This window comes from Bradyrhizobium sp. A11 (genome assembly GCF_042077125.1).
Taxonomy (GTDB): domain Bacteria; phylum Pseudomonadota; class Alphaproteobacteria; order Rhizobiales; family Xanthobacteraceae; genus Bradyrhizobium; species Bradyrhizobium japonicum_B.
The window spans coordinates 5,562,935-5,617,929 of record NZ_CP149509.1 but is presented as its reverse complement, the minus strand read 5'-3'; the positions used below and the strand labels follow the sequence as shown (position 1 = coordinate 5,617,929).

The window sequence follows — 54,995 nt, the reverse complement described above, 5'->3', positions numbered from 1 at the left end:
CCGACGGCGATGGCTATTACATCCGGCAGGAATTTCTGGTGCCTGTGCAGTAGCGTCCTCCTCGCCGTTGCGACGGCTTCCGCGCGAGCGGAGACGAAGCTGTTCGAAAGCGTGCAGGTGACGCCCGCCGGCGAATACACCTTCGGCATCGAGGGCCCCGCGGCGGACCTCGACGGCAATCTGTTCGTGGTCAATCTCGGCAAGCCCGGCACCATCGGCAGGCTGCCTGCGGGCGGTGCGGCGTCGGAGCCGTTCACGGCGCTGCCCGAGGGCAGCATCGGCAACGCCATCCGCTTCGATCGCAGCGGCACCATGTTCATCGCCGACTACAAGAAGCACAACATCTTCGCGATCCCGAAGGGGACGACCGCGCCGGCCATCTGGTTTCACTCCGACGAGATGAACCAGCCCAACGACATCACGATCGCCCGCGACGGCACGATCTATGCGAGCGATCCGAACTGGAAGGGCAGGGAAGGCCACATCTGGCGGATTGCGAAGGCCGCCGACGGCACCGTGCAGGGACAGCCGATGACGTCACCGCGCGCGATGGGCACCACCAACGGCATCGATCTCAGCCCTGACGGCAAGACGCTCTATGTCGGCGAATCCAGCAACGGTCAGATCTGGTCCTATGCCATCAACGGCACCGAGCTGACGGCGGCAAAGCTGGTCAAGACATTCCAGCCCGACACCGTCGACGGCTTGCGTACCGATATTGCCGGCCGTCTCTATGTCGCGCGCATCCTCAAGGGCACGGTCGCGCTGCTGAAGCCCAATGGCGCGGTCGAGCGCGAGATCGCACTCAAGGCCAAGGAGCCGACCAACATCGCCTTCGGCGGCAGCGACGGAAAGACCGTCTTCGTCACTCAGCGTCAGGGCGGCTTCATCGAGTCCTTCCGCACCGACCAGGAGGGCCGCGAGCACTGCCTGCAGCGCGGGCGCTGCTAGAGCGCAATTGCCTTAGGTTGAATCGGTTGCCGCGGGTGGTTCACCTCTCCCGCTGGCGGGAGAGGTCGCGCCGTAGGCGCGGGTGAGGGCTCTCTCCTCTCGGGGATTGTCCCATTGCGGAAACACCCTCTCCCCAACCCTCTCCTGCTTGCGGGAGAGGGAGTGCACCGAACTCGCTGCAACGATCGAGCCTCGCGCGATAGGTGCGGCATTCTTCTTGCTTGCATCCTGCGGCCGCAGCGATCAAGACATCTGTGGCATCTTCAAAGCGACCACGGAGTGTTCGAGTGAAAGCCGTCCATACCGAACTGCACCGCAGCCACGATCCGCAATTCTTCCTGGTTCGCGGCGTCGTCAAGCGCACCACCGAGCAGCCGGAGCGCGCCGACCGCCTGCTCAAGGGCTTGAAGGACGGCAAGCATCAGCTGGTCGAGCCGACCATTTTCGGGCAGGGGCCTCGCGCGCGCATTCACAGCCCGGAATATCTGTCGTTCCTGAGCGAAGCCTGGGACGCCTGGACCGCGCTGGGCGATTCCGGCCCGGAGATGATCGGCAACATCCACCCGGTGCGGCATGCGGCGACCTATCCGACCCATATCGTCGGCAAGCTCGGCTGGCACACCGCCGACACCGCGGCGCCGATCGGCCCGGGCACCTGGGCCGCGGCCTGTGCCGCAACCGACGTCGCGGTCACCGCCGCGCAGATGGTGATGGACGGCGAGGACGCGGTCTATGCGCTGTGCCGTCCGCCCGGTCACCACTCCTATCGCGACATGGCCGGCGGCTTCTGCTTCCTCAACAACAGCGCGATTGCCGCGGCCCATCTGCGGCAGAAGCACGAGCGCGTCGTCATCCTCGACGTCGACGTCCATCACGGCAACGGCACGCAAGGCATCTTCTACGCGCGGCCGGACGTCTACACGGTGTCGATCCACGCCGACCCCATCGCGTATTATCCCTATGTGTGGGGCTATGCGCACGAGCGGGGCGAAGGTCCGGGCCTCGGCACCAATCTCAACATCCCGCTTCCGATCGGCACCGGCGATGACGGCTACATGCAGGCGATGGAGGTCGCAGGCAAGGCGATCGAATCCTTCGCCCCCGGCGCGCTCGTCATCGCGATCGGTCTCGATGCTTCCGAGCACGATCCGCTGAGGGGATTGGCCGTCACCACGCCGGGCTTCCGCCGTATCGGCCAGGCCATCGCCAGGATGGGCCTGCCGACCGTGTTCGTCCAGGAGGGCGGTTATCTCTCGGATATTCTGGGTGCGAACCTGACCTCGGTGCTGGCCGGGTTCGAAGAGGCGAGGTGAGGTCTCTTCACCTCGTCGGGTCGGTCGTCATGCCCGGGCTTGTCCCGGGCACGCGCCGCCGCGAGCGACGAACGCTCAATCCGCGTCAGCTCGAGACCTGTGCTTGTTTCGCTTTACCTTGATTCGAATCGTGAGTTTCCCCCGTCTTCCGGCGCGGCTATGAGTGCGGCCTGATGGCCATTTGAGCGCGCTCCATGCATTCCGTTGCCCTGCTGACTGCCAGCTACGCCAAGGATATCGAACGCTTTTCGCTGCTCAGCGAGAGCGTCGACACCTGGCTGACGGGATACACGCGGCATTATGTTCTCGTTAACGATGAGGACGTGCCGCTGTTCGCGCGCTTCGCCTCGGACAAGCGGGTCATCGTTCCGGCCTCGCGCTACCTGCCGAAATGGCTGTTCGCCCTGCCGCCGGCGCTTCAGTTCATCAGCAAGCGGCGGGTCTGGCTGTCGCTGCTGTCGTCGCCGGTGCACGGCTGGCACATCCAGCAGATCCTGAAGATCGCCGGCGTTCTCAACGCGCCCGAGCAGCGCGTCTGCATTCTGGATTCGGACAATCTGTTCTTCCGCGAATTCGACGTTGGCCAATATGCCGGCGCCGAGAAGACGCCGCTGTTCGTCACGCCGAAGGACATCGGCGCCGACCACCCGCTGCATGGGCTGTGGCTGCGGACCGTCGATCAGCTCCTCGGCATCAAGGACCGCTCCTTCCCCGCCGACGATTATGTCGGCAATGCCTTGGTCTGGGACAAGGACACCGCGCGCGCGATGACCGCCGCCATCAAATCTGCGACGGGGCTGAACTGGGTCCTGGCGCTGTGCCGGAAGAAAAAGTTCTCGGAATACCTGATGTACGGCCATTTCGTCGCGAGCTCGCCCGCGCATCTGGCCACCCACCGGGTCACCGAAGACAGCATCGCGGTCTCGCATTGGGACGACACGCCGCTCGACCGTCCCGCCATCGAAGCGATGATGCGCGCCGCTTCGCCCGATCAGGTCGCGCTCTGCATCCAGTCCTATTCCTCGACCTCGGTCGACGACATCCGCGAGGTGTTCCGCCTCTCGTCGCGCGATCGCCGGGCTCCGGGCCTTGCACCCGATCACATCGACGACGCGGCCGCCTTCGTCGCGCCGAAGACGCGCTGAATCCGGCGCCTTCAGGCGTCTTTCGTGAACTTGCTGATCACGTCCAGGAACGGCTTCGGCTTGAACTCGCCGTCGAGCGGCAGCGGGCGGTTCGGCTGCTTGTCGGCGCGGGCGAAGGTGCCGTTGATCCAGCTGTAGCGATCCGAAAGTCCCCAGGTCAGGATCGAGCGCACCGGGCCGCTGGTCGAGATCGCGGTGAGGAGATCGTCGACGCGCTTGGCGACGATGGCGTCGCGCTGCGCAGGACTTCCCGCCAGCTTCTGGTCGTCGACGTCGAGCTCGGTGACGAGCACATCCAGTCCCCATGAGCGCAGCTCGGTGACGAATTCGGCGAGGCCGTGGGTGTCGATCTCGAGCTCGGCATGCAGATGCGCTTGCAGGCCCACGGCGTGCAGCGGCACGCCCCGGTCGAGCAGGTCCATGATGAGATTGCGATAGGCGGCGCGCTTGGCGATGAACGAGTCCTTCGCCGACTCAATGTCGTATTCGTTGATCGCGAGCTTGACCGATGGATCGGCCGCGGCGGCGGTGCGGAAGGCCAGCGGAATCCAGCTCTGGCCCAGATGCTGCGTCCAGAACGTGTCGCGCCGGTCCTTCGGACTGCGGGGGTTGTCCGGGATCGGCTCGTTGACGACGTCCCACGACGTCAGCTTGTCCTTGTAATAGGAGACGACGGTGCCGATGTGGTCGACATAGGCGCGCTCGACGCCGCGTGTGTCCTTGATCTGCTTGGTCCAGTCCGGAATGTCGTGATACCAGGCGAGCGCGTGGCCGCGCATCGTCAGGTCGTTGTCGCGCGCGAAATCCAGGATCGCGTCGGCGCGCTCGAAATTGAACGTGTGGGCGTTCGGCCGCAGCATCGGCCATTTCAGCTCGAGCACCGGCACCACCTGCGTGCAATAGGTGCTGATGGCTTCGCCGAGCCTGGGATCGGCCTGCAGGTCCCAGAGCGTGGCGGCCGCGCCAAAGCCGGGGCGGCGCTGCGCAAGCTTCGACGCCGGGGCCGCGGATGCCGTTGCTCCCGCCGCCAGGGCTGCGGCGCCGCCGAGGAGGAATTCGCGTCTGTCGAGCCTGGTCACGGCGGTCCTTTTCGAGCCAACGCAGCATCGTACCAAGCGGGGAGCTGCGACGCCGGGATTTTGCCGTGTTGGGTTAACCCCTGCGGTTTGCCGGCCATGGCCGCGCATGACCGCGCCTCGGCGTTCCGGGAAGGCCAAATTTAACGCTAACGCGCGAAAGCGGCTTCTAGGCTTCATTTGCCGCCCGATCTGCGCACTTATGTGACAATCTTGAGCGATGTTGCGGCGCAGTTCGTTCGCCTCGCCAAGGTCCCATTGATTAACGGCCGCCACACTCGCAAGACCGCCCACGGTCCCGTGCTCGCATGCTGAACCGCCATTTCTCGATTTATCTCGTCGCCTACATCCTGCCCGCGGCGGTGGGCTTCTTCGCCGTCACGGCCTATACGCGGCTGCTCAGCCCGGCGGAGTACGGCGTCTATGTCGTCGGCATCAGCCTCGCCGGCATTTTGGGCGCGATCTTTTTCGCCTGGATCAAGCTGTCGGTGTCGCGCTATCAGGCGATGTCGGCGGAGGTGGATTTTCGCGGCACGGCGATGGTCGCCTTTGCCCTCACCGCGGCCGTGCTCTGCGCCACGACCCCCTTGGTCTTCCTGGCCCGCAGCGACGTCAGCGTCGAGCTGCTGCTGGCCAGCATGTTCGTTGCGATCATGGCCAATGCCGTCGATGTCGGTCAGGAGTTCGAACGCGCCAAATTGCGCCCCTACCGGTTCGCCGCGATCTCGATCGTGCGCAGCGTGTCGAGCGTCGGGTTCGGCCTGCTCGCCATCTGGCTCGGCTGGGGCGGACTGGGGCTGCTGGCCGCGTTCGGCCTGGGCTCGCTGACCGGGATCATCCTGAACCTTGTCGGCGACCGCACCAGGATCGCACGCTTCCAGCGCAGCCAGTTCGTGCAACTGGCGCGCTACGGCCTGCCGCTGACGCTGGCCGGATTGTCGGTCGCGGTCTATTCGGCCTGCGACCGGCTTATCGTCGCCTATCTGCTCGGCAAGGATGCCGCCGGCATCTTCGGCGTCGCGGCCGACCTGCCGCGCCAGTTCATGGTGATGATCGCATCCAGCGTTGCCGCTGCCACCGTGCCGCTGGTGTTCCGGTCCTTGTCCGAGAACAACAAGCAGGCGACGCGGGAGCGCTTGACCGAGAGCCTTGAGCTCCTGCTCGTCGTGGTCACGCCCGTTGCGATCTGGCTCGCGCTTGCGGCGGACCAGGTTGCCGGCACGCTCGTCGGCGTCGACTTCCGTGCCGGCGTGTCGGCACTGCTGCCGACCCTGGTGCTCGCCCGCTTGTTCGGGATCGCCAATCAGTTTTACGTGCAGATCAGCTTCCAGCTGGCCGAGCGGCCCTTCATGCTGGCGGCGCAGTCCTTCCTCACCCTGGTCGTCAGCGTGGTGCTGATGGTCGTGCTGGTCGCCGGCTACGGCATCTACGGCGCGGCGCTGGCGACGCTCGCGACCGAGGCGATCGGTTTGCTCGTCGCAATCGCCCTGATGCATCGCGCTCATCCCGTGCCATTCGATTTCAACCGGCTCGCCGGGGTCGCGGTTTCGGCCGCGGCGATGGCCGCCGCCATCCTCGTTGCGCGTTCTCAGGCCGGCGGCACCGGCCTCATCGCACTCATCATCGTCAGTCTGGCAGGCGGCCTCGCCTATGCCCTCGCGGCCTGGCTCCTCAACGTCGCCAATGTCCGGACGCTGTCGCTGCGGTTTCTGCGGAGCTTCAACCGCAAGGCGCTAGGCGTGTAGCCAAGACGTCGGCCGAGGCGGCCCGGTTCCAGGAAAGGGAACCTCGCCCGAGAGAGCAATATTGACCAGCCACGTCGGGCTCGGCGGTCCATGTTGGCGCTATCACCGCCCCGTGTCGGCAATCTACCGGTGACTGGGAGTGCTGTAACGCTCTCGCCTGATCCCGCGGTGCATCGTATGCATTTGCAATATTCCGACGCACACAGTCCTGCATCAGTCCAAGTGCCACGCTGTCGTCGATGCGGCGAATATATGAACATGATGAGGATGCCCGGCCTGTCAGCCTTCGAGATCCAGACGTTCGCGTGCGCCGGGTGCCGTCAAAGTTACTACGCCGCCGCAATTGAAGGCGATCCGATGACGTCAGCCGCGGTCTTCTGGCTCGACAGTCAAGATCTGCGGCCACCGACTTGAGCGAGCTGGAAGAGTTTGTCCACCGCGAAAACCTCAGAATCCTCAAACGGCAGATCAATCTGGAAAAAGACATCGTCCGGCGGCAATGGCTCCTGACGCGTCTGGCCGAGGAAGAGGCGACAGGCCGGGTTGCGAGCCGATAGGCGGTTGCCGGGGGACCTCAAAGGGGCGTCAACGGGAGATGTGTGGTGAGCGGATACATATTCAATAACAGGGGCATCCGCGCCGGCGTTCTGAACGGCGCGTCAATTTTCGACCTCACCGGCAAGAAAGTTTACGATCTTCGGGGGAACAATATCTACCGTCTCTCGGGCGAGTTGGTCGGCCATACGCTCGACGCATCGGGCTCCGACAAGCGCCTGGACCGCGACAGCGAAGCGCTGCTCTCCGTCGAGGAATCGCCGGAGCCTGACAGGCCCGAGAACCGCCCTGCACCGCAAAGGCAGCCATCCGCCACTTTTGCAGAAGCAATACGCCTGCGCCGGACCATCTCCGACACCCCGCCCGATCGCCCCAAGAAAGGGTGATCGTGCACTCCCGAGGTTTTCACGGACCTCGCGCAGCGGCAGGCGACGATGCCCGATGCGGAGCCAGTCAATTGGAAATCTTCAATTGGAAATCTATTGCAGCGGCGACCGCACCCTGGTCGCGGCGTCGTAGACCCGGATTTGCAGCATCGGGAACCTGTTGAGCAGCTCGGCGCCGGCTGCTCGGGCTGCCGTTTCGCTTTCATAGCGGGTCTTGAAGTGGCCATCGACGACAAGTGTGAAGCCGTCGGCCGGTGCTACGTCAGCCCTTTGAATCGTTCTCGGCTCGATCTCTTCGACTTGAATGGTTGGCTTTTTCATCGGGTACTCTCAATCGTTGCAGGAGACGGCTCGAGGCGCACTTGCCTCCAACTGTCTCAGTCGTCCCTCACGATCTCAGGCTTGTCGTACAAGACCGCGTTCAGGAGGGAAGTGTGGACCTCGATCTTGCCGTTGTAGGTGATAAAGCCGAGCTTGCGAAACTTGTTCATGAAAAAGCTGACGCGGGATCGGGTTGTCCCGATCATCTCCGCAAGCGTCTCCTGGCTTACCTTTGCCGAGATTGGCTGAGTGGCGCCGTCCTTGCCGAAATTCGCCAGCAGCAGCAGAAGACGCGCCAGCCGCTTCTCGCTCGAATTGAACAATTGGTCGATCAGGTCTTCTTCGATGCGGCTGTTTCGACTGAGCAGATACCCCATGAACAACTCGGAAAACTTCGATTCGGCCTTGAGTGCGACGAGCATCGCTGGTTTCGTAATGGACGTGATCACGCATTGCTCCATCGCCACCGTCGTCGAAATCCGCAAGGGATGGCCGTTCAGGCAGCCCTCACCGAAGAATTGTCCGGGCTCCATGATTCCGACCACCGCCTCCTTGCCCTGCTCGGAAACGACGAGAACCTTGATCCTCCCCTTTTGAATGTAGAAAACGGTATCGGCAGCGTCGCCTTGCGAGAACACGACCTGGTTCTTGTCGAACTTCAATATGGCTTTGCCCTCGCCGACCTTGGCGAGAAAGAGCTTTGGATCGAACGCACCCTTCGGCGCTTTTGGCATGACGTCGCGCAACCTCATGGAGAGAGCTTCAGTCTAGCAGGGCCTGGCGGGGCACGTCAGGCAAATCTTGCTTCGCCTCCGGCCACCTCCTGATCCCGACCAGGCAATTTTGCGGCGGTTTCGGCCGGCTCGCCTGCGCTCAATGCCGTACGACGGTCTGATGCCGATCCTTCATGAGGGCGGCGTCGAGCTCCGTCTGGCTGATCGCGTAGGACTGGATCGGGGGTTGGGAGGCAGGCCTCGCGGGCGTTTGCAACAGCGTCGCCACGCGCCGATAGGCGATCCTCGACAACCCTTCAATCTGTTCGTCGTCGGTGAGGACGACATATTCACCGGCGGGCTGGGCGTGCTCCAGCCCCTGAAGGACGAAGGGATTGGCGAACGAAACGATGGTCCGCGTTGTTCTGATGGTCAAGATGAGATCTCCTGGACGAACCTACAGAGGTGTCGGCCGCACCATTTGCTGACGCGGCTTATCGTGCCGGTCGCGGGACGGCCATTAGAGACCCTAACGGTTGGCTTGCCTGGCTGCAGAGCAGAATTGCTCAGCTTTGAAGGAATCGTCCGCAATTGATAGTGAGCCGCGCCGACGGTGCGGTGTGGCCAGTCTTGATCATCGGGCTGGTCCGCGGACGAAGCAGCCGGGGTGGAAGCTGGAGCGGCGTTTGGCGCAAGCGCCGGTAGGCGCGCATCGCAGAATATGCCTGGAACGAACGTCGTCGGGGTGACTTGGTCATGGCGACCGGATGTGATGCCCACTCATCATATCCGATGAATGGCGGCCCTGGTTCGCACCCCCGTGCTGGGGCCGCTTCGCGTTCCCGTTTAGCTGCTTTTTGGTTGACTCATCGGATCGCCCGTCAATTTGTGGACGTTCCCGCACTTGGAGCATTCGAAGATTCGCAGATCGGAGCCGTCGCGACTTGCTCCGACGTGAATCAGCATCATGCGGCTCTGGCAGGCCGCGCAGAGTGGCCGTGGTATCGGAATCAAAGTCGGTTCTGGACGACCATAAACCTCGGACATATGAAGCTACTCCTCATATGGCGGGGTATGCTGGACCCGAAGCCGCCGCCGATGACGGCCGATTCGCTGGCCGCGCAGCGGTAAGCATGCAGCGTTCGTCCGTCAGCCTCTGTTCAATATTGCTCACATTGTCAAATCGCCAGCCGGCGAAGGCGTCCGATCCAACCTTTCCGATCCCGATCCCGATCCCGACGCGCCTTGCCGGCGAGCCAAATCCGGCGGGAAGGCGGTTACCGGTGTGAGCAATATTGCTCAGCAGGCAATCCGGGCGCGGATCAGTATGAGCGCGTGCGGGGGCGGCCTCAGAACTGCTGCCGAAGGCGTCAGGGCGATCGCAATACGTCTTCGGCGGACATCGGGAGCAGACCGGAAATGACCCAGGGAATGCCGGAGATCCGCGCATCGGCGCAGTTGCTCGCGCAATATCGCGAGCCCGACACTGCGCGCGGTGCTCTCGAATTGGTGATCACGGCGGTTCCGCTCTGCGTCATCTGGGCTCTGATCTGGCTCGCTCTTGACCAAGGCTATTGGTTCGCCGTGCTGCTCGAGGTCCCTGCGGCGGGCTTGCTGGTCCGTCTGTTCATGATCCAGCATGATTGCGGACATGGCTCCTTCTTCCGCGGCCGGGCTGCGAACGATTGGGTCGGCCGAGCCATCGGGGTGGTGACACTGACACCATACGATTACTGGCGGCATAACCATGCCGGCCATCATGCGAACTCCGGCAATCTCGATCACCGCGGCCTGGGGGACATCGATACCTTGACGGTGCGCGAGTTTCGCGACCGGTCGCGATGGCGTCGGGTGCTGTACCGTTTGTATCGGCATCCCATCGTGATGTTTGGCGTCGGTCCCGCCTATTTGTTCATCTTGAAGCATCGATTGCCGATCGGGCTGATGCGCGGCGGCTGGACCCCCTGGCTGAGTACGATGGGCACGAACGCCGCGATCGCGATTCTCGTCGCCGCGATGATTCAGCTGGTCGGCTATGGGCCATTCCTGCTGATCCACCTGCCGATCGTCGTTCTGGCGGCGTCGATCGGTGTCTGGCTGTTCTACGTCCAGCACCAGTTCGAGCGCACCTACTGGTCCCATGACGAGACCTGGAATTTTCACGAGGCCGCACTGCACGGCAGCTCGCATTACCAATTGCCGGGTGTCTTGCGGTGGTTCACGGCAAATATCGGCGTCCACCACATCCATCATTTGTGCAGTCGAATTCCCTGTTATCGTCTGCCGGACGTGCTACGGGACCATCCGCAGCTCGCCGCCGTCGGACGGATCACGCTGGTCCAGAGCCTGCGGACCGTGCGGCTGACCTTGTGGGACGAGGAGCGGCTGCAACTCGTTTCCTTTGGAGAGGCTGCCTTCACCTCAACCGCCTCGCCGATGCCGGCGCGCCTCGCGGCGAGCCGCTGAAGGCGTGAATGTCGCACCGCGGTGGCGTTGATTGCCGGGGTTCGGCGCAAGGCACTGGGCGTTTAGCCACCATTCCCGATCAAAAGCCTGTCGGTCCAAAGGAGATGGGCCGTTCTTGCCGCACGCGTCCATTTCCGCAGCGAGGACAAGAACCAGCGGATCCGACCCTACAGAGCGGACATTTCGCCGCAGCGACAGACCGCCAGCCTCGGACGCAAGCCACCCTTCCGCCAGCGCAAGCCGTCGTATATGAGAGATTTGTTGCCGAAGCGGGCCGAATATCGCCACTAACGGAACGTATGGCAGCCGCGATTTCTTAATCCAATGATCGCAATCTGACACGTAATCGACATGAGCGCGGACTGGCATTTCGACCGGGGAATGGCATGAGAGACCGACTGACGACGGCGCAATCCACCTCGGCAATGCGAAGTTGGGCCCCCGGCATTGCGGCCTTGGCGGCGGTGGCCGTGCTTGCGACGGTCGCGCCGGCGACCGCGGCCAAGCAGGCGCGCCAGGCGGCCGAGGCGGTGGCGCCGCGCCAGGCTGGCGACCCGATCATGGCGATCGTCTCGATCAAGAGCCAGCAGGTCACTTTCTACGATGCCGATGGCTGGATCGTGCGCGCGCCGGTGTCGACCGGCACCACGGGACGCGAGACGCCGGCCGGCGTCTTCGCCATCCTCGAGAAGAACCGGGAGCATCGCTCGAGCCTGTATGACGATGCCTGGATGCCGCATATGCAGCGCATTACCTGGAACGGGATTGCGCTGCATGGCGGACCGCTGCCCGGCTATGCCGCCTCGCACGGCTGCGTGCGGATGCCGTTCGGCTTTGCCGAGAATGTGTTCGACAAGACCTATATCGGCATGCGCGTGATCGTCTCACCGCACGACACGGTCCCGACTGAGATCTCTCATCCCTCGCTGTTCGTGCCGAAGCCGGAGGCCATCGCGGCAGCGCCCCGCCAGGCCGACAAGCTCGCCGTCGAGGCGGAGGAGGCGACAAGGGCTGCGGACGAGGCCAAGAAGGCTGCTTCCGTCGCCGCGAAGGAGGCAGCCTCGCTCCCCGCCGCGCTGCGCAAGCTGGAACAGCAGAAAGCCCGCGCGGATGCCGAGCTCGCCTTCGCCGACAAGACGCTCGCGAACGCCAGGAACGATCAGGCCCGCGCCAAGGCCGAGGAGCTGACGCAGAAGGCGGCAGCCAAGGCCGCCGACGCGGCGACGCAGCTCGATGCCGCCAAGGCCGCCGCGCAGCCGAAGCGCGATGCCGTGGCCGCGACGAAGGAGGCCGCCAAGGCCGCTGCGGCCAGAAAGGCTGAGGCCGTCAAGGCCGCGACCGACGCAAAGCTCGCAAGCGAGCCGGTCTCGGTCTATATCAGCCGCGCCACGCAGAAGCTCTACGTGCGGCGAAACACGCACAAGCCAGCGCCCGACGGCGGCGGCGAGGTGTTCGACACCAGCATCGAGGTGCCCGTCACGATCCGCAACCCCGAGCAACCGATCGGCACGCACATCTTCACGGCGATGGCGAAGACCGATGCGGGCCTGCGCTGGAGCGTGGTCACGATCGAGAACGGCGACGAGGCACGCAACGCCCTCGACCGCATCACCATCCCGCAGGACGTGTGGGATCGCATCGGGCCGACCGCCTTGCCGCGCTCCTCGATCGTCATCTCCGACGAGCCGCTGAGCAGCGAGACCAATTACCGCACCGAGTTCGTCGCGGTGCTCAGCAACGAGCCGCAGGGCGGCTTCATCACCCGCAAGCCGACTGCGCCTGCCATGATCGCGAGCGACGACGGCTGGGACAACGGCTTTGGCTTCTTCTTCCAGCAGCGCGATCCCTACGTCCAGCAAGGCAATCCGCGCCGCCGCAGCCAGTATCAGTATTATCAGCCGGCGCAGCCGATGCAGCGCGGCTTTTGGTAGGAAAGCCGGGCTTGCCTGCGGCGCAGGCTTATGGCCGCGCCGTGATCACCAGGGCCTGGATCTTGGCTTCGACCGGTCCGGAGCCATGGCGCGCGCGGATCGCAGCGGCGACAGCGTCCGTCGCGGCCTGAAGATCGCCGCCGCTTCTCGCCTCGATTTCGCCGCGCAGCGGCGTCCCCTGGCAATAGGCGAACGCCACGAGGTCGGGCGACGGGGCGCGGCTGGTGGCTGCCAGCGTTTCGATCGAGACGTTGCCGAAACCGGCGCGTGCGAGATCGGCCCGTATGATCGCCTGGTCGAAATAGCCGTGCGGTGTCCGCATCATGAAGCGGGGCGGATCGTCGGGAAACAGCTTGCCCAAGGCGGTCGTTGCGTCGTCGGCGAACACGTTCTCCTCGATGCGGTCCCAGACATTGAAGAGAAACGTGCCGCCTGGCTTCAGGACGCGCTTTGCTTCCGAATAGCCCTTGACGCGGTCCGGAAAGAACATGGCGCCGAACTGGCAGCAGACCACGTCGAACTCGGCGTCGCCGAACGGAAGCGCCAACGCATCCGCCTGGCGCCAGGAGATGCGATCATCGCCGGCCTGACGCTGCGCCGCGACCGCGAGCATCGGCTCGTTGAGGTCGGTCGCAACGTAGCGGGTGCGGCCCGGCAACGCCGCCGCCACGGCGCGCGTCACGGCGCCGGTGCCGGCCGCGATCTCGAGCAGCGCGGAGGGCGAGAGCGCAGCGACGCGTCTTGCGATGTCGTCGGCGTAACCGGCGAAGATCATCGGGACGAGATGCTCATCGTAGAGCTTTGGGATGGAGCCGGCGAAAACCTTGTCAGTGTCGGACATGCCTGCCTCGCTGAAGGTTCGGACGTCAGGTCCAACCTTACCATAGATGCGCCGGCAAGGATGTGAAATAGACCGGCTCAACACGGCGTTGCGCTCTCAGCGAACATCGGCGAAGTAGGTCATCGCGCCTTACGATTTTGCGCCGCCGACCTCGCGGATCGGCCGGGTGCCGTCCCAATTCAGTCCGGCCTGCCGGACCTTCTCGAAGAACGGCCCCTTGGTCCCGCTGATGTCGGAGATCTCGATCACCGTGCCGGGATGGGCCTGCGTGTCGAAATAGGCAAAGCGTCCCTTGTCACCGCCGATCTGGCCCTCATGGCCGATCCTGTAGCCGAGCCCGAGCGCCTTGTCGTAGAGCGCCTGGTAGTCTTGGCTCCAGTACGACATGTGCTGGAGCCCTTCGTGGCCGGCGTCCAGGAATTCCTTGTACAGCGAGGGCGCGTCGTTGCGCTGCTGGATCAGCTCGATCTGGATGTCGCCCGAATTGGCCAGCGCAATGCTCATCTCGACGGCAGAGTCCTCGCCGCGATGGCGAAACCAGTCGGTCTTGACGCGGTCCATGTAGTACCAGGGTCCGACGCCCATCACCTCGATCCAGTGCTTCATCGCGGCGTGGATGTCCCGCACCACATATCCGTTCTGGCGCACCGCGCCGAAGATGCGGCTCATGTCCGCGCTCCCAGTCTCAACATGCTCACTTGACCTCGATGCCGGCGTCCCTGGCGACCTGCTTCCAGGCTGCGATGTCGCGGGCGTTGATGTCGCGCTGCTCCTCGCCGGGCACGAATTGCGGCGTGATGCCGAGCGCAAGCAGCTTCCCCTTCACAACATCATCGCCGAGCGCCTCCTTCAGCGCCGCCGATAATTTCCCTGCGATCGGCGGAGCAAGGCCTGCGGGCGCATACATCGCCCAGGACAGGTTGCGGTCGAACGGCACGCCCTGTTCCTTGTAGCTGGCGACGTCAGGCAGGCTCGGCGAACGCTCGCCGCAGGCGGCCAGCGCCTTGATCGAGCCGTCCTTCACCAGCGGCGTCGCGGTCGCGACGTCGAGCGTCGCCAGCGAGATGTGGCCGCCGAGCAGGTCGCCGGCCAGCTTCGCGATGCCGTTGAACGGCACGTGATCCATCTTGATGCCGGTCTGCTGCATCAGGATTTCGGCACAGAACTGCCCGGTCGAGCCAACGCCCCAGCTGCCGTACTGGACCGGCTCGCCCTTCTTGGCCAGCGCGACCAGGCCCTTGATGTCATTGGCGGCAAAATTCCTGTTCGCGACCAGCATGATCGAGGAGGTGCCGACGCGGCCGATGGTGGTGAAATCCTTGATCGGATCGTAGGGCAGCTTCGGATAGATCGCCGGCGCCAGCACATGCGTGGTCATGCCGCCGACGGTGATGGTGTAGCCGTCGTTTGCAGATGTCGCGACCATCTGCGTGCCGAGCGTGCCGGCCGCGCCCGTGTGGTTCTCGATATAGATGCTCTGTCCGAGCGTCTTGCCCATCCTGTCCGCAAGCAGCCGGCCGACCACGTCGCCGCCGCCGCCGGCCGCATAGGGCAGCAGCATCTTGATCTTGTGGGTGGGGTAGACGGCCGGATCCTCGGCGTATGCGGGCAACGCCGCAGGCAGGATCAGCAGCAATGATGCGACGATGCGAAGCGCTGCGGTTGATTGTGTGGGCAAAAGGCGAGCGTGGCTTGCCATGGCTTTCTTCCCCCAATTGCTCTCCGCTTATCGAGCGGAGTTGAATGTCCCGATCGTGCACGGCGCTTGCTGCGTCGTGCCGGTGATCGTTGAATGGAAAACGAACGATCGTTCGTACGGTTGACTAGCGAACGAGCGTTCGTTAGTCAAGCATCATGGCTGTCCACACCTCCAGCGCGGCGGAAGCGGCCGCGCCTACGACGCGCGAGCGCATCCTCACCGAAGCGCTCAACCTGTTCGCGCAGAGCGGCTATGGCGGCGCTTCGATGCGCGAGCTCGCGCGCCGCGTCGGCATCCGCGAGAGCAGCCTCTACAACCATTTCCCCGGCAAGGCGGCGATCCTCGAAGCGATCGTCAGCGAGCATGGCCCGGCCAGCTCCGCGAGCCGGCTGGAGGAGCCGCGCTACAAGCAGCTCGCGCGCCAGCCTGCCGCGTTCTGCCGCCAGTTCGCGCTCGACCTGGTCGAGCAATGGTCGGATCCGCGCGAGCACCAGTTCCAGAAGGTCATCACCGCCGAGCGCAACCGCGTCCCCGGCATCCGCGCCAAGTTCGCCGATCACTTCTATGCGCGCGAAGAAAGCCTGATGACGGCCTATTTTCGCGGCTTCGCGCTGGCCGGCCTGGTGTCGACGCCGGATCCGCGTGAGACCGCGCGGCTGTTCGCGGCAGGCCTGATCTACATCCGTCTCGAGCATTACGTGATGGGCGCAGCCCCTTCGCCGCGGGCGAAGGTGCTCGAGGCGATCGACCGCTATCTGGATTTCTTCCTGGCGCTGATCGCGGCAGGGAGAGGTGCCGACAACAAGAAGCGAAAGCCCAAGGGAGAGAACCGTGGCAAGGCTGCCTCTGATTGATCCTGAGACGACGAGCGGCGACATCCGCGCCTCGTTCGACCGCATGCCGGTCAAGCTCAACATCTTCCGCATGATGGCCCATGCAGAGGCCAACATGATTCCGGCGATGCGGCTCGGCAATTCGATCCTGCACAAGCAGAAGCTCTCGTCCGTCAACCGCGAGCTTCTGATCCTCCAGGCCGCCCAGCTCGAGGGCGGCGCTTATGAGTGGCGCCAGCACGTGCCGATCGCGCTCGGCGTCGGCTGCACGCAGGCCCAGGTCGATGCGGTGGAGCGCGGCGACTACGATGCTGCCGCGCTGAATGAGGCGGAACGCGCCTTGCTGAAGTTCGGACGTGAAGTCGTCGAGAACGTCCGTGTGCCCGAGGCCATCTTTGCCGCCGCGCGAAAACACTTCAGCGACCAGGAGATCGTGGAGTCCATCGTCGCGCTCGGCTTCTACATGATGATGGCGCGCCTGACTGAAGCGACCGAGACGGATCTCGATCCCGCCGCCGGCATGGCGGTCTATGACGGCGGCAACAAATAGGGCGGCTGAGGATGGCGGAGACCGAGAGCAAGCCGGAGCGCTTTGTCCGACCGCCGAGCGCGGAATCGCTGGGCGAAGCGCCGGGCAGGGGACGACTGAAAGGCCGCCATATCCTCATCGTCGGCGGCGGCCAGCGCGTGTTCGATGCGGCCACAGATCCGATCGGCAACGGCCGCGCCATGAGCATCCTCTGCGCCCGCGAGGGTGCGAAGGTCGCGGTCGCCGATCTCAACCACGCCTCCGCGCAGCAGACCGTCGAGCGCATCACCGACGAAGGCGGCGAGGCCTTCGCCATTGCCGCCGACGTCACGCGTGAGACCGATGTCATCCGCATGATCGAAGAGGCGCATCGCGCCATGGGCGGTCTCGACGGCATGGTGCTGAACATCGGCACCTTCGGCAAGACCGGCCTCGACAACGTCAGCCCGGAAGAGTGGAACAGGGTCTACGACGTCAATGTTCGCGGCCCCATGCTGTGCTGCCGCGCCGGCTTGCCGAAATTCGAGGATGGCGGCGCCATCGTCTTCATCTCCTCGATCGCCGCGCTGAAGGCCGGATCGCAGATGGCGGTCTATGATTCGTCGAAAGCCGCGCTCGGCGGCCTGATGCGCAACATCGCCCATCTCGGCGCGCGCCGCGGCATTCGCGCCAACCTGGTCTATCCCGGCCTCGTCGACACCCCGAACGGCCGCGAAGCCGGCGCCGGCCGCCCCAATCGCGGCAAGAGCCACATTCCATTCGGCCGCCAGGCCACCGCGTGGGAGATCGCCTATGCCGTGCTGTTTTTCCTGTCCGACGAAAGCGTCTATGTCACCGCGCAGACGCTCGCGGTGGATAGCGGCCTGAGCGGGATGTGAGCTATTGCGCGGGCGATCGCGCGCGGCAGATGAGGTGATCGAGCGAGATGTTTCCGGGTCCGTAGGCCATGAGGGCGAGCGCCATGGCGGCCCAGGTGAGGTGGATCGGCCAGCCGTCGGGCACGGTGAGCTCGACGATGATTGTCATGAACAGCAGCCCAAGCCCTGCGAACCGCGTGCCGAGCCCGAGCACGAGCAGGATCGGAAACATGATCTCGCCGCAGCCCGACAGGAATGCCATCAGGGTCGGCGCCGGAAAGTGGTAAGGCCCGCCCGGCAGGTGCAGCATGAACTCATCGCTGAACAGCGTCACGGCGGTGTCATTCAGCCTGAGGAAGCCGTCCCATTTGAGCATCCCCGAGCGCCAGAACGGCACCGCCAGCGCGAGGCGCAGCACGAGCAGGACGAGCGAGGGCATGGCGATCGCCTGCACCAGCTGGTTGGCCTTGTCGACGAGCAGCCAGGGCGACGGCAGGCCGCCGCCAGTCGCCATGCGTTGGTCCGTGATCATGGTGCGTCTCCAGCAGCAAGCGAGGTGAAGGCGCCGGCCTCGATCAGGCCGGCGATGTTCGAGGCAAGGTCGAAGTCGGGCGATGCCTCCAGGGCCGCCGCGGCAGCTTCGCCGAGCGGTTGGCCGGATGCGAGGCAGGCGGCAAAGATGGCGCCGGCGGGTGGAAGGTGCCGCACCGCGACGTCGAATTCGGGCCGTGTGATCAGCGCGTCCTCCGGCCTGGACGCATCGATGCGCGCGGGGGGAGCGCTGCCACGATTGGCGGCGAAAATCGTCACCGCGGCGTATGGCGAACGAACGATCCGCATCGCCGGGTGCGGGATGAAGACGGCGTCCGCCAGACGTTCCGGGTCGATCGCGGACAGCCGGGCCGGGGACAGCGGCGCGGCGTCGCCGGCATGATAGGCGTCGAGCCAGGCCCGTTCGATGCGGGCGACATCGGCGAGCCAGGGCATATCCTGCGCATGCTCATAGGCTTCGATGAACCCGGGAAACTCGCGGCCATACTCGAACAGCAGCGGCGAGGCCGGCGGATGGCTGCGGACATGGAAGCGTGCCATGGCGCGAAAAAATTCGGCCCCGGTGATGCGCTGCACCGCCGGATAGACCGCGGCCAGCGCTTCGATCAGGCTGACGGTGACGTTGTTGCGGTAGACGGCGTAGCGCCGGCCGGCGGCCTTGCCGTTCGGGCCGGTCACGATTTCAGGCGTGCTGCGTGCAGGATCCAGCAGCGCCGGCGCGAACGCAGCAGCAAAGGACAAGCCGGCTTCAGGCCGCATGACGCTCTCCTGCCATCGCGGCGGACTGATGACGGTCGAGGATCGCCTGGGCGGCAGCGGCTTCCGCCTGCAGCACCGGCCAGTCCGGAATCTTGCTGTCCCATTCGATCAGCGTCGGCACCACGCCGCGGCGCTGGATCGCGATCTCGTAGAGCTTCCAGACGGCATCCGCGACCGGGCCGTCGTGGCTGTCGATCAACAGCAGGTCGCCTTCGTCGTCGGCCTGTTCGGCATGGCCCGCAAGATGAATTTCCTGGACGTGCGACAGCGGGAAATCCGCGAGGTAGTCGAGCGCCGAAGTGCCGTGATTGGTGGCGGAGACGAACACATTGTTGACGTCGAGCAGCAGCCCGCAGCCGGTGCGCTCTGCAATTGCGCGAATGAACTCGGTCTCGCGCATGGAGGATTCGCGGAAGGCGACGTAGGTCGACGGGTTTTCCAGCAGCAGCGGACGGCGGATCGCCTCCTGCACCTGGTCGATGTGGTCGCAGACGCAAGCCAGCGTCGCTTCGGTATAGGGCAGCGGCAACAGATCGTTGAAGAAGCTGGCCTCATGCGTCGACCAGGCCAGATGCTCGGACACCAGCGCCGGCTGATAGCGCGCGACCAGGCTGCGGAAGCGCGCCAGATGCGCCTTGTCGAGCGGCCGCGGCCCGCCGATTGACATGCAGACGCCATGCAGGGACAGCGGATGGTCGCGGCGGATCGCCTCCAGCGCGCGATGCGGTGGGCCGCCATCGCCCATGTAGTTCTCGGCGTGGACTTCGAAGAAGCCACGCCGAGGTCCTGCCTCGAGGATATCAGGTAGATGCTCCGGCTTGAAGCTCGTCCCGGCAACGCCGCCGATGGGAATCGCGAAACGGAGCGGCATGGCTGCCGGTCGGGTCGACTTGATCGCCGTGCTCATCGTGCTGCTCCGTTCGTGCTTGCTGGCGACGTCGTGAAGGCCGCTAGACCGGCTTGAGCGAGCCCTTCTTGCCGCCCGGCAGCTCGATGCTAGTGCAGGTGCCGCCCTGCACGAATTTCCAGGCATTGCCCTGGTAGTCGACGGTCGAGGTGCCCTGGCAGGTCGTGCCAGGTCCCGCCGCGCAATCGTTCTGGCCCTTCAGCGCGACGCCGAAGCACTTCTCTTTCTTGGCGGCGACGGCAGCCTCGGCCTCGGACTTGGTCAGCGGGCCGGCGGCGGCGAGGGTCGCGAGCGCGGTCGACATGGCGCCGGCGAGGACGAGCGAGGTGACGGCATGCTTGGCAGACATCGAGATTCTCCTGTTCGAGATGGCATCGCCTTGCAGGCGATGTGCGCGTGGTCTCCTTCGCTGCGCGCGCAGCCGACGTTACTTGCAGGCCGCTCACAAAGCCGTGAGACCGATTGGATCGGGCGCACCACCGGTGCGCTTGGCCGGTATTAGCGGGCAAGCCTCCGCTTAAGGCCAATGCCTTGGCTCTATCGACACGGTAGCCGCCGCGCATTGGCGGCCGGAGCTCGATCCTGTCAGACGTAACGGACGAGCGCCGGCGGCGTAGAACAAGGTCAGCGGTTCGGCGTGAACCGGCAGGCGAAGAGGGCGATGAAGGTTGATCCCGAACGAAGGCTTCGTGCGATCGCTGGGCTGACGATCAGCATCCGCCTCGCGGTGTCCGCGCTGGTGCTGGCTGCGATCCTGCTGACGGCCGCGCTCTCCAGCCTGCTCTGGTGGCGCACGGCGGAGGCGACCAGCCGGCAGCTTGCCTCGACCATCAACGAGCAGATCGTCGCGGCGGTGCGCAAGGAGGTCTCGGCCATCGTCGACGAGGCACGCGCCGCGCATACCGCGATCCGCACCCTGTTCCTGCAAAACGTGCTCGACACCCGCGAGGCTGACAAGCGCGAGTTCGTGTTCCTGTCGCAATTGCAGTCGCAGGCGACGATCTCCTGGGTCGCGTTCGGCTGGCCCGACGGCTCCTTTTTCGCCGCGCACAAGCTTGGCGATCGTCGCCTGGAGATGATGGAGATCTCGCTGACCGACCATCCGGGCGAGCGCCGGGTCGATGAATATGACGTGGTGCCCGGCGACATCGAATTCGCCAACCGCCGCTTCGAGCCGACCTCGTTCCGCGTCGCCGATCAGGCCTGGTTCAAGGCCGGGCTCGACGCGGACGAACCGCAATGGTTCAGGGTGACTGAGCACGCGACCGGCGAACGGCCGTCGATCGCGTTCGCGGGCCCGATCGACGTCTATCAGGAGCGGCAGGGCGTTCTGGCCGTTATCATCGAATATACGAGGCTCGCGCGCTTCCTGTCGCAGCTCGAGGTCGGGCGCACGGGGACTGCGTTCATCGTCGATGGCAGCGGCGAGCTGGTCGCGGCACCGGACAAGGACGCCGACGAGCTCCATCCGGCGCGCGGCGACACCACGCTGCTGCCGCTGGCGCGCGCAGCGCTCGACAAGGCAGGGGAGGCCGGCCGCAAGGAGGCGTGGCGGAGCCGGCTCATTTCGGGCGGCGCGGCCTACGAGGTTGCGCTGACGCCGCTGCCGTTTCCCGGCTGGTCGCTCGCCACCGTGATTCCGGAGGCGGAGTTTCTCGGACCTGTCGAGACGACGCTGCGCCGCCTGATCCTCGGCCTCGCCATCGGCGCCGTGCTCGCGGCGCTGGCCTCGGCGATGCTGGCGCGGTCCGTCATCGCCGCGCCGCTGTCGCGCGTCGTCGGCGAGCTTCGCCATGTCGAAGCCTTCGCGCTGGAGCAGGTCCGCCGCCATCCCTCGCGGCTCAAAGAGATCGCGAGCCTGTCCGGCGCCATCGCGGAGATGGCGTCCGGCCTGTCCGCCTTCCGCAAGTTCATTCCGGCTGATCTCGTCCGCGGCCTGCTGCGCCAGGGCGTCGAGGCGAGGCCCGGCGGCACTGTCCAGGAGCTCAGCGTGATGTTCATCGACATTGCCGGCTTCACCGGGCTGTCGGAGCGGCTCGGCGATCGCGTGGTGCCGCTGCTGTCGCGCTATCTCGACGTCACCTCGGAGATCATCGTCGCCAATGGCGGCACCATCGACAAGTTCATCGGCGACGCCGTGATGGCGTTCTGGGGCGCGCCGCAGCCGCAGGACGATCACGCCGCGCGATGCTGCCGCGCGGCGCTCGCCTGCCGCAGGGCGGTGGCAGAGTCCGGTCTGGTCGACGATCTCGGCCAGCCGCTCCAGATCCGGATCGGCATCAATTCGGGCCGCATGCTGGTCGGCAATATCGGCTCGGAGCTGCGACTGAACTACACCGTGATCGGCGATGCCGTGAATGTCGCCAGCCGGCTCGAAGGCGCCAACAAAGTCTACGGCACGCACATCCTGATCGGCGAGATGACCGAACGCCTGGCGCGCGGCGCCGTCATCACGCGTGAGGTCGACAGCATTGCGGTCTATGGCCGGGAGGAGGGATTGTTGGTTCACGAGCTGATCGGGATCGTGGATGGAGAGGCCATCGACGCCGAGGCGATCGGCTGGATCGCGGATTACGAGCGCGGCCTTGCCGCCTATCGCGCGCGGCGGTTCGCCGCGGCGCTGGCCGATTTCGAGGCCGTGTTGAAACAGCGCCGCAACGATCGTCCCGCCGAGCTGATGCGGGACCGCTGTCGGCAGCTCGCATCGGCCGCGCCCGACGCAGATTGGCGGGCCGTGGCAGCCTTGGCGACGAAATAGCGAGGTCGCGGTTCATGACGCTTGGCGCGTCAATCACGACATCCGCGCATCTCACATCAGGCTCTTGAGCCCGCCGGGCGTCTATAGTATGGATTGCGTGGGTCTGCAGTTCACCCAGGCGTCACCGTCCCGCGAGGGAAGCTAAACCTGCAAGGCTCCATCGAACCGACACCAAACCTCGTGCCGCGTCGTAAGCCGGTGACCTCCGACAATCCTATCCGGATCGGCACTTTGAGGATTGGTCATGGCCAGAACTCCCATTGCCTTTGTTGCGGGCGACATCTCCGCGCTCGCGAAATCCGTGCGCGCCCAGCTTCTGCAGCGGACGTCGCCACCCGGACACGTCGAGCTGCTCAACATCCTTGTGCGTGCGACGGGTCATAAGAACTACCAGCACTTCCGGGCAGCTGCGGTCGGCAAGTCCCTGGACGATCGCGGCAGTCCCGCGCCCCGAGTCGATACGGTCGATCTGAAGCGCGTGCAACGCGCGGCGCGCCATTTCGACGATCACGGCAGGCTGCTGCGTTGGCCGGCCCGCCACAATTTGCAGCAGCTGAGCCTCTGGGTGTTGTGGGCCGGCTTCCCGTCGCGGTGCAGTCTGGCCGAGGCGGACGTGAAGACGCTGTTGAATCGACAGCACGCTTTCGCCGACGATGCCTTGCTCCGCCGCGCGCTGTGCGATTACGGCCTGGTTTCCCGCACGGCCGATGGGCGAGCCTATCGCAGGATCGAGCGTCCGCCGCCGATGGAGGCGGCTGCGCTTTTGCGTCACCTCAAGACCAGCGCACCCGGCCAATCGGAAGCCGTGCCATGACCGCAAGTCCGGACGTATTGCCTCTCGCCGGGCCTGCTCCGGTTTGGGTGCAGACTTCCCGCGGGGCAGTCCAATGCGCAAGCGCAGGCGAGGGGCCGGCCATCCTGGCCATCCATGGCGGCATGGGTGGCCACGACCAGTCGTGGCTGCTGGCGCGCGCCCTCGCCACGACGCTCAGAGACAAGCGGGTGGTGGCGGTGTCCCGCCCGGGCTATCTCGGCTCTCGCCTCGCGCTCGGCGCGTCACCCGACGAACAGGCTGATCTCTATGGAGCGCTGCTCGACGCGCTCGGGACTGCGAGCGCGGCGGTCGTCGCGGTCTCCGCCGGCGGTCCCTCGGCGCTGCAATTCGCAGCCCGTCACCCGTCGCTCTGCCGCTCGCTCGTGCTGGTATCGGCCTGCACCGGACAATTGCAAACGCCGCCGGACATAGCAGCGCGCCTGCGCCTGATGCGGCACCTTGCGCGCGTTCCCGGCCTGCCGTACTTGCTGAAACGGCGGGCTGAACGGAATCCGCAGGCCGGTGCCCGCCGTGCCATTCCCGATGACGCCATGCGCGAACGCACGCTTCGCCATCCGCAGGCCGGTCCGCTCCTGCGCGCCGTGCAGTCGAGCGTGTTCGAGCATCTGTCCGCCCGGCTGCCGGGGACCGTCAACGACATCGCGCGGTTTGCCGCGCTGGAACAGCTGCCCGCGGGATCGATCTCGGCGCCAACTCTGGTCGTGCATGGCCGCGCCGACAATGTCGTGCCGTTCGCGCATGCCGAGAACGTCTGCCGGGCTATTCCTCGGGCGAAGCTGCTGGCTCTCCCCGACGGCGGCCACGTCTCGCTCTTCACGCATCTGGACGTCGTGCGCAAGGAGGCCGAGCCGCTGCTCGAGGCGCGCGAACTCGCTCAGTCCCCCCATCGCCTCGAGGCTCTCCCATGAAGACAACATTGCTTACACCCGAAGACTACACCCGCTCGCCGTGGAAGAACGGCGGCGGCATCTTCACCGACATTGCGGGCGCCTGGCGCGCTGAGGCGGCGGCGAAGGATTGGAGCAGCCTGCTGTGGCGCTTTGCCAGCACGCCGATCGTGGCGCCCGGTCCGTTCTCGCATATGCCCGGCATCGACCGGCTGCAGATGGTCGTCACTGGGCGCGGGCTGGTGCTGAAGTCGCCGACGCAGGAGTTCGACGAGCGTGAACCTTTTACGACGGTGCGCTTCACCGGCGAGATGGAGATCGTGACCGCGCTCGAAGATGGTCCGGTCGAGGTCGTGAACCTGATGGCGCGGCGCGGCGCGGCGGAGATCGAGCTCGTGGCGCTCATGGATCCGGGCACGCGGCAGCTTGCCGCCGGCACGCATCTGGTCTACGCCGCGCGCGGCGATTGCCGCGTTCGCCTCGATGGCGCGGAATTTTCACTTTCGCACGAAGATACGTTGAAGGTGGAGCTCGCCGCGGCCTCGCAGCTCGCGCTCCTGTCCGGTCTGGCGGTGCTGGGCTCGGTCCGGCCTCTCGGATAGGCGGCATCGGTCCCGCAGCCCGTTGCGCATAATCCATGCAACTGGCCAGGTTGACGTGGCGAAGCTGGGCACGATATCTGCCCTGATGCAGGCCACGGCTATAAGGGGCAGGATATGGACGCACCGACCAACAATGCCCCGACGCTATCGGATGGTGTCGTCGACTGGCTGACCAACGGCACGCGCGACGAGCGCTTCATCGACGACATCTTCGCGCAGATGTGCATCCGGCTGCAGCAGGCCGGCATTCCGCTCAAGCGGGCGACGCTTCACGTCCAGATCAATCATCCGCAATGGCTCGGCGCCCGCATGACTTGGTCCGACGGGATGAAAGGGGCCGAGATCGCGCGGGTCGATTACGACGTTCGCGAGCGGTCCGAGTATATCGGAAGTCCTGCCAACGAGATTCATGAGGGAGCGGACGAGCTGCGCGAGAATCTCGAGCGCGATCCCTCGCTCGGCCGCAAGCACGCCCTCTATGACGAGATGCGGGCCAACGGCCTGACCGACTACGTCGCCTGGCCGCTGTACCACACGCTGGGCAAGCGGCACATCGTCACCTTCGCGACCGGCCGGCGAGGCGGTTTTGATCCGGCGCATATCGCCGCCCTCAAAAAGCTCCTGCCGGTGCTGGCGCTGGTCAGCGAGATCCGCATCAAGAACCGCCTGGCGCGAACCCTGCTGGAGACCTATGTCGGCTCCCATGCCGGCGAGCTCATCCTGGCCGGCGCCATAAGGCGCGGCACCGGCACGACGGTGCGCGCCGCGATCATGATCTGCGACCTCAGGGATTTCACCAAGATTTCCGACAATTGGCCGCGCGACGACGTCATCGACCTGCTCAACGATTATTTCGACGCGATGTCGGAGCCGATCGCGCGGCACGGCGGCGAGATCCTGAAATTCATCGGCGACGGCCTGCTCGCCATCTTTCCGCTTCAGGATCCCAACGCCTGCGCAAACCTGCTCCATGCCGTCACTGAGGCCCGTCAGGCCATGATCGCCCTGAACGAGCGGAACAACGCGACCGGCCGTGCGCCGCTGAACTACGGCATCGGCGTTCACGTCGGCGACGTCATGTACGGCAATATCGGATCGGCCAGCCGGCTCGACTTCACCGTGATCGGCCCCGCCGTCAACATGGCCTCGCGCCTGGAAGCGCTGACCAAGCAATTGGGACGGAAGGTGCTGCTGTCGCGCGATTTTGCGGAGCTGGTGCAGCCGAAATTCGAGCTGGAGCATGTCGGCAAGCACGAGGTGCGCGGCTTCAGCGATCCGATCGAGCTGTTTGCATATCATGGCTGAAGCGGCCATTTCCGGGCGATGGACGCCGCCGGCCGAAGCCGGACTTCCGAGCCAAGGCTCGTCTGTTGCAAACGCGGAAGTGTGCAACTACGCTTCACCGCGACCAGCCCATGGTCCTGCGATCAGCTGCACACATGCCCAAATTTCTGCGCATCGGAGTCCATCAGTCGAACGTATCGGGGTACACGTCGAAGGCGTGGTGCGTCCGGCGGGTTGGTTCGGCCGTGTTCCTGAAGTGGGGCGCCGTGGAGGTTCATGGTGCGGGCGATGGGCGAAGTGTCTATTGGGCGCGGGTGCCGCAGGAGAAGACCGTTCGCTGCGGCACGGCGCAGCGCGCCCAGGATTACGCAAAGGCCGCGATCGCCCGGCGCCGCAACCATCGCTATGAGCCGCTGGCCGGGCCGATTGCGCCCCGGCGCCGGTCGGCCGAGCGCAGTGCCGAGCTCAAGCAAGCGCGGGCTACGATCCTGATCGTCGACATCGTCGGCTCGACCGCAAAAGCCGCGAAGCTCGGCGATGCGCGCTGGACCAAGATCATGGGCCATTATTACGCCGCGGTCCGCAAGGAGCTGAAGACGTGTGGCGGCAAGGAAGTCGTGACGACGGGCGACGGCGTCTTGGCCACGTTCAGGAAACCAGACGGCGGCATCGCCTGCGCGGCTGCGATTCAGAAAGCCATGCGCACGCTGGGCCTCGAGATCCGGATCGGCTTGCACGCCGGCGAATACACCATCAGCGGCGGCGAGATGGTCGGCCTCGCCTTTCACATCTGCACCCGCGTCGCGGCGAAGGCGCGCCCCGGCGAGGTGCTGGTGTCGAGCGCGGTCAGGGAGCTGATGAAGACGCAGCCTGCGATCAGCCTGAAGGATCACGGCATGCACCGGCTCAAGGGCGTGCCGGAACGATGGAGGCTGTGGCGGGTCGCGGGGTGAGGGCCGCGGTCACCTCCTCTGCACCACGACCTTTCAAGATGGGCAAGCGTCGCGATGTTCCCGGCTGGGAACTGCGGCGGCGGTTCCTTTCTCCAGTGATTTGCGGCAGTCGCATTAAGGGCAAAGACTCCAACCGCCTTTACGGGTCCTTCGCCCCTCTGTCCTAGCGTTTGACGTGGCTGGGACAATCTCGATGAGTTTCTTCGCGCGGCTTCGTGACGCTTTCGCGATTGGTGACACGACCGATCCGCTCGGCCGTTCGCTGCTCGTCGAGCAGTTCCGCGTGCTCCGCAGGCAGGTGCCGGTTCTCTATGCCGCGCTTCTGGTCAACAGCATCAGCGTGGGGCTGCTCCTTCCGAACACGGTGTCGGCATGGCTGCGATTTGCCTTGCCAGCCGCGCTCCTGGTGGCCTGTCTGTTTCGGTTGGTGCAGTGGCTGCGGCTGAAGAAGGAGGACTTCACCGCCGAGGAGGCTTACCGAGAACTCGTAAGGGTTCGTCTCGCCACCGTGGTGATCAGCTCCAGCTTCGTGATCTGGATCCTGGCGCTGTTCATGGTGGTCGATCCCGGCCTGCGTGTGTCGGTCTCCCTGCTGCTCTTCATGGGCTGCGTCGGGACTGCCTACTGCCTTGGCAGCTTCCCGCCGTCGTCCCGGCTGACGATGTTGATCGCCGGTGCACCGATCGCGACACTCCTGCTGCTCTCCGGCGACGGGATGCTGATCTCGGTCGGGATCAATCTGCTGGCGTTGCTCGTCCTGCTCGCCCGGATGATCAACACCAATTTCCGCTCCTTCGTGAAGCTGGTCGAGACCCATGCACGGCTGTCCGAGGAAGGCGATCGCGCCCGGGCCGCCGAGCAGACCGCGACCGCGTTCGCGGAGCGCTTCGACCGGGCGCTCAACAACATGTCCCAGGGGCTCTGCTTCTTCGATGCCGATCAGCGCCTGATCGTCTGCAACCGGCAATACCTCGAGGTCTACGATCTCGATCCGAAACTGGTCCGGCCGGGCATGAAGCTGAGCGAGATCGTCGATCTCCGCTATTCGGCCGGCAGCGCCCCGAGGATGTCCAAGCAGGATTATCTGGTCTGGCGCAACAGCGCTCCGGTGATCGCCGAGAATTCGGATACGACCGTGGAGCTGACCAACGGCAGGATCGTGCGGATTCGGCATCGCCCTGAGGGGAAAGGCTGGGTCGCAACCCACGAGGACATCACGGAGCGCCATCGCACCGAGAAGGCGCTGGCGGAAGCGGAAGCCTCCTTCCGCCTGCTGTTCGAAGAGAACCCGCTTCCGATGTGGGTGGTCGATGCGAAGACACATCGGCTCATCGCCGTAAATGGTGCGATGTGCAGGCACTACGGCTATTCCCGCCAGGATCTCCTTGCCATGTCCGAGCATCAGCTCGCCCATGCGGAGCAGCAGGCGACAGCCGAACGCGACTGCGAGTTGCACAGGACGGCCGACGGCGAGGTGATCGAGGTCGTGATCGAATCCCGGCCGCTGGTCTATGACGGGCGACCCGCCCATGTCTGCGTCGGCTTCGACGTGACGGAACGGAACAGGGCACAGCAGAGGGTGAGCTATCTCGCCGGTCACGACGCGCTCACGGAGCTGCCCAACAGGGCCGCCTTGGGCCAGCATCTCTCCGCCGCGATCGAACGCGCCGAGATCACCGATGGCGCCTTCGCCGTGCTCTGCATCGATCTCGACCACTTCAAGGCGATCAACGACCGCTTCGGTCACGCCGTCGGCGACGCCGTGCTGCGCGAGGCCGCAAGGCGCCTTCAGGAGGTTTCGCAAGGGTCCTACGTCGCGCGCGTCGGTGGCGACGAATTCATCGGCATCATCGATGAAGCGCCGCTGCCGGCAACCGCGGAGCTGCTCGCCACCAGGATGCGGGCACAGTTCGAGCAGCCGATCGAGGTTGACGGCCATGCCCTGAAGATCGATCTCTGCATCGGCGTCGCGCTGTATCCGAGAGATGCCGGCGATTCCGTTGCGCTGCTGGCGAACGCGGATGCCGCGCTCTATCGCGCCAAGCACGAGGGCAGGGGAGCCGTCCGCCTGTTCACCAGCGCAATGGACCAGCAATTGCGGGACCGCCGTGAGCTCGAGCACGATTTGCAGGCCGCCGTGGAGCGGGGCGAGCTCTATCTGGAGTACCAGCCGCAGCAGCATCGCGATGGCACGCTGATGGGCTACGAGGCGCTCGTGCGCTGGCGGCATCCGGTGCGCGGCATCATCCCGCCGGGCGAGTTCATTCCGATCGCGGAGCGAAGCGGCTCCATCGCGCAGATCGACGATTGGGTTCTGATGGCGGCGTGCAGGGAAGCAGCGTCATGGGATCAGCCGATGCGGGTGGCCGTCAACGTCTCGGCGGCGCAGTTCCGCCGGGAAAACCTCGACCGGCAGGTCCGCCGGTCGCTGCGCGACAGCGGGCTTCCGGCCGCGCGCCTCGAGCTCGAAATCACCGAAGGCGTCCTGATCGAGGACATGCCGCGCGCCAAGAGGACGATGCAGTCGCTCAAGGCGCTCGGCATCCTGATCGCACTCGACGATTTCGGAACGGGATATTCGTCGCTGTCATATCTCGAAGCGTTTCCGCTGGACCGCATCAAGATCGACCGCTCTTTCGTCGCCTCGCTCGGTCAGAGCGACCGATCGCTCGCCATCGTCCGGGCCGTGATCGGCCTTGCCCACGGGCTTGGGGTGCCGGTCCTTGCCGAAGGCATCGAGACGGAGGAACAGATGTCGCTGCTGATGCAGGAAGGCTGCGACGAGATGCAGGGATATCTGATCGGGCGGCCGCGGAGCCTCGTGTCCTCCCGGCCGAGCAAGAAGGCCTCAAGGCGCGCGGCTTCCTGACCGGCGGAGGCAGCGCGCTCTAGCCGGCCGGATCGGCCCGATCGCATTTCGGGCATCGCCCGTCCGCGGCGACCGCGAGTTGCCGGCCGATTTCTTCCCTGAGCGCGTCCGCTTCGAAAGGCGTCCCGTCGCTTCTCAGGATTCGCTTGGCGCGTTCGTAGGCATGGCTCTCGGCGGCATCATCGCCGACGCGGATGATCACCTCGCCGTGGAACGGGCAGACCGTGGTCGCGCGCGTCGTCTCGAGCGCGTAGCGCACGGCCGCAGGGAGATCGTCGAGCTTCGCGGACATCATGGCTGCTCCCCTGATCGAGGCGGTCTCGATGGTGGCCTCTTGCCGGCGGCGGCATTGGGTGGCGGGCCGGCCGGGCGAAATCAATCAGCCCCGGTTTCCGAGGAGCGTTTCCAACGGGCGACCGAGGCCGATTGCATGGTCTGTCCAGGGCTGGGCCATTGAACGGCTGGGCCATCCAACCCGCGGTACCGGCCTTCGTTCTATCGAACCTGCCGGCGAAGCCTCCCCTTGCGGAGCCGGCTCCCTGATCGCGGACGCTTGCACCCTGTCTTGCGAAGCGGTGCCCGGAGTGCCTAGGAGTCCGGGCTCCGCTTCGTGCGGCACCGGAGCGACGGCGCGCCGATGTCATGCAAAGCATAGGGAGCGGCGGGCCTTTCGCATTGACCCATCGCAAACCTGGGAAAGGCCCGTAAGGAATCGTCCGCAATTTCGTCGGCTCGGGTTCGGGCGCATGAAGGAAGCATGCAGCGCCAGATTCTCTTCAGGTGCCCGCGCACCGGCATGAACGTCCAGCAACGGATCGACGACGAGCGGCCCGAGGGTCGCGCGCTGGCGGACAGCTATGTCCCGGTGAGGTGCCCGGCCTGCATGTCGCTGCACTTCGTCAACACCACCACCGGCCGGCTGCTGAACGAGCCGAACGGACAGCCTGGGTCCACGCCGCGTTCCGCCTGATCCGCCCCCGGCCGATTGGGCCTGCGAGGCCCCGAAGGATGGAGCGGCCCGTGGTTCGCCCGGCATGGCCTGCTGGCCTCAGCCGGCTTGAACCGGGGCCTGGCGCGCGATCACAATTCGCATGGACCGCATCGCGCTCACGCCGACCAGCGGTCCTGCTCCTCCCGGTGCGCTTGCTCGTTGAGCCGTTCGGCCAATTCGTCGGCAATCTGCTCGGACTCGGCCGAGGCCACCGGCTCGCCCTTGTGGGTCCTGAGCTTGTCCTTGTCGGCTTCGAGCGGGAAGTCGTCGGGTGTCAGTTCGGTATCCTTGTCGGTAGGCTTGGTCATGGCGCGCCTCGCTGTGTGCTCCGGAACAACGCCAATGAGGGCTGATTGTTGCAACCGGGATAGGCGCGCCGATCGACGGGCCGAAGCAGTCGCTTCGACGATCCGAAACTGTGCCTCTTATCTGGTATCTGGCTATTTCTCGACGGCCCCGGTCCAGTCCTTGAAGCCGCCGACGTTATAGACCTTGTCGTACCCCATATCCTTCAACACCTTGCCGGCCAGCGCCGACCGGCCGCCGGATGCGCAGTACAGGATCACGGACTTGCTCTTGTCGAACGCCTTGTCGTGATAGGGCGATTCCGGGTCCGCCCGAAACTCCAGCATCCCGCGCGAGACATGCAGGGCGCCCGCGATCTTGCCGCTGGCGGCAACCTCCGGCGCATCGCGCACGTCGAGGACGAGGGTGTTGCCGGCCTTGATCATCTCGGCGGCCTGGTCGGAGGTGATCTTGGGCACCGCCGCGTTGGCGGCTTCGAGCATTTGCTTGACGCTGGTGGGCATGGGGGGACTCCGCTGGTGGCTTCGGCGCGGAGGTTAGCACATTGGCTGCGCTTGTCGTTGAGTGAATCCTTGCGCGAAATCTTGCGCCGCTAATCCTGCCCCTGAGAGAACCGAACGCGATAATCCTGCGGCAGCACATTCAGGCGGCGGCGAAAGGCGCGCCGCAAATGCTCCTCGCTCTGAAATCCGGCGCGGGCCGCTATTTCCTTGATGCTCGACGCGGATTCTTCCAACGCCCGGCGGGCGGCCTCGACGCGCAGCTCTTCCACCGCCTTGCCGGGCGTGCGGCCGGTCTTCTGCCGGAAAACACGCGCGAAGGTGCGCGGGCTCATGCCCGCTCGTTCGGCCAGGCTCTCGACGCGCAGATCGCGGCTGAGATTGTCCTGCATCCAGGCCGCGATATTCTCGAAGGCCCTGTCTTCGGAGGTCTGCAGCGACAGCGGCACGCTGAACTGGGCCTGTCCGCCGGGCCGTTTCAGGAACACGACCATGCGCCGTGCGACGCGCATGGCCTCGCGGTGTCCGAGATCGTCTTCCAGCAGCGTGAGCGCGAGATCGATGCCCGCGGTCACGCCGGCCGACGTCCAGACTCCGCGGTCGTGGACAAACACAGGGTCGACCAGGACCGAAATGTCCGGATGTTGGGCGCGCAGCAGGTCGCAGGAGCTCCAATGGGTGACCGCGCTTCGTCCGTGGAGCAGGCCGGCCGCGGCCAGGACGAACGTGCCGGTGCAAACGGAGCAGACGCGCCGGACCTTCGGCGCGGCTGACCGAAACCAGTCGACCAATCCGGCCTCGGCAGCAGCGCGATGGACGCCGGGGCCGCCACCCACGATGAGGGTGTCGATATCCTTGCGGGCACAGTCGGAGAGCGCAGTCGTCGTCACCTCCAGGCCGGACGAGGTTTTGACGGGGCCGCCCTTCAACGAGCAGACCTGCCATACATAGGGCGCGCGCCCGGCCTCCGACGTTTCGCAGGCAAGCTCGAAGGCTTGCAGCGGCCCGGCGAAATCGAGCAGCAGGCAATCCTCGAACAGGACGAAGACGACACGGCGGGCGGCAGAACGAGCCATCAGCGAGCCTTGGCAGGAATTGCGTGTGTTCTGACATTTCGGCAAACCGGCTGGCCTGTCAACATGCCTTCGTTCAAAGAGGAGAGCGATGCATGTCCGGCAAGCGGATCGAGATCGGAATTCTGTACTATCCCGGGATGACTCAACTGGATGTCACCGGGCCTTTCGAAGTCTTCGCCCGCCTGCCGAACGCTCGGGTGCATCTGCTGTGGAAGCGCATCGAGCCGGTCGTTAGCGACGTCGGCCTGCCGCTGCTGCCGACCACGACGTTCGCCGACTGTCCGGATCTCGACGTGTTCTGCATCGGCGGCGGGCCGGGGCAGGTCGACACCATGGATGATGACGAGGTGATCGCCTTCGTTCGCGACAAGGGCGGATCGGCACGCTACATCACCTCGGTCTGCGCGGGCTGCCTGATCCTCGGCGCCGCAGGGCTCATCGACGGATACAAGTCGGCCTGCCACTGGCTCATGAGCGACCAGCTTGCCGCCTTCGGCGCGATTGCGGTCGACGGCCGCGTCGTGGTCGACCGCAACCGCATTTCCGGCGGCGGCGTGACTGCAGGAATCGATTTCGGTTTTCAGGTCGCCGCCGAGCTCTGCGGCGAGGACGTCGCGAAGAACCTCCAGCTCATGCTGGAATATCAGCCGCAGCCGCCGTTCGACATCACCGTGCAGAATGCGCCACCCGAGCTGATTTCGCGCATGCGCGCGGACGCCGAACCCTGGCTTCGCAAGCGCGCGGCGGCAGTCCAGAAGGCGGCTGCGAAACTCAAATCAAGTGCGGCCGCTTAAGCTCGCTCGTCAATGGGAGGAAGGCCCCAACGCCATCATTGGAAAGGTACTCGCATGAACTGCCGCGTCGCTACACTTCTGATTTTTGGGGCCTTCATCGGATCGTGCGTTCCCGCCACAGCGGGCGAAATCTCCGGCGGCGTAGTCCGGATCGGCATCATCAATGACCAGACCGGGCCGCTGTCCGACTTGTCGGGGCCGGGCTCCGTCACTGCCGCCAAAATGGCTGCAGAGGATTTCCAGAAGATGGTCCCGTCGATCAAGGTCGAGATCGTGGCCGCGGACCACCAGAACAAGCCGGATATCGGCGTCGGCATCGCCCGGAAATGGTTCGACGTCGACGGCGTCGACATGATTGCCGACGTCTCCAACTCCGCGGTCGGACTGGCGATCCAGTCGCTGGCACGCGACAAGAACAGGATTGCGGTCTATTCGGCGGTGGCGACGACCGAGCTTGCGGGCAAGCAATGCGCGCGCACCGGGCTGGCCTGGCTCCACGATTCCTACAATCTGGTATCGGGACCGATCCGCACGCTGCTCTCGCAGGGCTACGACACCTGGTACTTCATCGCCGCCGATTACGCGTTCGGCAAGAACATGGTGTCGGAGTCGCAGCGCGTGCTGGCGCAAGCAGGCGGCAAGTCGCTCGGCGCCGTGTATCACCCGATCGGAAACGCCGATTACAGCTCGTTCATCCTGCAGGCAAAGGCATCCGGAGCCAAGGTCATCGCCTTCGCCAATGCCGGCGAGCAGCTCGTGACCCTGATGAAGCAGTGGAACGAGTTCGGCATGAATACGGGGAGCCAGAAGCCCGTGGCTCAACTGATGTTCATCAGCGATGTCCATGCCATGGGCCCGCAAACCGCCAAGGGCCTGACGACGCTCACGGCCTGGTACTGGGCCTTGAACGAGGAGACCCGGGCCTTCGGCGAACGCTTCTACAAGCTACGGGGCACCATGCCCACGGCGCCGCAGGCCGCAGTGTATTCCGGCGTGAGCCACTATCTGAAGGCCGTTGCAACGGTAGGCACCGATGCAACGGATCCGGTGCTGGAGAAGATGCGCTCCACTCCCGTCGACGACTTCTACGCGCGCGGGGCGACGGTGCGCGAGGACGGAAAGCTCGTGCACGACTTCTACCTCGTCCAGGTGAAGGAGCCTTCCGACGTCAAGTCGAACTGGGAATATTACGACGTGCTCGGAAAGATCCCGAGCGGCGACGTCTATGCGCCCTTGGCCGACAGTGAATGCCCGCTGGTGAAGCGGGGGCACTGAGAATGCGGCGACCATCGGCGAAGAGCGTCAAATTGTCGGTTCATCGTGGAACAGCCTGACCTGATTGTGCGTCGTCGATTTTGCCGCGTTTCGTTTGGGTTCGATCGTTTCTGGTGCGAAACTGGTGTGGTGTTTAGTGGCCGGAATCAGTTTCGGTTCTCGCATCGCGCCTAGCCGCATTTGAAATCTGACGATGAAGCGACTGCGGTTGTTGCTCTTGGTCCAGAAGTTCTGCCGTCCGCCTCGATATGGCCGATCGTGATGTTTCGCGCTCAGCGCTCGAGCGACAAGCCGCGCGGAATAGGTGGGGCCAATCTCGCCGCGCTCGAAAGGCGTCAAGTCGGCGGCGAGGGGTGTTAACCACCCCATCTCTCGTACGGATTATAGCCTGGTTCTGGTTGATCATTATAGTGCGGGGTCGGTCGATGGCGGTCCGGCCGTGCCGGCGAATAGGCCCAGGCCGCAGCGGTCCCAGTCGTCAAGACACGAGAATGCGCTGTCGCATGGTGCCGATGGACCTGGCCTGCCACCGCGGCGCTGACGGGTGCACATAAGACAATCAAAAGGCTCAAAACGACACCTGATCGCATGGTAGTTTCTCCGATAGACCTACGATGGGGAGTTAGATGAGCCTCGGTCCACGCCTTCGCAATCGACCACGCCTGCAAGACTGGTAACGTCCTCGGCATTACGCCCGTTGGCGGTCGAATTCGCGCGAATCTGTAAACGCCGCACCCGGCTTCATGATTTCGCATGGCCTTTGCACACAGCAGCCGATTCTAGAGCGACTTTGGCGAATGTGTCCGATGTGACGCGACTCCCAAATGCGGGGACGCGGGTGTGCGTCACGCAATGATGAGCAAACCGATTTGCCATTCGCGCAGCCGTGATTGTTCACCGCCTTTTTTGCGCCGAGCGCATACCCACCTAATCCTCATCCAAGAAACTCGAAGGGAACGCATTCAACAGAGCAGCCGATTCGAACCAGCGCGAATGTTCCGCACGAAAACAACAGCCGTTCGGAGCACGATTATGACTGGATTCAGGACTCTTATTATTGCAACGATGATGTCGATTGGCGCAATAAGCTCTGCAAGCGCCCAGTGCCCATTGTGGGCGACTCAACATCCAAATTCGTTTCAGGCACAATATCCCGATCGGGATGCGTTGAACGACTGCGAACTGACGCCAGCAGGCAGAATGGGCCTGGAACGCCCTGGCGGCGCGGCTCCCTTGTTTGGGCCCGGCAGAGCTTATGAGACAACGCCTGGCGTTGCCCAGCACGGCTTTCACCACCGATCGCGGTGAGTATCTGAAAATGGACGGTTGGTCGGATTCCGGCGGAGACACGTTCGCCCTGGAGCAGATAGCCAAGCGCAGCTTCAAGCAGTGAGCGCGACCCCGCCATTCCAATGGATGTCCGAAGGATTGGTTTCTCGCGGAATCGAAGGTTCGTCGCGCTTTGGTGGCGTCGAACCGGGGGCGATTGCGGCCAGGAACAAATCGGATCAGCGAACGTCATCTGGTCAGCATAGGGAGCGGCCAAATGACCACGACGCGGAACCGGGTGCCTCTGCATTCGTCCGAGATCGACAATCGTCGGATCAGGCGCACGATGCAGGCCAACGTGGCCTATTTCGCCGAACATCGGGATCAGATCGGCGATCGCTTACGTGAAATCGACCGGGAGTGGGATATCGAGAGAGCCATCGAGGCGAACGCAGCGGTGCTCGGATTCACCGGCACCGTGTTGGCGGCCACCAGCGACAGGCGTTGGCTCGCGCTTCCGGCGCTGGTCACCAGCTTTCTGTTCCAGCACGCCGTGCAGGGGTGGTGCCCGCCCGTTCCGGTGCTAAGGAAACTGGGCTTTCGCACCTCCTACGAAATCGAGGAAGAACGCCGCGCCCTCATGGCGCTGAGAGGCGATTTCGGCCAACGGGCCGAGAGTGCGGATGCGGCCCTTCGCGCCTCACGAGGCACTGCCAACGCGCCCTTGCCGGCGTAGTCCGTTTTCGTCGTTTGCGGTCGGCTGGGGCGAATGGCGATTCCGATCTCGCGTGTGCAAGCGCGCGGCCGATCCAGGCAGGTTTCCTCCGAGGAACCTGATGCCGAGAGGCGTCTTATGTCCTCATCAGTCTCGGAGGAAAAGCCATGGCCATTGATGCGTTCGCCGGCACCACGCCGGTGTTTCTTCCCGAGCAGTTCTTCGTCGGCCGCCTGGAAGGTTGGGCGGTGGTTGAAAGCCTCGTCGGCGGGCTTCTGAAGCGCGCGTCGATCACCGCTCATGGCGAACTGGACGCGGACACCGACACCGTCGTCCTGACCGAAACCTACACCTTCGATGACGGCCATAGCGACACGCTGCGCTGGACGATTCACAAGCTAGGCGAAGGCCAGTACACCGGCCACGAGAATCGCCTCGAAGGCGACGCCACCGGCGAGCAGGCGGGTTGCGCGTTTCATTGGAAGTACACGCGCGACACGCCCCAGGGCGATGGAAGGTCGTTCAAGCTGAACTTCGATGATTGGTTCTACGCGATCGATGAGCGGGCGTGCATCGTGCGGGGAAGCGCCGGGCGCGCGGGGATTCCGTTTGCGACAGCGCATGTGACGTACAGGAGGATTTAAGCTTTCGCTTCGTTAGGAGTTTGTGGCGCTGGCTCGCCGAGCCGAAGCTCGAAGGCTGGTGGGCCCGGCAGGACTCGAACCTGCAACCAGACCGTTATGAGCGGCCGGCTCTAACCATTGAGCTACAGGCCCCGCCGCGAGACAGCTCGCGGGAACGCGGCCGGCAACGGTGCGCGGTTCGTTTACAGGGATGGAGGCGGGGGTGCAATGCTGGCTCTGGTGGACAGGAAGCGCCCAGGCGGCATCGCGGGCTAGTTTCAAATAACCGAAATTGACGATGATGCCTGTATACCCCTGTTTTGCCCGACGAAGCAAAACCACCTCGTCAGGGCTCGTTTTTCGGATCCGCTAACCCTTTGAAATCACTAGGCTCGTCTACTGTGCATGGGGTTGTTTTACGACTTTTGAGAGGAGGGGCCCTTCTGAGCCCCTCCTGGTGTCGTGCCGGCGGTGCCGCGGGGCCCTTCGCTAATCCACCGAGACGCCGGCGAACTCGACCACCTTGCGCCACTTCGCGGTCTCGTCGGCGACCAGCTTGCCGAACTCGGCCGGCGTCATCGGCTTGGGGATGCCGCCGGTCTCGGCGAGCTTGGCCACCAGCTTGGGGTCCTTCAGCGCTTCGCCGACGGCCTTGTTGAGCGTCTCGATCACCTCGGGCGGCGTGCCCTTCGGCGCGGAGATGCCGTAGAAGCCGACCGATTCGAAGCCCGGCACGGTCTCGGCGATCGCGGGCACGTCGGGCACGCTCGGCCAGCGCTGCGGCGAGGTCACGCCCAGCGCGCGGACATTGCCGCCTTTCACCTGCTCCATGGCCGAAGGCAGATTGTCGAAGATCAGCTGCACCTTGTTGGAGATGATGTCGGGGAAGGCGATGGCCGAGCCGCGATAGGGCACGTGCACCATGTCGCACTTGGTCAGCACCTTGAACAGCTCGGCCGACATGTGCACCGAGGTGCCGTTGCCGGACGAGGCAAAGGAGATCTTGCCGGGATTGGCCTTGCAATAGTCGACGAACTCCTGGACCGTCTTGGCCGGAAACGCGTTGGACACGACCAGCATGTTGGTGAGCTGCATGATGCTCGCGACCGGCGCGGTGTCGCGCAGGAAGTCGAACGGCAGCTTCTTGTACAGCGAGGTCGAGATCGCGTTGTTGGGCGCGACGAACAGCAGCGTGTAGCCGTCCGGCGGCGAATTGATCGCAGCGGCGGCGGCGATGTTGCCGCCGGAGCCGGTGCGGTTCTCGACGATGACCTGCTGGCCGAGCCGCTCCGACAGCCACTGCGCCATGATCCGCGCCACGATGTCGACCGGGCCGCCGGCGGAAAATCCGATCAGCCAGTGGATGGGGCGGTCAGGATAGGCGGCGGAGGCTGGAGGCGCGGCGCTGAAAAGACCTGTGAGGACCGCGAGCCCGACAACACCGCACCGCAAAATTCGCAACATGATATCTCCCCATTGTTCTATTGTGCTTGGGGGCATGCTTTCACAGAATCGGGCCGCTGCCTACATCGCCGCAGGTCGCTGTTGAAGCGGGCCCCTGAGGGACGACCATGCGATTTGCGATCATCCTCGTCAGCGCGGCGCTGCTCTCGAGCCCGCTTGCCGCTCAAACCGGAGCCACGGCCATTCCGACCACGACACTCAGCCTCGGCACCGCAACGCCGGGCGGCGGCTTTCCGCTTTACGGCAACGCCTTCGCCGAGGTGATGAACGCGGCCGATCCGCACCTCTCGATCGCGCCGCGCAACACCAAGGGCAGCAACGAAAACGTCCCGCTGCTGGAGAAGGGCGAGCTCGATCTCGCGCTGGTCGCGGGCGAGCCGGCCTACGAGGCCTTCGCCGGCATCGGCCGCGCGCCCGTGCGCCTGAAGATCCTCACCGCGATCTATTCCAACCCCGGCATGTTCGTGGTGCGGGCGGACAGTCCCTACAGGACGATCCGCGATCTCGTCGGCCAGCCTGTCGCGTTCGGCGCCAGGGGCTCGGGCCTGCCGATCCTGGCGCGCTACGTGCTCGACGGCATCGGCCTGAAGCAGGACGAGGACTTCAAGGCCGTCTATCTCGACCGCGCCGGCGACGGCCCCGCGATGGTCGAGGACGGCCGCGTCGCCGCGCTCTGGGGCGCCGGCATCGGCTGGCCCGGCTTTGCCGCGGTGGCATCGAGCGCAGCGGGCGCGCGCTTCATCGCCCCCAGCGTTGAGGAGATGACGCGCATCCGCGCCAAGCATGCGTTCCTGAAGCCGCTGCTGGTGCCGGCGCGCAGCTATCCCAAGCAGGACGCGCCGATCGCTTCGCTGGGATCGTGGAGCTTCGTGCTGACACGCGAGGATCTGCCCGACGATCTCGCCTATCGCCTGGCGAAGACGCTGCACGGCGTTGAGGCGACGTTCTGCAAGAAGCTGGCCCAGGCCTGCGAGACGACCGCGTCAAACACCGTCGCCGCCGCGCCGAGGCCGGAGCTGATCCATCCCGGCGTGATGAAGTATCTTCGCGAGATCGGGATGGTGAAATAGGGCGCGCCTGCACTCACAGCCGTCATGGCCGGGCTTGACCCGGCCATCCACGTGTCACCGCGATTGAGGAAGGACGTGGATGCCCGGGCCTTCGCCTCGCCGAAGCGGCCGCGCAGGCGGGACAAGCCCGGGCATGACGAGTTGTGTGCTTTGCGAGACCGTTATTTTTTCACCAGCGGGCAGGCGGGGTCGGGCGGGCCGAACGCCTTGTCGCCGGAGATCGTGGTCAGGATCTTGTAATAGTCCCACGGATATTTGCTCTCCTCCGGCGTCTTCACCTGCACCAGCCAGAGGTCGTGCACCATCAGATTGTCCTCGCGCAGCTTGCCGTTGCGGGCGAAGAAATCCTCGATCGGCTTCTCGCGCATCTTGGCGGCGACCTTGAGCGGATCGTCGCTGCCGGCCTCCTTGATGGCGTTGAGATAGTGCATCACGCTGGAATAGACGCCGGCCTGCCACATCGACGGCATCTTGTTCATCTTGGCGAAGTAGCGCTTCGACCATGCGCGGGTCTTGTCGTCCATGTCCCAGTAGAACGAGGTGGTCAGCAGCAGGCCTTGCGCGGCCTGCAGGCCGATGCCGTGGATGTCGGTGATCAGCGCCAGCAGCGCCGCCATCTGCTGGCCGCCCTTGAACACGCCGAACTCCGAGCCGGTCTTGATCTCGTTCATGTTGTTGGGAGGACCCGCGGCGATGCCGATGATCTTGGCCTTGGAGGCCTGCGCCTGCAGCACGAAGGAGGAGAGGTCCGGCGTTGCCAGCGGCGGCCGCACCGAGCCCAGCACCTTGCCGCCATTGGCGGTGACGACCGCGGAGGCGTCGCGCTCCAGCGAATGGCCGAAGGCGTAATCGTCGGTGATGAAGAACCAGCTGTCGCCGCCGCGCTTGACCACCGCGTCCGCGGTGCCGACCGCGAGCGCGCGGGTGTCGAACACCCACTGGATCGCGTAAGGCGAGCAGAACTTGCCGTGGAAGTCCGCGGTGCCGGTGGAATGGGTGATGAACAGCCGCTTCTTCTCGTTGGCGACGTTCTGCACCGCGAGCCCCACCGCGGAGACCGGCACGTCGACGATCAGGTCGACCTGCTCGACATCGTACCAGCGCCGCGCGATCGTGCCGCCGATATCGGCCTTGAGCTGGTGGTCGCCGATCACGACGCTGATCGGCTTGCCGAGCACCGTGCCGCCGAAATCGTCGATCGCCATCTGCGCCGCAGTCACCGAGCCCTGGCCGGTCGGCGCCGAGGCCGGGCCGTTCATGTCGGTGAGCACGCCGATCTTGACGACGTCGTCGGATAGCTGCGCCATGGCGGCGCCCGACATCAGCGTCGCCGCCAGGAACGTTGCGGCAAAGCCGGCCGCGGCCGGCAGTCCAGATCTCGTTGGATTCACGTGTCTCCTCCCCTTGTCCGGCGCGTTGGCCGGTGTTGCCCCGGCTGTGCCGCCGGCTGAATTGGTTTCTTTTGCAACTATTTGGGGGCGGGCGTCAATGTCAGGCTGCGAACCGGATCTGGCCTGCGGCGGAGGGATCGTAGCCGGTCAGCTCCTCGGCGCGCAGGCGCAGCCGTCTTTCGCCGAGAAACCGCAGCAGGGCCTGCATGGCAGGGCGGAAATAGCTGCGGTGCCGCATCGCGAGGTCGAAATTCTCCCAGACCAGCGGCACGAAATCGAGCCCCGCCGAGCGCGCGGCTGCACGCGTCGCGATGCCGCAATCGGCCTGGCCGGCGCGGACCAGCTCGGCAAGGTCCGGGCCGGTGAGAGCCGGCGTCTCGACCCGGCGCAGATCCCGCGTCGTGGCGCCGGTGCGCTTCAGCAGCACGTCGAGCAGCATCTGCGCCCCGGTGCCCTGTTGCCGCATCGCCATCCTGGCGCCGAGCGCGAGCACGTCGGCCAGGCCGTGCAGCTGCTTGGGATTTCCTGGCGGCAGCACGAGCCCCTGCTCGCGGCGCACGAACGCCACCAGCACCGCATCATGCAGGTCGGGAGCCGCGCGCAGCGCTTCGACACTGGCGTCTCCGGCGACATCGTCGGAAGGGTCCCGCCCGTGAAAGTGCACCGCCGCCGCCATCACCTCGTTGCGCTGCAGGCGCTCGAGCCCGCGCACGCTGCCCTCGCTGATCGATCCCAGGCCCGAGCCGGATTCGCGCAGGCTCCAATCCAGGAGCTCGTCCTGGCTGCCGCCCACCACCGGTGGCGGCTCCGCGATCAGCATGCCGGCCGGACGCGCGAGGCCCGACAGCACCCAGAGATCGAGTTCGTGTCGCGGGAAGAGCCACTTTCCGGTCACCTTGGTGCAGGGGATCGCGCCGGTGGTGACGAGTTCATAGAGCTTGCGCTCGCCGAGCCGAAGATAGTCGGCCGCTTCGCTGGTCGTCAGGAATTCCATCCTGCATTCCTATGCAAATTCTTGCTTCTTCTTGACGTTCGACGCAGGTTGGAATTCTGCATTTCAAGAGTTCGCGGGAACCATGCCCGATCATCTCGCTGCTTTGCAACACATCCTCGCATGCGATTCCTGCTTTGGTGAATGATTCAGAAGCGCGCAGCCTTGCCGAAATTTCCCGGATTGGAGCGCGCGGAGCGCGCAAACGCGTCACGAGTGCGGCGCATTCGATCCGCATCATGATCGCGTCATAGCCAATGGGAACCTGATCATGGGCCGCCTGTCCGTTGCATTCGCGCTGTTCTGCGGCCTCACCGTGGGCGTTGCGGCGTCATTCGCCGAGGACCGCAGCATCGTCCTCGCCACCACGACCGCGACCCAGGAATCCGGTCTGCTCGACTATCTGCTGCCGATCTTTCGCGACAAGACCGGCATCGAGGTGACCGTGATCGCGCGGCGCGCCGACGAGGTGCTCGACGGGCCGCGCCGCGGCGAGGCCGACGTCGTGCTGATGCATTCACGGCCGCAGGAGGAGAAATTCGTCGCCGACGGGTTTGGTGTGAAGCGTTTCGACGTGATGTACAACGACTACGTTCTGATCGCGCCGAAGAGCGATCCCGCGGCGGTGAAGGGCAAGGACATCGCCACCGCGCTGAAGGCGATCGAGGCCAAGGGCGCGCCGTTCGTGACGCGCGGCGATCGGTCGGGCACCCACGCCGCGGAGCTCGCGCTCTGGATCGTCGCCGGCATCGACATCGCGGCTGCCAAGGGCGCCTGGTATCGCGAGGCGGGGCAGGGCATGGCCTCGGCCCTCGACGCCGCGCGCGCCGCGAATGCCTATGTGCTGTCGGATCGCGGCAGCTGGATCTCGTTCAGGAATCGCGGCGATCTCGACATCGCCGTCGAAGGCGACCGGCGGCTGCTCAATCAGTATGGCGTGATGCTGGTGAATCCTGCGAAGTTTCCCAACGTGAAGAAGGATCTCGCGCAGAGCTTCATCGATTGGCTGACCTCGCCGGAGGGGCAGGCTGCGATCGCCGCCTATAAGGTCGACGGCCAGCAGCTGTTCTTCCCGAATTCGGACCGGTCCGGCGGCTGAGGCCCACATCGCCGGCGGTTGCCAAAGCGGGCGATGCATGGTCCATCATGGCGCATGACCCAGCGCCTGCCGCCTTCGCTGACGCCGCTCGACACCGCGCTCGCCGCATTGCTGAGCGGGCTCGCGCCGCTTGCGCCGGTGGAGTTGCCGCTGCGCGAAGCGGCCGGGTGCATCGCGGCGGGCACTCCGTTGCTTGCGGCCCATCCGCCGCACGACATTGCCGCCACGGACGGCTGGGCGCTCCGCGCCAATGATCTGGTCGGCGCGTCCTCTTATTCGCCGCTGCCTTTGATGAAAGCCCCGGCATGGATCGAGGCCGGCGACGCGATGCCGGCGGGATGCGACTGCGTGCTCGATGCCGACGCGGTGGAGGTGTCCGGGCCGCTCGTGCAGGTGCTGGCGGAAGCCGTGCCGGGGCAGGGCGTCAGGCGCGCCGGCAGCGACATCGCGGCGCGCACGCCTGCGGGGGCCGAGGGCTCTCCGGTCGGTGCGGCCGATCTGCTGCTCGCACGTGTTGCAGGCCTGGCGAAGCTCGGCGTGCGGCGGCCGCGCCTGCGCATCGTCAATGTGCCGGGTGCAACGGCAACGATGCACATGATCGCCGGTCTCGCGCGCTCGGCAGGACTGGACGTCGAACCGCGCGAAGCCGGCGCGCGCGATGAAGCGTCGATTGCCGACGCGCTTGACGCCTCCTCGTGTGATCTCGTGCTGACCGTCGGCGGCAGCGGCGTCGGCCGCCGCGACGCCGCCGTGCTGGCGCTGGCCCGGCGGGGCGAGGTGAAGGCTCACGGCCTTGCGCTTCAACCTGGACGTACTGCCGCGGTCGGTCGGCTCGGACAGGTTCCCGCCGTCGCCTTGCCCGGCTCGCCGGATGCCGCGCTCGCGGCCTGGTTCGCGCTGGTGCAGCCGCTCGTCGATCGCCTGGCGGCGCGCCGGACGCGCCGACGGATCACTTTGCCGCTCGCGCGCAAGATCGCATCCAGCGGCGGCATCGCCGAGGTCGTTCTGCTGGCAGAGGAGCGCGATGCCTGGACGCCACTCGCAGTAGGGGAATGGCCGTTCCACGCTATCGCCGGTGCCGACGCATGGCTGCTCGTTCCCGGCGACAGCGAGGGATTTGCGGCGGGAGCGCCGGTCGATGCCTATCTGATCCGGGAGTGATATGGGTTCGGCATGACGATGATCCCCCAGCCGCAAGACCGCAGCGCCTTCGAACAGGCGCAGTTCCTCAAGATCCTCTCGCGGGAGGAAGCCTTGGCGCGCTTCGAGGCGGCGTTGTTCCCGCGTTCGATTCCAGCCGAGCCGCGCAAGCTTGCCGATGCGCTCGGCGCAGCGCTCGCCGAAGACGTCACGGCGCCGATCGACGTCCCCCCTTTCGACCGCTCCAATGTCGACGGCTTTGCCGTGCGCTCGGCGGATCTCGTCGCAGCGGGCGAAGGCAAGCCGGTGCGCCTTGCATTGAACGGCGAAACGATCCAGTGCGGCACCGCGCCGAGGCTTCAAGTTGCACCGGGAACCGCGACGGCGATCGCCACCGGCGGTCCGCTGCCGCGTGGCGCCGACGCCGTCGTCATGGTCGAGCACACCCAGCCGGCAGGCTCCGGCACGATCGAGGTTCGCCGGGCCGTCTCGCCGGGGCAATTCGTGTCCTATGCCGGATCCGACATCGCGCGCGGCGAGGCGCTGCTGCGGGCCGGCACCATCATCGGCTCGCGCGAGATCGGCATGCTGGCGGCTTGCGGCATCGCCGAGGTGACGGTCGCGCGCAAGCCGCGCGTGGGCGTGATCTCCACCGGCGATGAACTGGTCCAGCCCGGCCAGAGGCTCGCCCCCGCCGGGATCTACGACACCAACGGCGCCATCGTCGCGGCCGCGATCGACGAGAACGGCGGCGAGGCGGTCTTCCTCGGCGCCATTCCGGACGACGAAGCCAAGCTCGAAGCGGCCATGCGCGGCGCGCTCGCGGATGCCGACATGCTGGTGCTGTCAGGCGGCACCTCGAAAGGCGCGGGCGACCTGTCCCATCGCATCATCGGCCGGCTCGGCAAGCCCGGCATCATCGCGCATGGTGTCGCGCTCAAGCCCGGCAAGCCGCTGTGCCTTGCGGTGTGCGACGGCAAGCCGGTGGTGATCCTGCCGGGCTTTCCGACCTCGGCAATGTTCACCTTTCACGACATGATCGTGCCGGTGCTGCGCAGGCTGGCCGGCCTGCCGCCACGCTCCGATGCGAAGGTGAACGCGACGGTGCCGGTACGCATCGCGTCCGAGCTCGGTCGCACCGAGTTCGTCATGGTCTCGCTGGTCGAGGGCAGGGATGGCCTGATCGCCTATCCCTCCGGCAAGGGGTCCGGCGCGATCACGTCCTTCGCGCAGGCCGACGGTTTCTTGCGCATCGACGCGCTCGCCGACCAGATGCCGGCCGGGACCGCAACCGAGGTGACGCTGTTCACGCCGCATGTGCGGGTGCCCGACCTCGTCATCGTCGGCAGCCATTGCACCGGCCTCGATCTCGTCACCGCCGGGCTCGCGCATGCCGGCCTGACCGTGCGCTCGATCGCGGTCGGCAGCCTCGGTGGACTCGCGGCCGCCAAGCGCGGCGAATGCGATGTCGCGCCGATCCATCTGTTCGACGACACGAGCGAGACCTACAATACGCCCTATCTCGTCGACGGGCTCGAACTGGTGCCGGGCTGGCGACGGATGCAGGGCATTGTCTTCCGCAAGGGCGACCGGCGTTTCGAAGGTCTGGACGTGAAGCAAGCGGCAGCTGCTGCGCTCGCCGATCCCGCCTGCATCATGGTGAACCGCAACCAGGGCGCCGGCACGCGCATCCTGATCGACCGGCTGCTCGGCGGCGCGCGCCCGGAAGGTTATTGGAACCAGCCGCGGTCGCACAACGCGGTCGCGGCGGCCGTCGCCCAGCACCGCGCCGACTGGGGGGTGACCATTGCGCCGGTCGCCGCTGCGGCCGGCCTCGGTTTCATTCCGCTCGCGGAAGAGCATTATGACTTTGCGCTGGTGACGGCGCGCAAAGGCCGTCCAGCGGTACAGGCGTTTCTCGATGCCCTCGGCTCGGACGAGGCGCGTGCGGCGCTGGAGCGGGCCGGCTTCCGGCCCGCGTAGACACTCATGAACTTGTGTGACCGCCGTCGCGACCAAGGAGCATGAGCCAAGTCATGACCGCGTCCGCACGCCTCAATTTCCGCAAGTTCGCTGCAATCGTCGCGGCGATCGGTACGCTGTTCTGGCTCTACACCTTCTATCACATCGCCAATGTCCCGCAGGGGGACCGCAGCGGCTTTCAATGGCTCGCGGTGTTTCCGCTCGGCATGGTCTTCGGAGCGTTCTTCCTGCCGGCCTGGCTGCTGGTTGCGATCGGCCGTCTGCCGCGATTCACCACGGCCCTCGGCCTTTGCGGCCTGATCGCCTTCGCGATCATCTGGGCGCAGCTTCTCAACGAGTTTCCGAAATCGTAACGCCGCTAGGCCGCGTCATCCAGCGCCGCCAGCCGCTCGGCTTCGGCGATGTCCTCGACCGTGTTGGCGTTGAAGAACGGATCGAGTGGCTCGGCCGGCCACGTCACCGTCGCCAGCGGATAGCGGGCGGTCCAGCGGTCGATCTTGCGGAGGTCTTCGACGACCAGCGCGTGGCGCAGCTCGTCGCGCAAGGCAACCCGCCACAGGCCGATCACGGGATGCGACTGCTCGCCTGACGCAGCGACGGCGAGCTGGGCGTTCTCGCGTTCGCGTGCCTCATGCAGGCGGGCAACCAGATCGCGCGGCAGGAACGGGCAGTCGCCGGCGGCGCTGAGCACCCATTCGACGCCCGTCCGGTTCGCCGCGGTCCAGTCCAGTGCCGCGAGGATGCCGGCGAGCGGGCCGGGAAAGCCGGGCACGTCGTCGGGGACGACCGGCAAGCCGAAGGCCGCGAAACGCGCGGGATCGCCGTTCGCATTGAGGATCAACCCGCTGCATTGAGGCTTCAGGCGCGCGATCACGCGGTCCAGAATGGTGCGGCCGCCGATGGTGCGCATCGGCTTGTCGCCGCCCCCCATGCGGCGGGCGAGGCCGCCGGCAAGCAGCACACCTTGCGTGGCCGGGAATTCAGTCGTCACCACCTTCACCCTTGCGCTTGTGCTTCGCCGATTCTTCCTCGACGTAAGCAAGGTTCTGGTCGTAGACGATGCGCTCCTCGCCCGCGAGGACGATGAAGCGCTTGCCGCGGGTGCGGCCGACCAGCGTCAAGCCCACCTGCCTTGCAAGATCGACGCCCCAGGCGGTGAAGCCGGAGCGCGACACCAGGATCGGAATGCCCATGCGGACCGTCTTGATCACCATCTCCGAGGTGAGGCGCCCCGTGGTGTAGAGGATCTTGTCGGAAGCGTCGACGCCGTGGCGATACATCCAGCCGGCGATCTTGTCGACGGCGTTGTGGCGGCCGACGTCCTCGGTGTAGCAGAGCGGGGCGCCCTCCTTGCACAGCACGCAGCCGTGGATCGCGCCGGCCTCGAGATAGAGCGAGGGCATGGTATTGATGGTCTGCGTCATCTGGTACAGCCAGGATGTCCGCAGCTCCGCCTTTGGCAGCGCGACGCTTTCGACGGCTTCGAGCAGGTCGCCGAAAGCGGTGCCCTGCGCGCAACCCGAGGTCTGCGTGCGCTTCTTCAGCTTGGCCTCGAAATTGGTGTGATGTTCGGTGCGCACCACGACCACCTGGAGATCGTCGTCGTATTCGACCTCGGTGACCGCGTCGTTATATTTCAGCATGTTCTGGTTCAGCAGGTAGCCGAGCGCCAGATATTCCGGATAGTCGCCGATCGTCATCATGGTGACGATCTCCTGCGCATTCAGGTAGAGCGTCAGCGGCCGCTCCATCGGCACCTTGATCTCGACCCTGGCGCCGGTCTGGTCGGTGCCAACCACGCTCTGGGTCAGGCGCGGGTCGTCCGGATTGGGGACGATCAGGGGCACCGGAGCTTTGTCGATCTTCATCATGGCGGCGAGGTTAGCATGACATTCGGGTCAAGCCGATATAAGCATGGGCGAGAATAGGTAAATGCCTCCGCTCGTCATTGCGAGCCAACGGGTCCGCGCGAAGCGCGGCCTGATGACAGGCTCCGCGAAGCAATCCAGACTATTTCCGCGGTGGCAGCTGGATTGCTTCGTCGCTTCAGTGCAAAATTGCTGCGCAATTTTGTCACGAGCTCCTCGCAATGACGGGGGAGGGAGCGGCGGTTCCACCGCGGACCCTGCGGCGTGCTGAGACGGAGCTGGAATGAAAGTCATCGGCCTTGCAGGCTGGAGCGGGGCGGGCAAGACCACGCTGTTGGCGCGGCTGATCCCGCATTTCAACGCGCAGGGCCTGCGCGTCTCGGTGATCAAGCATGCGCATCACCGGTTCGATGTCGACGTGCCCGGCAAGGATTCTTGGCGGCATCGCGAGGCCGGCGCGGCCGAGGTGCTGGTTGCCTCGTCGAACCGCTGGGCCCTGATGCATGAATTGCGCGGCGCGGCGGAGCCGCGGCTGCCGGAATTATTGGGCAAGCTGTCTACGGTCGATCTCGTCGTGGTCGAGGGTTTCAAGCGCGAGCCGCACCGCAAGATCGAGGTGCATCGCGCGGCCAACGGCAAGCCGCTGCTGTTTCCCGACGATCCCGGCATTGCCGGGATCGCGACCGACGCCGCCATTGACACTCACCTGCCGACTGTCCATCTCGACGACATCGAGGCTGCTGCGGCGTTGCTGCTGCGCGCGGCGATGCCGGTCGAGGAAGTGGTGGCGGCAAGCGCCGCGATACGCTGACGAGGCACCATGGCGCAACTCTCGGACGATTGCTTTGCCTTCGGCGGCCCGATGATGTCGGTCGACGACGCCGTCGGCCTGATCACGGCGCGCGTCGCCGCGATCGCCGATTTGGAGACGGTGGCGCTCACCGACGCAGACGGGCGCGTGCTGGCGCGCGACGTCGCGGCGCCGCTGCCGTTGCCGCCCTTCACCAACTCGGCCGTCGACGGCTATGCCGTGCGCGACGCCGATCTTCCTGTTGGCGCCGAGCAGGCGTTCCCGCTGGATGGCCGCATCCAGGCCGGCGGGCTCGCCCAGGCACCGATCAAGCCCGGCCACACCGCGCGCATCTTCACGGGCGCGCCGATGCCGCCCGATGCCGAGACCGTCTTCATGCAGGAAGATGTCCGCGTCGATGCGGCCGGCAGGATCGTTCTGCCGCCGGGGCTGAAGCGTGGGGCCAATGTCCGGCCCGCAGGCGAGGACATCCCGCAGGGACATGTCGCGCTGCGCGCGGGCCAGCGCTTGCGGCCGCAGCACGTCGCGCTGGCGGCGGCGTTCGGTCTGACCAGCCTCGATGTGGTCAGGCGCATTCGCGTCGCGGTGTTCTCGACCGGTGACGAGCTGGCCTCGCCCGGCGAGCCGCGCGCCGCCTCGCAGCTGTTCGATTCCAACCGCTTCATGCTGATGGCGATGCTGCGCCGGCTCGGCTGCGAGGTCAGCGACCTCGGCATCCTGCGCGACGAGCGCACCTCGCTTGCGAACGGCCTGAAGAAGGTTGCGGGTTGCCACGACCTGATCCTCACCACCGGCGGCGTCTCGACCGGCGAGGAGGATCACGTCAAGGCGGCGGTCGAGAGCGTCGGCTCGCTGGTGCTGTGGCGGATGGCGATCAAGCCCGGCCGGCCCGTGGCGATGGGCATCATCGACGGCACGCCGCTGATCGGATTGCCCGGCAATCCGGTCGCGAGCTTCGTGACCTTCGTCCATGTGGTGCGGCCGACGGTGCTGGCGCTGGCCGGCGGCTCGCCGGAGCCGTTGACGCCGATCCCGCTGCGCGCCGCGTTTACCTACAAGAAGAAGGCGGGCCGGCGCGAATATGTGCGCGTTTCCCTGCGACGTGCGCAGGACGGCCGGCTCGAGGCCATCAAGTTTCCGCGCGAGGGCGCGGGACTCCTGTCCTCGCTGGTCGAGACCGAGGGCCTCGTCGAGCTCGGCGAGAGCATCACGGGCGTCGAGCCGGGCCAGGATGTCGGCTTCTTGTCCTACGCCGATCTGCTGTAGCGGCCTTGCGTTGACGCCATCGCTTCGTCCCGCCATGTTGCGCCCATGACCAGAACGATGCTCGATCTCACCGGACTGAAATGTCCGCTACCCGCCCTGAAGACGCGCAAGGCGCTCAAGCCATTGCAGCCCGGCGATCAGCTCGAGGTTCATTGCACCGATCCCCTGTCGGTGATTGACATTCCGAATCTGATCCGCGAGACCGGCGACAAGGTCGAGATCACCGAGCGCAACGAGGCCCGCATCGTGTTCCTGGTCGAAAAGGGCGCTGGCTCGTAGAAAGGTGCATATTCACGGCGGCGGCGTTTGACTATGCTGCGCCGTGGGGAGAACGGCCGGGTTTCGCTGCAATGCGAAAGGCGCCGGCTGTGGCGTGGATGGTCTCAAACCTAAGACATCGGGCATGACTTTCTCAACATCGAGGGCAAGCGCAGCTGCACCTGCCGCGGCGGGCCGCGAGCCTGCCGTCAAGCCCGGCAAGACGACTGCAGGGCCGGAGTTCGGCGCGCTGGCGCAGGCCTCCATCCTGATCGTCGACGACGAGCCGGGCATGCGCAATTTCCTGGTGCGCACGCTTGGACCGCGCTGCAAGCTGGTGGACGAGGCGGCTGATACCGACCAGGCCTCGCGCAAGCTCGATTCCAACCGCTACGACGTCGTCATTCTCGACAACATCATGCCGGGCAAGAACGGCGTCGATTGGCTCGCCGAGCAGCGCGCCGTCGGCTTTTTCGCCGACGCCATCCTGATTACCGCCTTTGCCGACCTCGACACCGCGATCCAGGCCCTGCGCGCCGGTGCGGCCGATTTCGTGCTCAAGCCGTTCCGCTCCAACCAGATCCTCAACGCGGTGGCAAGATGCCTCGACCGTGTCCGGCTCCAGCGCGAGAACTACGTCCTGCGCTATGCCTTGCGGGCCTCGTCCGACCGCACCTTTCTGCGCGACAACCTGATCGGGCAGTCGGCACCGACGCTGCGCGTGCGGGAGACCATCGCACGGGTCGCGCCGCTGCCGACCTCGGTTCTTCTCACCGGCGAATCCGGCACCGGCAAGGAAGTGGCGGCGCGCTCGATCCACTCGCTGTCCGACCGCGCGGACAAGCCATTCGTGCCCGTGAATTGCGCAGCGATCCCGCCCGACATGATCGAGGCCGAGCTGTTCGGACACATCAAGGGCGCCTTCACCGGCGCCGATTCGGGGCGTGAGGGCCTGTTCCTGCATGCCCATGGCGGCACGCTGTTCCTCGACGAGATCGGGGAGCTGCCGCTGCCGATGCAGAGCAAGCTGCTCCGCGTGCTCGAAGACCGCCGCGTCCGCCCGGTCGGCTCCGAGCGTGAGGTTCCGGTCGACCTGCGCTTCATCTTCGCGACCAATGCCGAGCTTCAGAAGGAGGTCGAGAGGGGCCGTTTCCGGGCCGATCTGTTCTATCGGCTCAACGTGGTGCAGATCCGCCTTCCGCTCCTGAAGGATCGCGGCGACGACGTGCTGGAGCTTGCCGGCATCTTCATGAGCAAGCTGTCGGTCCAGCTCGGCATGCCGCCGGTGCCGATCGACGCCTCGGTGCGAGCGGCGCTCGCAAGCTATGACTGGCCGGGCAATGTCCGCGAGCTGCGCAATCTGATCGAGCGCACGCTGATCCTCGGCGCCTTCCCCGACGATTTCGCCGGTCCCCGCAACGACGGTCAGTCGGCGCCCGCCGACAGCCTCGCCGAGCTCGAGCGCCGTCACATTCTCGGCGTGCTGAAGGAGGTCAACGGCAATCGCGAGGAGGCGGCGCGGCGCCTCGGCATCTCGCGCAAGACCATCGACCGCAAATGTGCGTTGTGGGATGTCTGATGCTGCCGGCCGCAGCGGCGAGCTGGTGCGGGGACGCTCCGTCCGCTTCCGGCTGCTCGCGATCGCGTTGCTGCCGATGCTGGTCATCCTGCCGCTCCTGCTCGGCGTCGCGATCTATCGCTGGAACGCGAAATTCGACGCGACCCTGATCTCCAAGGTGAACGGCGATCTCACCATCGCCCATCAATATCTCGCCCGCATCCTGGAGAAGACCGGCGTCCAGGTCCGCGCGCTCGGCCTGTCGGCCCGCTTCCACGAGGTGCTGGCGCCGGATGCGCGCGGCTCCTTGCGGGATCTGCTCGACGAGACCCGCAAAGAGATCGGTCTCGACTTCCTGTATCTGACCAACGAGCGCGGCGAGGTCCTGGCCTCGTCGCCGCCGCTGCAGCATCAACCGCGACGCGATTGGCCGATCATCACGTCGGCGCTGTCGGGGCAGGTCGCTGCGACCGGCGTCGATATTTTCGGCAATGACGAGCTCGCCGCGATTTCCCCGGCCCTCGCCGAGCGCGCGCGATTGGACCTCGTGCCGACCCCGAACGCGGTGCCGACCGACCGCAGCACGGAGACGCGCGGCATGGTGGTGCATGCGGCGAGCCGGGCGATGCTGCCCGACGGGAGCGCCGCGGCGCTGGTCGGCGGCACATTGCTCAACCAGAATCTCGAATTCATCGATACGATCAACGACCTGGTCTATCGCGCCGCGAGCCTGCCGGAGGGCAGCCAGGGCACCGCGACGCTGTTCCTGGACGACGTGCGGATCTCGACCAACGTCCGTCTGTTCGAGGGGCGGCGCGCGCTCGGCACGCGCGTGTCGGCGGCGGTGCGCTCGGCCGTGCTGGGCGAGGGGCGCACCTGGCTCGACAGCGCCTTCGTGGTCAATGACTGGTACATCTCCGCCTACGAGCCGCTGGTCGACAGCTATGGCAAGCGGGTCGGCATGCTCTATGTCGGCTTTCTGGAGAAGCCGTTCAGCGAGGCCAAATACCAGACATTACTGATCATCATCGCGGCCTTCATCGCCATCACCGCCGCGACCGTGCCGATCTTCCTGCGCTGGGCGAGCTCCATCTTCATGCCGCTGGAGCGCGTCACGGCGACAATCGCCGAGGTGGAACGCGGCAATCTGTCCGCCCGCACCAAGATGCCGGCGTCGGGTGACGAGATCGGCCGCGTCGCGGTTCATCTCGACGGCCTGCTCGACCAGATCCAGGAACGCGACCGGCAGCTGCGGGAATGGAACGAGGAGCTGAACGTCCGCGTGCTGGAGCGCACCCGGGACCTCGAGCACGCCAATCTCAAGCTCGAGGCCACCACCAAGCAGCTCGTCATGTCCGAGAAGCTGGCGGCGATCGGCGAGATCACCGCCGGCGTTGCCCACGAGATCAACAATCCGATCGCGGTGATGCAGGGCAACCTCGACGTCATCCGCAGCGTGTTCGGGGCCGATGCCGACAAGGCCAAGGTCGAGTTTCGCCTGCTCGACGAGCAGATTCACCGCATCAGCCAGATCGTGACCAAGCTGTTGCAGTTTGCAAGGCCGGAGGAATATGCCGGCTATGTCGAGCGCCATGCGCCGGCCAGCGTCATCTCCGACTGTCTGCCGCTGGTGCAGCATCTTCTGAACAAGACCGAGATCGCCGTGGTCAGGCAGGATCGCGCCGATCGGCTCGTGCTGATGAACCGGAACGAGCTGCAGCAGGTGCTGGTTAATCTGATCGTCAACGCGATCCACGCCATGCCGGATGGCGGGACCCTGACGCTCCGCTCCTTCGATGCCGAGCGCGACGGCCATCGAGGCGTCGCCATCGAGGTCGCCGATACCGGCATCGGCATGAGCGAAGAGGTGATCGAGAAGATCTTCGATCCCTTCTACACCACGAAACGGCGGCAGGGCACCGGGCTCGGCCTCTCCATCAGCCAGACGCTGATCAAGCGCCAGGGCGGACAGATCACGGCCGAAAGTCACCTCGGTTCCGGAAGTACATTCACGATGTGGCTGCCGGAAGCGAGCTGATCGGACATTTTGTCCCGGGATGTCGGACATTCTGTCCGGCGCGGCACATTGCGCTGCGGGAAGTCGTTGAATCATCACGATGTGATTTCTGGCACGCGCGTTGCTCATCCCAAGACAGGGTGTTGAGGGGGGACGAGGGCGCGATCGCCGTCGCTGCAACGCTGCTTGCGAAGCGAAGAGACATCGCCCGCGACCAGTTGCTTGCTCGGCGCACACGAGGCGATGCGCCAGACGATTCCACTTCGGCATGAAATCCGACCGGTCATGCGCGGCTGCCAAGCCCGCACGCAACCGGTCTCAAACCGATGTGCCCGCAAAGGCCGCGCTTGGGAGGAAATGTTGATGACGACTGCCGATACCGTCTATGCACCGGTTGGTGCTCCCGGCTTGCTCGATCGTGAACGCACGATCGCGAAGGCCGGTTTCAATCGCTGGCTGGTGCCGCCGGCCGCGCTGTGCATCCATCTCTGCATTGGCATGGCCTACGGCTTCTCGGTGTTCTGGCTGCCGCTGTCGCGCGCGATCGGCATCTCGCAGAGCAAGGCCTGCGCCGACATCTCGCTGTGGCAGGAGCTGTTCACCACCACCTGCGACTGGAAGGTCGCAAGCCTCGGCTGGATGTACACGCTGTTCTTCGTGCTGCTCGGCGTCTCCGCCGCGATCTGGGGCGGCTGGCTGGAGCGTGCCGGCCCGCGCAAGGCCGGCTTCGTTGCGGCGCTGTGCTGGGGCGGCGGCCTGTTGG

Annotated in this window: 57 protein-coding genes and 1 tRNA gene (2 of these 58 running past the window's edge); 36 read left to right on the top strand and 22 right to left on the bottom strand. The window is 65.5% G+C overall.

Going from position 1 to position 54,995, the window contains the following annotated elements; translation table 11 throughout:
* From WI560_RS26390 to WI560_RS26375, 4 genes are all read left to right on the top strand, one after another.
* Positions 1–53: the 3' end of a PQQ-dependent sugar dehydrogenase gene (locus tag WI560_RS26390; RefSeq protein WP_375305543.1), read on the top strand. Its footprint begins 2,008 nt before the window's first position; 53 of the gene's 2,061 nt are visible here — the last part of the coding sequence; the start codon falls outside the window, past its left edge; its stop codon occupies positions 51–53.
* Positions 10–951: an SMP-30/gluconolactonase/LRE family protein gene (locus WI560_RS26385; RefSeq protein ID WP_375305542.1), complete on the top strand. Its 942-nt coding sequence runs from the start codon at positions 10–12 to the stop codon at positions 949–951. The genes WI560_RS26390 and WI560_RS26385 overlap by 44 nt, the downstream gene beginning before the upstream one ends.
* 287 nt (positions 952–1,238) lie before the next feature.
* On the top strand, positions 1,239–2,264 hold the full coding sequence (locus WI560_RS26380) for a histone deacetylase family protein (RefSeq protein WP_375305541.1): 1,026 nt from the start codon (positions 1,239–1,241) through the stop codon (positions 2,262–2,264).
* A 194-nt stretch (positions 2,265–2,458) separates the two neighbouring features.
* Positions 2,459–3,409, top strand: a complete 951-nt coding sequence (locus tag WI560_RS26375; protein ID WP_375305540.1) for a DUF6492 family protein — start codon at positions 2,459–2,461, stop codon at positions 3,407–3,409.
* Between the two features lie 11 nt (positions 3,410–3,420).
* On the opposite strand, the gene WI560_RS26370 is transcribed toward WI560_RS26375, so the two are convergent.
* Positions 3,421–4,488: an endo-1,4-beta-xylanase gene (locus WI560_RS26370; RefSeq protein WP_257195808.1), complete on the bottom strand. Its 1,068-nt coding sequence runs from the start codon at positions 4,486–4,488 to the stop codon at positions 3,421–3,423.
* A gap of 305 nt (positions 4,489–4,793) precedes the next feature.
* On the opposite strand from WI560_RS26370, the gene WI560_RS26365 reads away from it, so the two are divergent.
* The 3 genes from WI560_RS26365 (at position 4,794) to WI560_RS26355 (ending at position 7,171) form a co-directional block, all read left to right on the top strand.
* Positions 4,794–6,230, top strand: coding sequence for a lipopolysaccharide biosynthesis protein (locus tag WI560_RS26365; protein ID WP_375305539.1), 1,437 nt, complete (start codon positions 4,794–4,796; stop codon positions 6,228–6,230).
* A gap of 410 nt (positions 6,231–6,640) precedes the next feature.
* A complete protein-coding gene (locus WI560_RS26360) occupies positions 6,641–6,787 on the top strand; it encodes a hypothetical protein (protein WP_375305538.1) in 147 nt (48 codons plus the stop codon).
* 45 nt (positions 6,788–6,832) lie between these two features.
* Positions 6,833–7,171 carry a hypothetical protein gene (locus WI560_RS26355; RefSeq protein WP_375305537.1) on the top strand — a complete coding sequence of 113 codons (339 nt, stop codon included), beginning with the start codon at positions 6,833–6,835 and terminating at the stop codon, positions 7,169–7,171.
* Positions 7,172–7,264: 93 nt separating this feature from the next.
* Here WI560_RS26355 and WI560_RS26350 read toward each other — a convergent pair whose 3' ends face one another.
* The 3 genes from WI560_RS26350 to WI560_RS26340 all read right to left on the bottom strand — a co-directional run bounded on the left by WI560_RS26350 (position 7,265) and on the right by WI560_RS26340 (position 8,641).
* Entirely contained in the window at positions 7,265–7,492 is a 228-nt protein-coding gene (locus tag WI560_RS26350) for a hypothetical protein (RefSeq protein WP_375305536.1), read from the bottom strand.
* 56 nt (positions 7,493–7,548) lie between these two features.
* Positions 7,549–8,226: a Crp/Fnr family transcriptional regulator gene (locus tag WI560_RS26345; protein WP_375308915.1), complete on the bottom strand. Its 678-nt coding sequence runs from the start codon at positions 8,224–8,226 to the stop codon at positions 7,549–7,551.
* Positions 8,227–8,365: 139 nt separating this feature from the next.
* On the bottom strand, positions 8,366–8,641 hold the full coding sequence (locus tag WI560_RS26340; protein ID WP_375305535.1) for a hypothetical protein: 276 nt from the start codon (positions 8,639–8,641) through the stop codon (positions 8,366–8,368).
* 983 nt (positions 8,642–9,624) lie between these two features.
* Between WI560_RS26340 and WI560_RS26335 the strand changes: the two genes are divergently transcribed.
* Positions 9,625–10,671, top strand: coding sequence for a fatty acid desaturase (locus WI560_RS26335; protein WP_375308914.1), 1,047 nt, complete (start codon positions 9,625–9,627; stop codon positions 10,669–10,671).
* Between the two features lie 386 nt (positions 10,672–11,057).
* Positions 11,058–12,602 (top strand): L,D-transpeptidase, encoded by a 1,545-nt coding sequence (locus WI560_RS26330; protein WP_375305534.1) that lies wholly within the window; start codon positions 11,058–11,060, stop codon positions 12,600–12,602.
* Between the two features lie 28 nt (positions 12,603–12,630).
* Here WI560_RS26330 and WI560_RS26325 read toward each other — a convergent pair whose 3' ends face one another.
* From WI560_RS26325 to WI560_RS26315, 3 genes are all read right to left on the bottom strand, one after another.
* On the bottom strand, positions 12,631–13,443 hold the full coding sequence (locus tag WI560_RS26325; protein ID WP_375305533.1) for a class I SAM-dependent methyltransferase: 813 nt from the start codon (positions 13,441–13,443) through the stop codon (positions 12,631–12,633).
* Between the two features lie 129 nt (positions 13,444–13,572).
* A complete protein-coding gene (locus WI560_RS26320) occupies positions 13,573–14,112 on the bottom strand; it encodes a VOC family protein (protein WP_375305532.1) in 540 nt (179 codons plus the stop codon).
* 25 nt (positions 14,113–14,137) lie between these two features.
* On the bottom strand, positions 14,138–15,142 hold the full coding sequence (locus tag WI560_RS26315) for a Bug family tripartite tricarboxylate transporter substrate binding protein (RefSeq protein ID WP_375305531.1): 1,005 nt from the start codon (positions 15,140–15,142) through the stop codon (positions 14,138–14,140).
* 155 nt (positions 15,143–15,297) lie between these two features.
* Here WI560_RS26315 and WI560_RS26310 point away from each other — a divergent pair, with 155 nt between their 5' ends.
* The 3 genes from WI560_RS26310 to WI560_RS26300 are packed head-to-tail and all read left to right on the top strand — an operon-like array spanning position 15,298 to position 17,382.
* The gene (locus tag WI560_RS26310) at positions 15,298–15,996 is read left to right on the top strand and encodes a TetR/AcrR family transcriptional regulator (RefSeq protein ID WP_375305530.1); all 699 of its coding nucleotides are present in this window, start codon (positions 15,298–15,300) and stop codon (positions 15,994–15,996) included.
* Positions 15,974–16,525: a carboxymuconolactone decarboxylase family protein gene (locus WI560_RS26305; RefSeq protein ID WP_375305529.1), complete on the top strand. Its 552-nt coding sequence runs from the start codon at positions 15,974–15,976 to the stop codon at positions 16,523–16,525. Before WI560_RS26310 ends, WI560_RS26305 begins: the two co-directional genes overlap by 23 nt.
* 11 nt (positions 16,526–16,536) lie before the next feature.
* The gene (locus WI560_RS26300; RefSeq protein WP_375305528.1) at positions 16,537–17,382 is read left to right on the top strand and encodes an SDR family NAD(P)-dependent oxidoreductase; all 846 of its coding nucleotides are present in this window, start codon (positions 16,537–16,539) and stop codon (positions 17,380–17,382) included.
* A 1-nt stretch (position 17,383) separates the two neighbouring features.
* Here the strand turns inward: WI560_RS26300 and WI560_RS26295 are convergent, their stop codons facing one another.
* Genes WI560_RS26295 through WI560_RS26280 form a run of 4 tightly spaced genes read right to left on the bottom strand, consistent with a single transcriptional unit; the run spans position 17,384 to position 19,928 of the window.
* Positions 17,384–17,893, bottom strand: a complete 510-nt coding sequence (locus tag WI560_RS26295) for a DoxX family protein (RefSeq protein ID WP_375305527.1) — start codon at positions 17,891–17,893, stop codon at positions 17,384–17,386.
* A complete protein-coding gene (locus WI560_RS26290; RefSeq protein WP_375305526.1) occupies positions 17,890–18,672 on the bottom strand; it encodes a putative DNA-binding domain-containing protein in 783 nt (260 codons plus the stop codon). Before WI560_RS26290 ends, WI560_RS26295 begins: the two co-directional genes overlap by 4 nt.
* A complete protein-coding gene (locus tag WI560_RS26285) occupies positions 18,662–19,579 on the bottom strand; it encodes a DUF692 domain-containing protein (protein WP_375305525.1) in 918 nt (305 codons plus the stop codon). Before WI560_RS26285 ends, WI560_RS26290 begins: the two co-directional genes overlap by 11 nt.
* 43 nt (positions 19,580–19,622) lie before the next feature.
* Positions 19,623–19,928, bottom strand: coding sequence for a DUF2282 domain-containing protein (locus WI560_RS26280; RefSeq protein ID WP_375305524.1), 306 nt, complete (start codon positions 19,926–19,928; stop codon positions 19,623–19,625).
* A 312-nt stretch (positions 19,929–20,240) separates the two neighbouring features.
* On the opposite strand from WI560_RS26280, the gene WI560_RS26275 reads away from it, so the two are divergent.
* The 7 genes from WI560_RS26275 (at position 20,241) to WI560_RS26245 (ending at position 29,767) form a co-directional block, all read left to right on the top strand.
* The gene (locus tag WI560_RS26275) at positions 20,241–22,337 is read left to right on the top strand and encodes an adenylate/guanylate cyclase domain-containing protein (protein ID WP_375305523.1); all 2,097 of its coding nucleotides are present in this window, start codon (positions 20,241–20,243) and stop codon (positions 22,335–22,337) included.
* 244 nt (positions 22,338–22,581) lie between these two features.
* A complete protein-coding gene (locus WI560_RS26270) occupies positions 22,582–23,151 on the top strand; it encodes a DUF2087 domain-containing protein (protein WP_375305522.1) in 570 nt (189 codons plus the stop codon).
* Positions 23,148–24,080: an alpha/beta fold hydrolase gene (locus WI560_RS26265; RefSeq protein ID WP_375305521.1), complete on the top strand. Its 933-nt coding sequence runs from the start codon at positions 23,148–23,150 to the stop codon at positions 24,078–24,080. The genes WI560_RS26270 and WI560_RS26265 overlap by 4 nt, the downstream gene beginning before the upstream one ends.
* Positions 24,077–24,661: a HutD family protein gene (locus WI560_RS26260; RefSeq protein ID WP_375305520.1), complete on the top strand. Its 585-nt coding sequence runs from the start codon at positions 24,077–24,079 to the stop codon at positions 24,659–24,661. The genes WI560_RS26265 and WI560_RS26260 overlap by 4 nt, the downstream gene beginning before the upstream one ends.
* Before the next feature lie 114 nt (positions 24,662–24,775).
* The gene (locus WI560_RS26255; protein ID WP_375305519.1) at positions 24,776–25,966 is read left to right on the top strand and encodes an adenylate/guanylate cyclase domain-containing protein; all 1,191 of its coding nucleotides are present in this window, start codon (positions 24,776–24,778) and stop codon (positions 25,964–25,966) included.
* A gap of 134 nt (positions 25,967–26,100) precedes the next feature.
* On the top strand, positions 26,101–26,898 hold the full coding sequence (locus WI560_RS26250; protein ID WP_375305518.1) for an adenylate/guanylate cyclase domain-containing protein: 798 nt from the start codon (positions 26,101–26,103) through the stop codon (positions 26,896–26,898).
* 193 nt (positions 26,899–27,091) lie between these two features.
* Positions 27,092–29,767: a putative bifunctional diguanylate cyclase/phosphodiesterase gene (locus tag WI560_RS26245; protein WP_375305517.1), complete on the top strand. Its 2,676-nt coding sequence runs from the start codon at positions 27,092–27,094 to the stop codon at positions 29,765–29,767.
* Between the two features lie 19 nt (positions 29,768–29,786).
* Here the strand turns inward: WI560_RS26245 and WI560_RS26240 are convergent, their stop codons facing one another.
* Entirely contained in the window at positions 29,787–30,062 is a 276-nt protein-coding gene (locus WI560_RS26240) for a hypothetical protein (protein WP_375305516.1), read from the bottom strand.
* Between the two features lie 462 nt (positions 30,063–30,524).
* Between WI560_RS26240 and WI560_RS26235 the strand changes: the two genes are divergently transcribed.
* Positions 30,525–30,737: a hypothetical protein gene (locus WI560_RS26235; RefSeq protein ID WP_375305515.1), complete on the top strand. Its 213-nt coding sequence runs from the start codon at positions 30,525–30,527 to the stop codon at positions 30,735–30,737.
* 137 nt (positions 30,738–30,874) lie between these two features.
* Here WI560_RS26235 and WI560_RS26230 read toward each other — a convergent pair whose 3' ends face one another.
* From WI560_RS26230 to WI560_RS26220, 3 genes are all read right to left on the bottom strand, one after another.
* Complete coding sequence (locus WI560_RS26230; protein ID WP_257178078.1) at positions 30,875–31,066, bottom strand: hypothetical protein; 192 nt, start codon at positions 31,064–31,066, stop codon at positions 30,875–30,877.
* Between the two features lie 132 nt (positions 31,067–31,198).
* Complete coding sequence (locus tag WI560_RS26225) at positions 31,199–31,567, bottom strand: rhodanese-like domain-containing protein (protein WP_375305514.1); 369 nt, start codon at positions 31,565–31,567, stop codon at positions 31,199–31,201.
* Between the two features lie 89 nt (positions 31,568–31,656).
* Entirely contained in the window at positions 31,657–32,640 is a 984-nt protein-coding gene (locus WI560_RS26220; protein ID WP_375305513.1) for a GlxA family transcriptional regulator, read from the bottom strand.
* A gap of 92 nt (positions 32,641–32,732) precedes the next feature.
* On the opposite strand from WI560_RS26220, the gene WI560_RS26215 reads away from it, so the two are divergent.
* Together WI560_RS26215 and WI560_RS26210 are read left to right on the top strand one after the other, a co-directional pair.
* Positions 32,733–33,434 carry a DJ-1/PfpI family protein gene (locus WI560_RS26215; protein WP_375305512.1) on the top strand — a complete coding sequence of 234 codons (702 nt, stop codon included), beginning with the start codon at positions 32,733–32,735 and terminating at the stop codon, positions 33,432–33,434.
* Positions 33,435–33,488: 54 nt separating this feature from the next.
* Positions 33,489–34,709, top strand: coding sequence for an ABC transporter substrate-binding protein (locus WI560_RS26210; protein WP_375305511.1), 1,221 nt, complete (start codon positions 33,489–33,491; stop codon positions 34,707–34,709).
* 27 nt (positions 34,710–34,736) lie between these two features.
* Here WI560_RS26210 and WI560_RS26205 read toward each other — a convergent pair whose 3' ends face one another.
* Complete coding sequence (locus WI560_RS26205; RefSeq protein ID WP_375305510.1) at positions 34,737–35,078, bottom strand: hypothetical protein; 342 nt, start codon at positions 35,076–35,078, stop codon at positions 34,737–34,739.
* Between the two features lie 886 nt (positions 35,079–35,964).
* Between WI560_RS26205 and WI560_RS26200 the strand changes: the two genes are divergently transcribed.
* The 3 genes from WI560_RS26200 (at position 35,965) to WI560_RS26190 (ending at position 37,337) form a co-directional block, all read left to right on the top strand.
* Positions 35,965–36,102 (top strand): hypothetical protein, encoded by a 138-nt coding sequence (locus WI560_RS26200; RefSeq protein ID WP_375305509.1) that lies wholly within the window; start codon positions 35,965–35,967, stop codon positions 36,100–36,102.
* Positions 36,103–36,255: 153 nt separating this feature from the next.
* Positions 36,256–36,714 carry a hypothetical protein gene (locus tag WI560_RS26195; protein ID WP_375305508.1) on the top strand — a complete coding sequence of 153 codons (459 nt, stop codon included), beginning with the start codon at positions 36,256–36,258 and terminating at the stop codon, positions 36,712–36,714.
* Positions 36,715–36,860: 146 nt separating this feature from the next.
* Positions 36,861–37,337: a DUF3833 family protein gene (locus WI560_RS26190; RefSeq protein WP_375305507.1), complete on the top strand. Its 477-nt coding sequence runs from the start codon at positions 36,861–36,863 to the stop codon at positions 37,335–37,337.
* A 56-nt stretch (positions 37,338–37,393) separates the two neighbouring features.
* Here WI560_RS26190 and WI560_RS26185 read toward each other — a convergent pair.
* Together WI560_RS26185 and WI560_RS26180 are read right to left on the bottom strand one after the other, a co-directional pair.
* Positions 37,394–37,469, bottom strand: a tRNA-Ile gene (locus WI560_RS26185).
* A 336-nt stretch (positions 37,470–37,805) separates the two neighbouring features.
* Positions 37,806–38,780: a Bug family tripartite tricarboxylate transporter substrate binding protein gene (locus tag WI560_RS26180; RefSeq protein ID WP_375305506.1), complete on the bottom strand. Its 975-nt coding sequence runs from the start codon at positions 38,778–38,780 to the stop codon at positions 37,806–37,808.
* A 107-nt stretch (positions 38,781–38,887) separates the two neighbouring features.
* On the opposite strand from WI560_RS26180, the gene WI560_RS26175 reads away from it, so the two are divergent.
* Positions 38,888–39,850, top strand: a complete 963-nt coding sequence (locus tag WI560_RS26175; protein WP_375305505.1) for a TAXI family TRAP transporter solute-binding subunit — start codon at positions 38,888–38,890, stop codon at positions 39,848–39,850.
* Between the two features lie 161 nt (positions 39,851–40,011).
* Here the strand turns inward: WI560_RS26175 and WI560_RS26170 are convergent, their stop codons facing one another.
* On the bottom strand, positions 40,012–41,241 hold the full coding sequence (locus WI560_RS26170; RefSeq protein ID WP_375305504.1) for an ABC transporter substrate-binding protein: 1,230 nt from the start codon (positions 41,239–41,241) through the stop codon (positions 40,012–40,014).
* Positions 41,242–41,341: 100 nt separating this feature from the next.
* Positions 41,342–42,235: a substrate-binding domain-containing protein gene (locus WI560_RS26165; protein WP_375305503.1), complete on the bottom strand. Its 894-nt coding sequence runs from the start codon at positions 42,233–42,235 to the stop codon at positions 41,342–41,344.
* A gap of 268 nt (positions 42,236–42,503) precedes the next feature.
* Between WI560_RS26165 and WI560_RS26160 the strand changes: the two genes are divergently transcribed.
* The 4 genes from WI560_RS26160 to WI560_RS26145 are packed head-to-tail and all read left to right on the top strand — an operon-like array spanning position 42,504 to position 46,807.
* The gene (locus WI560_RS26160) at positions 42,504–43,331 is read left to right on the top strand and encodes a substrate-binding domain-containing protein (protein ID WP_257178065.1); all 828 of its coding nucleotides are present in this window, start codon (positions 42,504–42,506) and stop codon (positions 43,329–43,331) included.
* Positions 43,332–43,385: 54 nt separating this feature from the next.
* Complete coding sequence (locus WI560_RS26155) at positions 43,386–44,492, top strand: molybdopterin-binding protein (protein WP_375305502.1); 1,107 nt, start codon at positions 43,386–43,388, stop codon at positions 44,490–44,492.
* A 12-nt stretch (positions 44,493–44,504) separates the two neighbouring features.
* The gene (locus WI560_RS26150) at positions 44,505–46,454 is read left to right on the top strand and encodes a molybdopterin biosynthesis protein (RefSeq protein ID WP_375305501.1); all 1,950 of its coding nucleotides are present in this window, start codon (positions 44,505–44,507) and stop codon (positions 46,452–46,454) included.
* A 53-nt stretch (positions 46,455–46,507) separates the two neighbouring features.
* Complete coding sequence (locus tag WI560_RS26145; protein ID WP_375305500.1) at positions 46,508–46,807, top strand: hypothetical protein; 300 nt, start codon at positions 46,508–46,510, stop codon at positions 46,805–46,807.
* Between the two features lie 5 nt (positions 46,808–46,812).
* On the opposite strand, the gene mobA is transcribed toward WI560_RS26145, so the two are convergent.
* Together mobA and fdhD are read right to left on the bottom strand one after the other, a co-directional pair.
* On the bottom strand, positions 46,813–47,454 hold the full coding sequence (gene mobA, locus WI560_RS26140; protein WP_375305499.1) for a molybdenum cofactor guanylyltransferase MobA: 642 nt from the start codon (positions 47,452–47,454) through the stop codon (positions 46,813–46,815).
* Positions 47,435–48,325 carry a formate dehydrogenase accessory sulfurtransferase FdhD gene (fdhD, locus tag WI560_RS26135; RefSeq protein ID WP_375305498.1) on the bottom strand — a complete coding sequence of 297 codons (891 nt, stop codon included), beginning with the start codon at positions 48,323–48,325 and terminating at the stop codon, positions 47,435–47,437. The genes mobA and fdhD overlap by 20 nt, the downstream gene beginning before the upstream one ends.
* Positions 48,326–48,605: 280 nt before the next feature.
* Between fdhD and mobB the strand changes: the two genes are divergently transcribed.
* From mobB to WI560_RS26105, 6 genes are all read left to right on the top strand, one after another.
* Entirely contained in the window at positions 48,606–49,133 is a 528-nt protein-coding gene (gene mobB / locus WI560_RS26130; RefSeq protein WP_375305497.1) for a molybdopterin-guanine dinucleotide biosynthesis protein B, read from the top strand.
* A 9-nt stretch (positions 49,134–49,142) separates the two neighbouring features.
* The gene (glp, locus tag WI560_RS26125; protein ID WP_375305496.1) at positions 49,143–50,399 is read left to right on the top strand and encodes a gephyrin-like molybdotransferase Glp; all 1,257 of its coding nucleotides are present in this window, start codon (positions 49,143–49,145) and stop codon (positions 50,397–50,399) included.
* 45 nt (positions 50,400–50,444) lie between these two features.
* Entirely contained in the window at positions 50,445–50,678 is a 234-nt protein-coding gene (locus tag WI560_RS26120) for a sulfurtransferase TusA family protein (protein ID WP_257178057.1), read from the top strand.
* A 124-nt stretch (positions 50,679–50,802) separates the two neighbouring features.
* Positions 50,803–52,236: a sigma-54-dependent transcriptional regulator gene (locus WI560_RS26115; RefSeq protein ID WP_375305495.1), complete on the top strand. Its 1,434-nt coding sequence runs from the start codon at positions 50,803–50,805 to the stop codon at positions 52,234–52,236.
* Positions 52,229–54,253, top strand: coding sequence for a cache domain-containing protein (locus WI560_RS26110; protein WP_375305494.1), 2,025 nt, complete (start codon positions 52,229–52,231; stop codon positions 54,251–54,253). The genes WI560_RS26115 and WI560_RS26110 overlap by 8 nt, the downstream gene beginning before the upstream one ends.
* A 342-nt stretch (positions 54,254–54,595) precedes the next feature.
* On the top strand, positions 54,596–54,995 hold the 5' portion of the coding sequence (locus tag WI560_RS26105; RefSeq protein WP_028134667.1) for an OFA family MFS transporter. 1,253 nt of this gene lie beyond the right edge of the window; only the first 400 of its 1,653 coding nucleotides appear in the window; the start codon lies at positions 54,596–54,598; its stop codon lies beyond the right edge, outside the window.

Bases quoted from the DNA above. Each gene is read 5' to 3' on its own strand.
- WI560_RS26385 (WP_375305542.1), top strand. From the start codon at position 10: ATGGCTATTACATCCGGCAGGAATTTCTGGTGCCTGTGCAGTAGCGTC.
- WI560_RS26375 (WP_375305540.1), top strand. From the start codon at position 2,459: ATGCATTCCGTTGCCCTGCTGACTGCCAGCTACGCCAAGGATATCGAA.
- WI560_RS26365 (WP_375305539.1), top strand. From the start codon at position 4,794: ATGCTGAACCGCCATTTCTCGATTTATCTCGTCGCCTACATCCTGCCC.
- WI560_RS26350 (WP_375305536.1), bottom strand. From the start codon at position 7,492: ATGAAAAAGCCAACCATTCAAGTCGAAGAGATCGAGCCGAGAACGATT.
- WI560_RS26345 (WP_375308915.1), bottom strand. From the start codon at position 8,226: ATGCCAAAAGCGCCGAAGGGTGCGTTCGATCCAAAGCTCTTTCTCGCC.
- WI560_RS26335 (WP_375308914.1), top strand. From the start codon at position 9,625: ATGACCCAGGGAATGCCGGAGATCCGCGCATCGGCGCAGTTGCTCGCG.
- WI560_RS26330 (WP_375305534.1), top strand. From the start codon at position 11,058: ATGAGAGACCGACTGACGACGGCGCAATCCACCTCGGCAATGCGAAGT.
- WI560_RS26325 (WP_375305533.1), bottom strand. From the start codon at position 13,443: ATGTCCGACACTGACAAGGTTTTCGCCGGCTCCATCCCAAAGCTCTAC.
- WI560_RS26320 (WP_375305532.1), bottom strand. From the start codon at position 14,112: ATGAGCCGCATCTTCGGCGCGGTGCGCCAGAACGGATATGTGGTGCGG.
- WI560_RS26315 (WP_375305531.1), bottom strand. From the start codon at position 15,142: ATGGCAAGCCACGCTCGCCTTTTGCCCACACAATCAACCGCAGCGCTT.
- WI560_RS26310 (WP_375305530.1), top strand. From the start codon at position 15,298: ATGGCTGTCCACACCTCCAGCGCGGCGGAAGCGGCCGCGCCTACGACG.
- WI560_RS26300 (WP_375305528.1), top strand. From the start codon at position 16,537: ATGGCGGAGACCGAGAGCAAGCCGGAGCGCTTTGTCCGACCGCCGAGC.
- WI560_RS26295 (WP_375305527.1), bottom strand. From the start codon at position 17,893: ATGATCACGGACCAACGCATGGCGACTGGCGGCGGCCTGCCGTCGCCC.
- WI560_RS26290 (WP_375305526.1), bottom strand. From the start codon at position 18,672: ATGCGGCCTGAAGCCGGCTTGTCCTTTGCTGCTGCGTTCGCGCCGGCG.
- WI560_RS26285 (WP_375305525.1), bottom strand. From the start codon at position 19,579: ATGAGCACGGCGATCAAGTCGACCCGACCGGCAGCCATGCCGCTCCGT.
- WI560_RS26280 (WP_375305524.1), bottom strand. From the start codon at position 19,928: ATGTCTGCCAAGCATGCCGTCACCTCGCTCGTCCTCGCCGGCGCCATG.
- WI560_RS26275 (WP_375305523.1), top strand. From the start codon at position 20,241: ATGAAGGTTGATCCCGAACGAAGGCTTCGTGCGATCGCTGGGCTGACG.
- WI560_RS26270 (WP_375305522.1), top strand. From the start codon at position 22,582: ATGGCCAGAACTCCCATTGCCTTTGTTGCGGGCGACATCTCCGCGCTC.
- WI560_RS26265 (WP_375305521.1), top strand. From the start codon at position 23,148: ATGACCGCAAGTCCGGACGTATTGCCTCTCGCCGGGCCTGCTCCGGTT.
- WI560_RS26260 (WP_375305520.1), top strand. From the start codon at position 24,077: ATGAAGACAACATTGCTTACACCCGAAGACTACACCCGCTCGCCGTGG.
- WI560_RS26255 (WP_375305519.1), top strand. From the start codon at position 24,776: ATGGACGCACCGACCAACAATGCCCCGACGCTATCGGATGGTGTCGTC.
- WI560_RS26250 (WP_375305518.1), top strand. From the start codon at position 26,101: ATGCCCAAATTTCTGCGCATCGGAGTCCATCAGTCGAACGTATCGGGG.
- WI560_RS26245 (WP_375305517.1), top strand. From the start codon at position 27,092: ATGAGTTTCTTCGCGCGGCTTCGTGACGCTTTCGCGATTGGTGACACG.
- WI560_RS26240 (WP_375305516.1), bottom strand. From the start codon at position 30,062: ATGATGTCCGCGAAGCTCGACGATCTCCCTGCGGCCGTGCGCTACGCG.
- WI560_RS26235 (WP_375305515.1), top strand. From the start codon at position 30,525: ATGCAGCGCCAGATTCTCTTCAGGTGCCCGCGCACCGGCATGAACGTC.
- WI560_RS26230 (WP_257178078.1), bottom strand. From the start codon at position 31,066: ATGACCAAGCCTACCGACAAGGATACCGAACTGACACCCGACGACTTC.
- WI560_RS26225 (WP_375305514.1), bottom strand. From the start codon at position 31,567: ATGCCCACCAGCGTCAAGCAAATGCTCGAAGCCGCCAACGCGGCGGTG.
- WI560_RS26220 (WP_375305513.1), bottom strand. From the start codon at position 32,640: ATGGCTCGTTCTGCCGCCCGCCGTGTCGTCTTCGTCCTGTTCGAGGAT.
- WI560_RS26215 (WP_375305512.1), top strand. From the start codon at position 32,733: ATGTCCGGCAAGCGGATCGAGATCGGAATTCTGTACTATCCCGGGATG.
- WI560_RS26210 (WP_375305511.1), top strand. From the start codon at position 33,489: ATGAACTGCCGCGTCGCTACACTTCTGATTTTTGGGGCCTTCATCGGA.
- WI560_RS26205 (WP_375305510.1), bottom strand. From the start codon at position 35,078: ATGGGGTGGTTAACACCCCTCGCCGCCGACTTGACGCCTTTCGAGCGC.
- WI560_RS26200 (WP_375305509.1), top strand. From the start codon at position 35,965: ATGAGACAACGCCTGGCGTTGCCCAGCACGGCTTTCACCACCGATCGC.
- WI560_RS26195 (WP_375305508.1), top strand. From the start codon at position 36,256: ATGACCACGACGCGGAACCGGGTGCCTCTGCATTCGTCCGAGATCGAC.
- WI560_RS26190 (WP_375305507.1), top strand. From the start codon at position 36,861: ATGGCCATTGATGCGTTCGCCGGCACCACGCCGGTGTTTCTTCCCGAG.
- WI560_RS26180 (WP_375305506.1), bottom strand. From the start codon at position 38,780: ATGTTGCGAATTTTGCGGTGCGGTGTTGTCGGGCTCGCGGTCCTCACA.
- WI560_RS26175 (WP_375305505.1), top strand. From the start codon at position 38,888: ATGCGATTTGCGATCATCCTCGTCAGCGCGGCGCTGCTCTCGAGCCCG.
- WI560_RS26165 (WP_375305503.1), bottom strand. From the start codon at position 42,235: ATGGAATTCCTGACGACCAGCGAAGCGGCCGACTATCTTCGGCTCGGC.
- WI560_RS26160 (WP_257178065.1), top strand. From the start codon at position 42,504: ATGGGCCGCCTGTCCGTTGCATTCGCGCTGTTCTGCGGCCTCACCGTG.
- WI560_RS26155 (WP_375305502.1), top strand. From the start codon at position 43,386: ATGACCCAGCGCCTGCCGCCTTCGCTGACGCCGCTCGACACCGCGCTC.
- WI560_RS26150 (WP_375305501.1), top strand. From the start codon at position 44,505: ATGACGATGATCCCCCAGCCGCAAGACCGCAGCGCCTTCGAACAGGCG.
- WI560_RS26145 (WP_375305500.1), top strand. From the start codon at position 46,508: ATGACCGCGTCCGCACGCCTCAATTTCCGCAAGTTCGCTGCAATCGTC.
- fdhD (WP_375305498.1), bottom strand. From the start codon at position 48,325: ATGATGAAGATCGACAAAGCTCCGGTGCCCCTGATCGTCCCCAATCCG.
- mobB (WP_375305497.1), top strand. From the start codon at position 48,606: ATGAAAGTCATCGGCCTTGCAGGCTGGAGCGGGGCGGGCAAGACCACG.
- glp (WP_375305496.1), top strand. From the start codon at position 49,143: ATGGCGCAACTCTCGGACGATTGCTTTGCCTTCGGCGGCCCGATGATG.
- WI560_RS26120 (WP_257178057.1), top strand. From the start codon at position 50,445: ATGACCAGAACGATGCTCGATCTCACCGGACTGAAATGTCCGCTACCC.
- WI560_RS26115 (WP_375305495.1), top strand. From the start codon at position 50,803: ATGACTTTCTCAACATCGAGGGCAAGCGCAGCTGCACCTGCCGCGGCG.
- WI560_RS26110 (WP_375305494.1), top strand. From the start codon at position 52,229: ATGTCTGATGCTGCCGGCCGCAGCGGCGAGCTGGTGCGGGGACGCTCC.